Here is a 56,474-nt window from a genome sequence, read left to right as displayed (position 1 = left end):
CCGATCCGCTCACGCAACCCCGGCCACAGGGCTGTTCCGTCCAGCAGTTCGATATTGGCCTTGGCAGCCGGCCTGCGGGCTTCGTCCAGGATCCGGCCCTGGGTCACCAGGAACCCGCCGCCGGCATTGGCCATGCGGATGTCATTGGCCAACGCGGCCACAGCCGGTTTGCCCAGTACGTATGCGCTGCCATGCTTGCAGGAAAGCAGCCAGTGGGAGCCGTCGCGCTCCAGGGTGAAGTCGGTGTCGCCGGAAGCGGTTTCATGGTCCACGACCCGGCTGTAGCCTTGCTGCGCCAAGGCTGCCAGCACCATGTTGATGAACTCGCGCCAGGAAGTCGCTGCCAGCGCCCGGATGCCGGCGGCTGTCTCGTCCCGGGGGCGCAGCACTCCCCACATGAGGGCCGTGCCGATGCCTCCGATCAGCAGCATCACAAGCACGGACACAAACCAGTGTGCGATTCCTCCCACTATTCCATCCCCTGTTCTTCCAGGCGGGAAGAATAACGCATACGGTTGCGCCAGCCCGACGAGGACCGGCAGTCAGTGAAGCGCCGGTCCGCGCGGCGGACGCCCTGCCTGTGGGTCAGTCGTCCGGATCCGGCGGCGGCGCGTGGGGGGTGGGCGCGGGCGGCGTGGAAGTGGCTGCTGCACCGGCCCCGGTCACGGCGGCCTTCCTGGGCGCGGCGGCTTTGCGACTTGCCCGCTTGCGGGGCGGGGCGGCGGGAGGTCGGCGACGCAGTTCCGCGGTCAGTTCTTCCACGCGCTGGTTGAGTTCGGCGATGTCGCCGCGGCTGGGTACGCCCAGTCTCACCAGGGCGCGCTGCATGCGATTGTCGAAGGTCTTTTCCCAACGGTCCCAGGTGCCGGCGGCAAGGCCGCGCATCCCATCCACGCTGCTTTCAACCGCTCCCTTGACCTCGCTGGCGCGCTCGCCAGCGGTCTGGCGCGTCTGCTGCTCCAGCTGCTCGCCTTCTGCAACCAGGGCATCGAACAGCTTGCTGCCCTCGGACTGCGCGCGCCCGAGCGCGCCGATCCCTGCCAGCCATACCTGCTGGGCGGACTCTCCCAGGCTTCGTGCCAGGCGCTCTGCCTGCTCAACGGTGCCGGCATCGGCGCTGTCCGGGTGGCCGGTACCACCGGTCGTCCTTTTTTCGGGCTTCTTGTAGGTAGCCATGACTCCTCCTGCGTTGCTGCGTGGTGGATTCAGGCGGTGAAACGCTCCGCCAATACCCGACGGACTTCGCTCTCGATCGGGCCTTTCATTGCCGAAAGCAGGAAGCCGAGCTTCGCGGTCAGGTGCAACTCGTCGGCTGCCAGCTGGATACGTCCATCCAGCCCGGACCGGCTGAAATCAACCGCATCGCCATCCCACGCATATTTGATGTCGAATTTCTCCGACAGACGTGTCATCGCCTCCTCAAGCGCCGCGTGCGCACGCGGCATCGGCAGGGAATGGGGGTGACGGATATCGATATCGCCCATGCGTTTTTCCAAAGCTTCCTGTCTGATCCCGCATTCTATCGTTCCGATGCGCAAGTGGCGTGATAGATTCTGCCCGCATGAGCGCAACCAGACTTCGATTCATCTCATCCGATGCAGTGGCCGACCTGCCACTGGGGATCGGCATGCACCACCTGGGTCGGGTCGGTACCGGACTTGGCACGGTGCCCGAGGGTGATGAGGCGATCGTCTGCCTGTGCGTGGACCGGCGCGGGGTGTGGCTTACCGTGGGGGATGGCAGGCGCGGCGTGCATGTGAATGGCCGCGAGATCAGCCGCCTGGCGATGCTCCGCATTGGCGATTCGGTGTTCGTGGACGGCCATGAGGTGCGCCTGGTGGGTGCGCATCCACCCGAGGAGCCGCCACGCGATGGGCCGCCTGCCCGGGGCGGATCCCCGGACCCGAGGATGGTGTTGCGCGGGCTCGGTGGGGGTCACCATGGACGCAGCTTCACCCTCGATGTGCCGCGGCTGGTCGGCCGCATGCCGGGCGCCGATATCCAGATTGATGATCCGGCGTTCGCCGAGCGCCATGCCAGGCTGGAGATGGTCGAGGGGCAGGTGTGGCTGCGCGACCTGGGCACGGAAGAGGGCAGCCTGGTCAACGGTGAAAGCGTGCACGACGCGGTGCTGCAGCCGGGTGACCAGGTGGTGTTCGACAACCAGTACCGCTTCGTCGTTGAGGCACCGATGCGTGATGCTCCCCAGGAGCCGTTGTTGATAGGCGGAGCCCTTGAAGCGGCTCCGCCTCCCAGCGGCAATGACAGCCAGCGTTCGCTGTGGCGCCTGCCCCTGGTACTGCTGGCCGCGCTGCTGATCGCCGGCCTGCTCGCCCTGCTGCTGCTCTATGGCGCGGGCTGAATTCCGCCCCGGCGTCGGGCGTGTCGCCGCCACAGCCGCCACCCCAGCAGCACGGCAAGGATGCTGGCGTAGATCAGCGGCTCGCGCAGGTCGGATTTGACGATCCACCAGAAGTGCAGCACGGCCAACACCGCCGCGGCGTAGACCAGCCGGTGCAGCCGGGTCCATGCGCGGCCAAGTCGCCGCATCCAGCCCCTGGTGGAGGTGATCGCAAGCGGCAGCAGCGACAGCCATGCAAGGAACCCGACCGTGATGTAAGGCCGGCGCAGGATTTCTTCGAACACCGTCGCCCACCAGCTGCGCAGATCCAGGATCAGGAATGCGGTCAGATGCAGGCTCGCGTAGAAAAATGCGTACAGCCCGAGCATGCGCCTGAAGCGCATGAGCGCAACCAGCCCGGTGGCCTGCCGCAACGGGGTGATTGCCAGGGTGATCAGCAGTATTCGCAACGCCCAGGTGCCGGTGCGGTGCTCGATTTCCACCACTGGATCGGCGCCGAGCGCGTCGATATCCGCGCCGTTGGCCACCAGCCAGGCCTGCCACAGCAACACCGCCAGCGGCGCCAGCGCAAGCGCATGCACCAGCGCCTTGGCAGTGACGATGGAAAATGGGGTCCTGCTGGTGCTCCTGGCCCGACCCGGCCTCAATACCACTTGTGCAGATCCATGCCCGAGTACATCGAAGCCACCTGTTCCGCATAGCCATTGAACGGCCGGGTGTCGATCCGGTTGGCGATCAGCCGCGAGGTGGTGCCGGCGATGCGGCGCTCGCTGGCCTGGCTCCAGCGCGGATGGTCCACCTCCGGATTGACGTTGGCGAAGAATCCATATTCGCGCGGCTGCATCCGGTTCCACGCGGTCTCCGGCATGTCTTCGCTGAAGCGGATCTCGACAATCGACTTGATGCTCTTGAAGCCGTACTTCCACGGCACCACCAGGCGCAGCGGCGCTCCGTTCTGCTGTGGCAGCGGTCGTCCGTACATGCCGGTGGTTAGGAAGGTGAGAGGGTGCATGGCCTCGTCAATGCGCAGTCCTTCGCGGTAGGGCCAGCGCAGGACGCGCCGCTGGATGCCGGGCATCTGCTCGCGATCGGCCAGCGTGGTGAAGGCCACGTATCGGGCGCGGGAGGTGGGGGCGAAGCGGCGCAGCACGTTGGCCAGCGGCACGCCCAGCCAGGGGATCACCATCGACCAGCCTTCCACGCAGCGCAGGCGGTAGATGCGCTCCTCCGGCAGCAGGCCCTGCAGCAGCCCGTCCAGATCAAGCACGCCCGGTCGCTCGCATTCGCCGGCCACTTCCACCTGCCACGGTGAAGTCCGCAGGGTCCGCGCGGCGCGTGAGGGATCAAGCTTGTCGGTGCCGAACTCGTAGAAATTGTTGAAACCGGTGGCATCTTCCCAGCGGGTCAGCTCCTCGCTGGTGGAAAAGCCTTCGCTGACTTGAGCGGCCGTGGGTGCCGGGGCAGGTGGGGATGGAGGTTCTGCCCTGCTGCATCCGGCCAGGGTGAGTGCGGGAAGGGCGGCGAGACCCGTGACGATCCGGCGTCGCTGCAGCCAGACGGCTTCATCGGTGATCTTGCTGGCGGGAATACTCAGAGCGTTTCGCAGGTTCATCTTGATGTCCGATTTTCATGTGGGCGCCACCATGTGCGCCGTCACCATGCTGCAGGTGCCATGGCGCATCTGTTGCACTGCGGCATACTAACCAAGCCAATGTTCAGTCCCAGCGAAGGAGAAACCATGACCCGTGCCTACAACTTCAGCGCCGGCCCTGCCGCACTGCCCCAACCGGTATTGGAACAGGCGCAGCGGGAAATGCTCGACTTCCGCGGCGCCGGGGCGTCCATCGTGGAGCTCAGCCACCGTGGCCCCGAATTCATGGAGGTGGCGGCAACCACCGAACGTGAATTGCGCAAGCTGGTGGGCATCCCGGACGACTACGCGGTGCTGTTCACGGCCGGCGGTGCGACCACCCAGCAGGCGCTGATGGCGCTGAATTTCGCCTCCCGCGGCCAACCGGCCGACTACGTGGTGACCGGCCACTGGGGCCAGATTTCGCTCAAGCAGGCCGCGCCTTATATTGACCTGAGGATTGCGGCCAGCAGCGAGGACGACGGCTTCCGCTCGATCCCCGCGCGTGACAGCTGGCGCCTGTCCCCGGACGCTGCCTACGTGCACATTACCGCCAACGAAACCATCCACGGCGTGGAATTCCGCGACACGCCGGACGTTGGCGATGTGCCGCTGTTCGCCGACTTCAGCTCCTCGATCGCCTCCGAGCCGCTGGATGTATCCAAGTACGGCCTGATCTATGCCGGCGCGCAGAAGAACCTGGGGCCCGTGGGCGTCGGCGTGGTCATCGTCCGTCGTGATCTGCTCGAGCGTGCCGGTCAGCCGCGGGCCGATATCTTCGACTACCGCAAGCAGCTTGCGGCCGAGTCCATGCTCAACACGCCGCCCACCTGGAACTGGTACCTGCTGGGCCTGACCGTCCGCTGGATGCTCGACGAAGGCGGGGTGGAGGAGTTCGCCCGCCGCAGCCAGGCCAAGGCCCGGCTGGTCTACGACGCGATCGACGGCTCCGGCGGCTTCTACCTCAACCATGTGCAACCGGCCGTGCGCTCGCGCATGAACGTGGCATTCTTCCTGCACGACGAGGCGCTGGAGCAGGCCTTCCTGGACGAAGCGCGCGAAGCAGGCCTGATCTCGCTCAAGGGACACCGGGTGCTCGGCGGCATGCGCGCTTCGATGTACAACGCAATGCCGGTGGAGGGCGCACAGGCACTGGCGGACTTCATGCGTGATTTCCAGCAGCGTCGTGGGTAAGCGAACGCCATGACCGACAACACCGGAAAAGCGGCTGCGGACAAGCCCGGGAAGGGCGACCTGACCACGGTACGCGAGCAGATCGATGGCATCGACCGCGAGATCCAGACGCTGATTGCCGAACGTGCGCTGTGGGCTCGTCAGGTGGGCAAGGCCAAGGGCAAGCTCGCGGCGGCGGTGGATTACTACCGTCCGGAACGCGAGGCACAGGTGCTCAGACGCGTGGTGGATCGCAACGAGGGGCCGCTGTCGGACGAGGTGCTGGTGCGCCTGTTCCGCGAAATCATGTCCGCCTGCCTGGCCCAGCAGGAGCCGCTGAAGATCGGCTACCTGGGCCCGGAAGGCACCTTCTCGCAGCAGGCAGTGCACAAGAATTTTGGCCACTCGGCCAAGGGCCTGCCCATGGCCAGCGTTGAAGAGGTGTTCGATGAGGTGGCCGAGGGCCACGCCGACTTCGGCGTGGTGCCGGTGGAAAATTCCGGGCAGGGCACCATCCAGTCCACCCTGGACCTGTTCCTCACTTCGCCGCTGAAGATCTGCGGGGAGGTGGAGCTGCGCGTGCATCAGTACCTGCTGTCGCGCAGCGGCAGGATCGAGGACGTGGAGCGGGTGTACTCGCATGGTCTTTCACTTGCACAGTGCAAGGGCTGGCTGCGCCAGCATCTGCCGGAGACCGAGAAGCAAGCCGTGGCCAGCAACGCCGAGGCTGCAAGGCGCGCGCGCAATGCGGACGATGCGGCTGCGATCGCAGGTGAGAACGCGGCCCACGTATACGGACTCAAAGTGGTCGCCGGTCCGATCGAGGATCGAGATGACAACACCACGCGGTTCCTGGTGATCGGCCGCGCGTCGTTCCCGCCTTCCGGCAACGACCGGACCTCGCTGCTGGTCTTCATCCGCGACCAGCCCGGTGCGCTCTACCAGATCCTGGAGCCGCTGGCGCGGCACGGGATCAGCATGAACCGGATCGAGTCACGCCCGGCACATGGGGCGCTGTGGCAGTACGCGTTTTTCATCGAGGTATCCGGACATGCGGATGAATCGCCGCTTCGCGATGCGCTGGATGAGATCGACTCCTTCGCCGGCGAAGTCCGCGTGCTCGGCTCCTACCCGGTGGCCGTGCCTTGAGCGCGCCTGCCGGCCTGCAGGGCTGGGTGGCGGAAGCCGGCGGGCCGCTGCGCGGCGGGCTCGACGTGCCCGGGGACAAATCGATATCGCATCGGGCAATCATGCTGGCGGCGCTGGCCGACGGAAGCTCGCGGATCAGCGGTTTCCTGGAGAGTGAGGATGCGCGGGCCACCGAGGAGGTCTTCCGCGCGATGGGGGTGCGGATCGACGCACCCAGCGAAGGCGTGCGCGTGGTCCACGGCGTCGGTATCGAGGGATTGCAGCAACCGCAGAAAGTGCTGGATTGCGGCAACTCGGGCACCGCCATGCGGCTGTTGGCCGGGCTGCTTGCCGGTCAGCGGTTTGACACCGTATTGAGCGGAGATGCCTCGCTCTCCCAACGTCCAATGCGCCGGGTGACTGCACCGCTGGAGCGCATGGGGGCGCGCATCGACGCCGTTGTGGGCGATCTCCCTCCGCTGAGTATCTACAGTAACAATAAGATTCAAGGTATTGATATTGAAACGGATGTTGCCAGCGCGCAGGTAAAGTCGGCGATCCTGCTGGCAGGACTGTATGCCACGGGAACCACCCGCGTCCGGGAGCCGCGTCCCACCCGCGACTACACCGAGCGCATGCTGGCTGCGTTCGGCTGGCCGGTGCAGTTCCAGCCTGGACGGGCGAGCCTGACCGGGGGCCACCGCCTGCACGCGACCGATGTGGCGGTGCCCGCCGACTTTTCTTCGGCAGCGTTTTTCATCGTGGCGGCCACGCTGGTGCCGGGCTCCAACCTGCGCCTTCGCCGCGTCGGCATGAATCCGCGACGCATCGGCCTGCTGCACGTGCTGCGCGCCATGGGCGCCGACATCGTTGAAGTGCCGGCGGGCGAGCAGGGCGGGGAGCCGGTGGCTGATCTGCGGATCCGTCATGCGCCGCTGCACGGCATCGAGGTGCCGCCCGAGCACGTGGCCGACATGATCGATGAGTTCCCGGTGCTGTTCATCGCCGCTGCCAGTGCCAGCGGTCGCACCACGGTGCGCGATGCGACGGAGCTGCGGGTCAAGGAATCCGACCGCATCGCGGTGATGGCGCAGGGGCTGCGTACGCTTGGCATCCAGGTGGATGAAACCCCCGATGGGGCCAGCATCCACGGTGGGCCCATCGGGGGTGGGAGCGTGGACGCCCACGGCGATCATCGTGTGGCGATGGCGTTCGCAGTGGCCGGGCAGGTTGCGAAGGGACCGGTGCACATCAGCGATACCGCCAACGTGGCGACGTCTTTCCCCGGCTTTGTCCGAATGGCCACAGCCTCCGGATTCGGCCTCGTTACCGATCCCCGATCCTGAAATCCACGGGCACGGTAACCGTGGATGCCACCGGCTGGCCGTTCTCGACAGCGGGCTGGAAGGTCCACTGGCCCACGGCCTCCCGGGCCGCGCGGTCCAGGTCGCGGGAGCGGCTGCTGCGCTGGATCTCCACCGTCGTGGGCCGTCCTTGCGCATCCACCTCAACCCGCAGCAGTACCGTGCCTTCCGCGCGCACGCGCAGCGCCGCCGGCGGATAGGCCGGCTGTACCTGCAGGGTGGGCTGGGCGGGGCGATCGGGCAAAGATGGCGCGGACGGGGCAGCGGTTGGTTGGGGAACCGATGGAGCAGCCGGCTCGTCCGCAGGAGTCTCTTCCGCCTCGCTGCCATCCTCGCCGCTATCGGGAGCGGGCAGGACGGTTTCGACCGGAAGCGCTTCCGGCTCCCGCTCCGAGCGACCGTAGACGTACCAGAGGGCGGCGAGCACCGCGATCAGCAGCAACAGCCAGATCAGCGAGCGGGTGCTGCTGGATGTCTGGCCAGCGCGCTTGCGCTCCAGGGCTTCCGGAGCGGGCTCAGGCGGCTGGGGCACGGCGTGATTGCAGTTGAGCGCACATCGCCGCAGCTTTTCACAGCAGATGTCGTGATCGTGTCACGACGCCGGCCGGGTGGCAGGTGTTGCTCCAGGCCGGCTCAGGGATTGAACTCGACCGGAATCTCCACCGGTTCCGCCACCGGCTGTCCGTCCTGCATGGCCGGCTGGAAGCGCCAGTTGCGCACCGCCCGCAGTGCGGCCTGGTCCAGGGCCCGATGGGAGCTGCTGCGTATCACCTCTACCTGCCTTGGCCGGCCATCCACGCCTACCAGTGCCCGTACCAGCACTTCTCCGGAGTGCCCCCTGCGCAGCGCCGACCGCGGATAGGTTGGCGCAGGACTGTGGATTGGGCGGGGGCCACTGACGCGGGCATCGCCCGCAACTGGAGGGACAACATCCTGTTGTTCCAGCTGGGGTGCAGGCAACGGGGGCGGCTCACCGGCGATACCGCGGGGCGGCTCCGCTGGTGCGGGAGGCAGGATGAACACGCCGCCATCGCCGTCGCCATCACCAGTATCTGCAGACATCTCTTCCGGAATTTGAGGCGCCGGAAGGGTAGGGCCGGCTGCTGCCTGTTCGTCCGCGGTGTCCGCCGCCAGGGCCGGATCATCGGTATCCGTCGGTTCGCGCTGGACCAGCCACACCAGAACAAACAGCATCAGCCCGGCCACTACCGCTGCAGGCACGATCAGCCACGGGCTCGGTCGTCGGCGCGGTGCAGAGGAAGAACTGGTTGCTGGATCGGGCATGGGCAGATCGCAATCGGATGATGCCGCGATTCTGGCACAGGCCGTGTGGGCCGTTCGGCACCGCGGCCGCTCTCGGGCGATAATGCCCGGCCCTGCATCAATACCTCAACGCCATGCTCGATCCCAACCTGCTGCGCAACGACCTCCCCGCACTTGCCGAACGCCTGCAGCGCTCGCGCGGCTTCACTCTTGACGCGGGTGCACTCGAGTCACTGGAGGCGGAGCGCAAGCAGCTGCAGGTCCGGACCCAGGAGCTGCAGAACCAGCGCAACACCCGCAGCAAGGAGATTGGCAAGGTCAAGGCGCAGGGCGGCGACGTTGCTGCCCTGATGGCCGAGGTCGCAGGCTTCGGCGAGGAGCTGAAAGCCAACGAGCAGGCGCTGCAGGCCAAGCGCGATGCGATCGAACGGATCGCCCTGGAAATCCCCAATCTGCCCGCCGACGACGTGCCCGAGGGTGCCGACGAAGACGGCAACGTTGAAGAGCATTGCTGGGGGACCCCGCGCCAGTTCGACTTCCCGGTCCGCGACCATGTTGATCTCGGCGCGCGGAATGGCTGGCTGGACGGCGATACCGCAGCCAAGCTTTCAGGCGCGCGCTTCACCGTGCTGCGCGGCCAGCTGGCGCGCCTGCACCGGGCCCTGTCGCAGTTCATGCTTGACCTGCACACCGGCGAACACGGTTACGAAGAAACCAACGTGCCGGTGATCGTCAATGCCGAGTCCATGACCGGAACCGGCCAGCTGCCCAAGTTCGAGGATGACCTGTTCGCCACCTCGGTGGGGGAGGCCAAACGCTACCTGGTGCCTACCGCCGAGGTGCCGCTGACCAATATCGTGCGCGATGAGATCGTGGAAGCGGACCGCCTGCCACTGCGCATGACCGCCCACTCCATGTGCTTTCGCGCCGAAGCCGGCAGCCACGGGCGCGACGTGCGCGGGATGATCCGCCAGCACCAGTTCGAAAAGGTGGAGCTGGTGGCGATTTCAACGCCGGAAACGAGCGAGGCCGAACACGAACACATGGTGCGCTGCGCCGAAGTGGTGCTGGAGAAGCTGGGCCTGCCGTACCGCCGGATGCTGCTGTGCAGCGGCGACATGGGCTTTTCCGCGCGCAAGACCTGGGATCTGGAAGTCTGGCTGCCTTCGCAGGAGAAGTACCGCGAGATCTCGTCGGTTTCCAACTGCGGTGACTTCCAGGCCCGGCGCATGCAGGCGCGCTGGCGCAACCCAGATACCGGGCGCCCCGAGCCTGTACATACGCTCAATGGCTCCGGCGTCGCCGTGGGCCGCGCCCTGGTGGCAGTAATGGAAAACTATCAGCAGGCTGACGGCAGCATCGAGGTGCCGGAAGCGTTGCGTCCCTACATGGGCGGGCAGGAACGCATTGCCTGAAGGCGGCAAAGCGCTCAAGGCCGCCGTGTGCTGTAAAAGCGGGACAAAAACCTTTAAAGTAGGCGCATCGTTCTATTAAAGGGCTCGCCATGCAGGATCTGAATGATCTTTATTACTTCTCCGTCGTGGTGGACCATGGCGGCTTCGCCGCCGCCGAGCGCGCCACGGGCATTCCAAAATCGCGTCTGAGCCGGCGGATCAGCCAGCTCGAAAGCGAGCTGGGTGTCCGCCTGCTGCAGCGCTCCACCCGCCGCTTTGCGGTCACCGACGTGGGCCAGAGCGTCTATCGCCATACCCAGTCGATGCTGGCCGAGGCCCAGGCCGCGCGCGAAGTGGTCGACCGGCTCAGCGCCGAGCCCCGCGGCGTGGTTCGCGCCAGCGTTCCGGTCAATATCGCCCAGCAGCTGATGCCCAAGGTGCTGCCGGACTTCCTGGCACGCAATCCGCAGGTGCGCGTGCAGATGCACGTGAACAACCGGCGCGTGGACCTGATCAACGAGGGCTTTGACATAGCCATCCGGGTGCGCACGAAGTTCGACGACGACGGCAGCCTGATCATGCGCAGCTTCGGCCCGATCCAGGAGCTGCTGGTGGCCAGCCCCCGCTATCTGGACGGGGCAGGGCGACCGGACGAGCCGGAAGACCTTGCCGAGCACACCACCATGACCATGGCCGAGGATGAAGTGCGCCAGCGCTGGGAACTGCAGCGCAACGGCGAGACCCGGCGGATCGACCTCAAGCCGCGCATCTCCGGCTTCGACTTTCCCATGCTGATGAGCCTGGCCAAGCAGGGCCTAGGAGTCACCATGCTGCCGGAAACGGTGTGCGCGGACGCGGTCCACAGCGGCGAGCTGGAAGTGGTGCTGCCCGAGTGGCGCCTTCCCCAGGGCATCGCCCACGCGGTGTTCGCTTCGCGCCGGGGCCTGCTGCCGGCGGTGCGCGTGTTCATTGATCACCTCGCCGAATACATGCCGGGCCTGATCGAGCAGTCCAGTCTCAACTGCAAGGGCGAGCAGGAAAAAGCCGCGTAGAAAAACTGCGCTGTCGTGCGACAATGCCCGCTCTCAGCGCCGGCAACCGGCATGGCACGGGCCGCTGGGATAGGGGCAGGGACAGGACAATCGGAGAGATGGCCGAGTGGTTGAAGGCACCGGTCTTGAAAACCGGCAACGGGAAACCGTTCGTGGGTTCGAATCCCACTCTCTCCGCCAGTTCCACCGTCCGCCCCGATCGGCCAGTGCCACAATGATCCCCTGACCCGCTCAGGGGCATGGGGATTTCCAAGCATGGATACGATCCTGGCTGCGCTGGACCTGGAAGGTGACAGCGAAGCGGTGTTGATGCGCGCGCTGCAGCTTGCGCAGGCGCATTCGGCACGCCTGGTGTTGTTGCACGTGGTGGAAACCGGCGCCCTTGGAGCGGCTGCCGCAGCCTACGGCTGCGCCGAGGATGGCCTGCGCGGGCTGCTGCAGCGCCAGGGGCGCGAGGCGCTCGGCAACCTGCTTGATGGCATTGCCGATCCGGAACTGCAGGTGGAGTTCGGTCCTGCACACGTGGTCATCGTGGACGTGGCCGAAGCGATTGGCGCCGACTTGGTGGTCATGGGGCCGGGTGCGCGGGCGCGCATGCTCAAGGGCCGGGCGCTGGGCACCACCGTCGATCGTGTGGTGCGCAGCCTTCCGGTGTCGCTGCTGGTGGTGCGCAGCCTGCCCGAGCTGCCCTACCGGCGGCTGACCGTTGCGGTGGACTTTTCCCCGCAGTCGACGGCGGCGTTGCAGGCCGCACGCAGGCTGGCGCCGTCAGCCGTGCTGCGCCTGGTGAACGTGGTGCATGTGCCCGATCCGTTCCAGCAGGCCATGCTGCGGGCGGGGGCTTCCCACGCTGATATGGAGTCCTTCCGCACTGGCCTTTACAACAAGGCGCGAGCCGACCTTGCAGCCCTGGTCGCGACGCTGGAGTTGCAGGGCAGGGTGGTCACGCGGGTGATGAAGAACGAGCCGGGCGCGGCCCTGCTCAAGATGAGCAAGGGCCCGAGGGCCGACCTGATGGCGGTTGGCGCAGATGGACGCGGCGCAGTGCGCGGCGCGTTATTGGGACACGTGACCCGCCGACTGCTGTCGGAAGCAGGTTGCGATGTACTGGTTGGACGATGAGCTGCGGCAACCGGGTTTGCTTGCGCCGCCGGGATGGCAGCGATAGCCTGAGCCCCGAGGGGGGAATTGAGAGGGGGATACAGGGATGATGATCAGGGTTTTCATGGTCGATGACCATGCTCTGGTGCGCACTGGATTGCGCATGATTCTTGCCACTGAAAGTGATATCGAAGTCGTTGGAGAAGCGGACTGCGGCGAAGATGCCCTGCCGCTGATCCGCAAGCTGAAACCGGACGTGGTCCTGTGCGACCTGCACCTGCCCGGGGTCAGTGGATTGGAAGTCACCGAACGGATCGTCCGTGGAGACTACGGTTCGCGCGTGATCGTGGTGTCCGTGCTTGAAGATGGTCCGATGCCAAAGCGCCTGATCGAAGCCGGTGCTTCCGGCTACGTGGGCAAGGGTGGCGACGCCAGCGAGCTGATCCGAGCGGTGCGCACGGTGGCCGGTGGCAAGCGCTACCTGGCCAGCAGCATCGCCCAGAACCTGGCGCTGGCCGGCCTGGCCGGGGGAGAGAGTCCCTTCGATGCGCTGACACCGCGGGAGATGGAAATCGCGATGCTCCTGATCCAGGGCCTGCGCCAGGAACAGGTGGCCAGGCACCTGAGCCTGAGTGCGAAGACCATCAACACCCACAAGTCGCGGCTGTTTGAAAAGCTGCAGATCACCGACATGATTTCGCTGGCGCGCCTGGCCAGCCAGTACGGAGTGATCGATCCAGCGCAGACGCTGTAGCAACAGCGTCCGCGCTGGTCGTGCGCAGGCCGGTCAGGCGCTGCGCGGCTGGTCTTCGTCCTTGGTCGCTGCAACGTCGCCGTCGGCAGCCTGTTCCTCAGGCTCGTCTTCGGTGGCGGCAAGCGGCGCAGGTTCGGGTGCCGGCGCGTCCACAGGTGCCGGAGCAGGGTGTTCCGCGGCCGCGGAGACCTGCGTCCCGTGCTGCTGCTCCTGCTGCTCCTGCTCCGGTGCCGGTGCCGGAGCTGCTGCGACTTCCTGCGCATCCGCCGTCACTGCGTCCGCAGCTTCCGTCGCTGGCTCCGTGACCGGCATTTCAGTCTGGGCAACGGTCGCAGGAGCTGGGGTGACCGGACCGGGGCTTTCTCGCCCGACCGGTGCCGGCGCTTCCACGTTCGCTTCGGCAACGACAGCCTGGCTGGCCTCCGTCGCGGCGTTGCTGTCGGCAGCGGTAGCCGCCGCCTCAGGCTGCAAAAGAGCGGCTACTGGGGCTGGATCACGGTCAGTTTCGGGCTCCACAGGGGCCGGGGTGGAAGATTTTTCCTCCATGCCAGTGGCCGCTGTGGTCGGCTCGTCGGTCTTCTGCGACTGATCCACTGCGTCTGCCGTTGCTGCAACGACAGGCGCGGAAGCCTTGCGGCTCCGGCGTTGGGGGCGGGGAGCCTTTTCCCGTTCCGGCTCAGACGGATCGGCTGCGCTCGAAGCGTCCTCGAAATCGAATTCCGGCTGGCTTGCCTGGGCGGCAATGACCTCGGCCGCCGCCTCAACATCTTCCGAAGAGTCGTCCAGCGCGTCTACCGAAGTTTCGGCGTTCGCACCGCCCCTGCGACGACGCCGGCCGCCACGACGGCCACGGCGCCTGCGCGGCGTCCCGTCGTCGGCCGGGGTGGTCTCATCGTTGAGTTCAGCGGATGCCTGGGCACTGGCGGCGCCTTCAGCCGCTTGGCTGGCGATCACGGCCGGAGCATTGTCAGCCTCGGGCGGGGTGAGCGGGGCACGTGTATCAGCCTGGGTCGCAGCAACGGCACCGGCTGCGACTACCGATGCGGCGGTTTCTTCGGCTGCCTGGGTCAGGCTGCCTTCGCGACCCTGGTTTTCAGGGGTCTGCTTTTCAGCACCCTGCCTCTGGCGCTGTCCGCGGCTGGACTGGGACTGCTTCTGGGCGCGGTTGCCGCGACCCTGCTGCTCCCGCTCCGACTGTTCCGCGTCCGGCTGCCCGCGTCCCTGCTGGTTTCCGTCTTCTTTCGCCTGGGCCTGTTTGCGGCCCCTACGCTGCTGCTGGTCTTCGCGACGCTCGTTGTTGCCGCCGCGGCGCTCGCCGTTGCGACCCTGGCGGCCGTTGGAGCGGCGCTGCTGGCCGCCGCGCTCGGAACCCTTGCCGGCGGAATCACGATCACGCTCGCGGCGCGCCGGCTGCTCCGGCTCTGGAGCGGGAGCCGGACCGAACAGGCTCTTGACCCAGGCGACCAGTCCGCCAGCTGCAGGCGCGGCGGGCGTTGGTGCTGGAGCCGCTGCGGGAGCGGGAGCTGGAGCCGGTGTTTCCTCGCGCGGTTCGCGCACCGGGGCAGGCTGCGCCGGGCGGACATTCTTGATCGCGGCGGCCGGCGGCACGTTCAGATTGGCCTTGCTCAGCGCAATGGTGGACAGCTTGCGGGGCGTACCACGCTGATAGCTTGGGCGGCTGGTTTCCTCACCCAGCTCGTTGTCGCGGATCCGGGAGACCTCGTAGTGCGGGGTCTGCAGGTAGCGGTCGGCAACGATCACGATAGGCGCCGTGTGCCGGCCCTCGATCTCGGCCAGTGCGGCGCGCTTCTCGTTGAGCAGGTAGTTGGCGATATCCAGCGGTGCATGCACCAGGATCTGCCCGGTGTTGTCCTTCATCGCGTGCTCTTCGGCCACGCGGATGATCGACAGGCTCAACGACTCGACGCTGCGCATGCGACCGTGGCCTTCGCAACGCGGACACACGATCTGGCTGGATTCGCCCAGCGAGGCGCGCAGCCGCTGGCGGCTCATTTCCAGCAGGCCGAACTTGGAGATGCGGCCCAGCTGCACGCGCGCGCGGTCGTACTTGAGCGCACCCTGCAGGCGGTTCTCCACCTCCCTCTGGTTCTTGTTGGAGGACATGTCGATGAAGTCGATCACCACCAGGCCGCCCAGGTCACGCAGGCGCAGCTGGCGGGCCACTTCATCGGCGGCTTCCAGATTGGTGTGGAACGCTGTTTCCTCGATATCGCCGCCGCGGGTGGCGCGGGCCGAGTTCACGTCGATAGCGGTCAGGGCCTCGGTCTGGTCGATCACCAGCGCGCCACCGGAGGGCAGGCGGATGGTGCGCTCGTAGGCGTTCTCGATCTGCGACTCGATCTGGTAGCGGTTGAACAGTGGGGTGTCGTCGGTGTAATGCTTGAGCTTGCGCAGGTTGTGCGGCATCACCTGCTCGACGAACTCCTTCGCCTCTTCAAACATTTCCGGGGTATCGACCAGGATCTCGCCGATGTCTGCACGCATGTAATCGCGCAGCGCACGGGTGATCAGCTGCGACTCCTGGTAGATCAGGAACGGGGCAGGCTTGCTCAGCGCCGCGTCACAAATAGCCTTCCAGATGCCCAGCAGGTAGTCCAGGTCCCACTGCAGTTCCTCGGCATCGCGGCCGACGCCTGCGGTGCGGATGATCACGCCCATTTCGTCGGGGATGGCGAGCGAGTCCATGGCCTGCTTGAGCGCGACGCGGTCGTCGCCCTCGATCCGGCGCGACACGCCGCCCGCAGTAGGGGAATTCGGCATCAGCACCATGTAGCGGCCGGCCAGGGAGATGAACGTGGTCAGAGCCGCACCCTTGGTGCCGCGCTCTTCCTTGTCCACTTGGACTACGACTTCCTGGCCCTCACGCAGCAGCTCGCGGATACCGGCTTTGTGGTCGACACCCGCCTGGTAGTAATCGCGGGAAATTTCCTTCAGCGGCAGGAAGCCGTGACGGTTGCCGCCGTATTCAACGAAGGCAGCCTCGAGCGAGGGCTCCAGACGGGTGATGCGGCCTTTGTAGATGTTGGATTTTTTCTGTTCTTGGGACGGCTGCTCGATATCGATGTCGTACAGGCTCTGTCCATCCACGATCGCCACGCGCAGTTCTTCGGCCTGCGTGGCATTGATCAACATGCGTTTCATTGTTGCGTTCCTCGCGCGCTGCTACCGCGCGGAACGCCGTGGAGCGTTTCGTCTGGTGTGGCTTCAGGCTGCGCCAGCGGGAGCTGTGGATCCGCTTGCCGGGACGATAATCGTCCCGCGCCGCGGCGCGGCCGTCAGGTTGTTCCAGCGCTACGACACCACGGCAAGCCGCGGGAGCGCTTGTTGTTTTACTGTTCGTCGTTACAGGACCGGCGGCGACTTCCAGCTGAGCCGGGAGGCGCCGCACGGGGCATGTTCAGCACCATTCCAGGGGATGACCGATAGGATGTCCCGTTGGAACGGACGATGGCCGGGCTTGCCGATGAGCCGCTAACATGTCCGCCCCGGGGGCGGTGGCCGCGTACTGCAATCGGGATCGAGGGAGCGGGTTTTCGGCCCGGCTTTCCTGTTCTGGCATCGCCGAGGCGATACCAGCGCAACTCCCTGCGAAATCAAACCCTTATATCGCGCCGCGAGTGTAGCAGATCAAGAGGCACGCATGAGCCATCCGGACAGTACCGTTCCACCCTCCCGCGGCGCCCACATGGTGCGGGTTTCAGAGGACCGCGATGGCCAGCGGCTGGACAATTTCCTGCTGGGCCAGCTCAAGGGTGCGCCACGCAGCCTGGTCTACAAACTGGTGCGTTCCGGACAGGTCCGGGTGAACGGGGGCAGGGTCAAAGCCGACCGTCGCCTGGTGGAGGGCGACGAGGTGCGGATTCCGCCGGTGCGGCTGGAGGAATCAGGTGACCGCGGAACGCCGCCGAAAGGGCTGATGAAGGCACTGGAGGAGGGAATCGTATTCGAAGACGAGCGGCTGCTGGCGCTCAACAAGCCGACTGGAGTGGCCAGCCACGGAGGCAGCGGGATCGGATTTGGTGCCATCGAGACCCTGCGGGCGCTGCGGCCGGACCAGTCACTTGAACTGGTGCACCGGCTCGACCGCGACACCTCCGGTATTTTGTTGTTCGCCAAAAAGCGCTCCGCGCTGACCCAGCTGCAGGCGCTGCTGCGCGAAGCTGATGGTGATGCGCGCAGCGGCATTTCCAAACGCTATCTGGCCCTGCTGGCGGGGCGGATGCCCGATGGCACCATGAGCGTGGACGCGCCGTTGCACGTGGGCCTGCGCCAGGGCGGAGAACGCCACGTACAGGTCAACGAGGCCGGCAAGCAGTCGCTGAGCCATTTCCGCCTGCTGGAGCGGCGCGGAGGGCATTCTTACTGCGAAATCCAGATTGAAACCGGCCGTACCCACCAGATCCGGGTGCACGCGCAGCACATCGGCTACCCGGTGGCCGGCGACGACAAATACGGCGACCCGGTGATCAACCGGCGCCTGCGCGACAAGGTTGGACTCAGGCGCCTGTTCCTGCACGCGGCATCGCTGGAGTTTTCGCTCGATGGGGGGAAAGCCCCCTATCTACTGCACGCGCCGCTGGCGCCGGAGCTTTCACAGGTGCTGGACGCCCTGGCCTGAGCAGCCCCGGCCCGAACCCGCAGCGCATGGCAATGTGGTCAGCGCTGCCAGGGCCAGGATTATCCGGCCAGCGCGTCGGCCTTGGCTGCGCAGATGAAATCATTCTCGGACAGGCCGCCCACGTCGTGGGTGGAATAGCGGACCACGCAGCGATCGTAGTGCACGCCGAGGTCAGGGTGGTGGTCCTGGGCGTGGGCCATGAATGCCAGCGCGTTCACGAAGGCCATGGTCCGGTAATAGTCCTTGAAGCGGAAGGTCCGTACCAGGGCCTGGCCCTGTTCGGCCAGCTCCCAATCCGCCAGCTGCGGCAGGAGTTCGCGCACCCGGGCCTCGCTGAGGCGGTGTTCCGGTCCGCTGCGGGGCACGCAATCGGCCTGGGCAAGAGGGGTGAGGTCTGGCATGGCAGGACTCCTGGGACGTCGACGGCAGGGCCCCCGGTCGACTGGTGTTCGGAATACCGGGAGCAGGACGGATAGAATACCCGCATGATCCAGATCTCAGAGAACGCCCAAACCCACTTCCGCAAGCTGATCGAACGCGAGGACCTGCCCGGCCTTGGCGTGCGCCTTGCGGCTGTCCATCCCGGCACCGCCCAGGCTGACGTGCGCCTGGAGTTCACCGAACCCTCCGACCTGAAAGGCGATGAGTGGGCGGTGGACTGCGAAGGCTTCACCCTGTGGCTGGATGCCGACAGCGTGAAGTTCCTCGACGGTGCGGACATCGACTACACCACGCAGGCCACCGGTGGCCAGCTGCAGATTCGCGCGCCGAAGATCAAGGGAGAGGCGCCGGAAGCCGGTGCTTCGCTGGTGGAACGCGTGCGCTGGCTGATCGAGCACGAAATCAATCCGCAGCTCGCCAGCCACGGTGGCCACGTGTCCCTGCAGGAAGTCACCGCTGAAGGCGTGGTGGTCCTGCGCTTTGGCGGCGGCTGCCACGGCTGCGGCATGGCCGACGTGACCCTGAAACAGGGGATCGAGAAGACCCTGGTGCAGAAGGTCCCGGGCGTGACCGCGGTGCGTGACGCCACCGATCACGACACCGGGACGGCGCCCTACATCAAACGCAGCTCGGGCTGAGCGGACGCCGCGGGTGTTGACCCCGGCGGAATTCATCGATGCGCTGCAGCGGCGGCAGCTCCGCTCCATCCGTCCCCGGCGGGGCGGAGATGGCCTGCCACCCGGCTGGCAGGAATGGCTGGACCAGGCGCGAGGGCGCATCGACCCCAATGACGGCCGCAAGTCGCGTGAACTCATTGCGGCTGCAGTCGCGCGCGGCCGCTTGCCGTCGGTGGAAACCGGAGGGTTGTGGTGGTCACTCACGCCAGGCTGGCTGAGGGGCTGGGAGCCGCCCCGACGCGATGAGCGGGGCCTGCGCATACTGGCGCGCACGTTTTCCTTCCTGTTGCACCTGGTATTGGTGCTGGCGCTGGCCTGGCTGATGCACGCCCGGTTCGTGCTGGCGCCGGATGCGGACACCCAGCGCGGTGAGCACGTGATCGAAGTCCAGTTCATCGGCAGTGGCACGCCGGAAGAGGAGGGCGGAGGCGCAGAGCCCGCGCAGGCCGATGCCGTCCCGGAGCCGGAAGCCGATCCTGTGTCGCCTCCGCCTCCGCCTCCGCCTCCGCCTCAACCGCAGGAACCTGCACCGCCTGATGTGGCGGAGAGCGTGCCCGAGCCATCGCCCCCGGCCGAGGTACCGCCGGTGGCGGAACAGCCGCTGGCAATCACTGAAACGGAGCAGCCGGACGGCCCGTTCCTGCTGCCGCCCATTCCACCCGTTGATATCGAGGCGCCCCCTGTGCGTGCGGTGGAGATCGCGCCGCACAGCCGCGATATCGAGCTGGCGCAGCCGCGGGAGCTGGCCGCGCCGGTGATCGCCACGGTTGATGTCCCGCCGCGCGAACTTGCGCAGCCGGAGGTCAGGATCCGTGAGCGGGAGGTCGTTCTGCCGCCGCAGACACAGGCACTGCCGGTCCCGGATATTGCCGCGCCGCAGATCGCTACGCCCACGCTGGAACAGCCAGTCCGCTCAGCCCGGATCCGCGACGTACCCATGCCGCCGGCGCCTGAGCCGGCACCGGCACCGGCAGTTGCCGGCGATGCTGTTGCGGAACCGACCGCGTCGGAGAATGCGTCCACGACTCCCAGCGAGCAGTCCGACCCAGGGCGCGGACCGGCTCCCGCGGTGCAGGAAGGGGCCTGGTCCAGTCCGCGGCGGGATGACGACTGGGGCGATTCCAGCCAGGAGCGCGCGGGTGGCCAGGAAGGAACGGCCAGCCTGTTCAACCCCGATGGCAGCCCGCGGCTGCCCGGCGAAGGGCGCGTGGGAGGAGGCCTCCCTCCGGGCACCATTACCGAAGATTACGAACGCATCGACCGCATGGGAACCTGGCTCAAGCGGCCTCCCACTGACTACGAGCCGACCAGCCTGGACCGCTTCTGGATACCCGATGAAAACCTGCTGGAGGAATGGGTGCGGCGCAGCGTACGCACGGTGCTGATCCCGATCCCCGGCACCAGCAAATCAATCCGCTGCGATATCGTCACCCTGGCCCTGGCCGGTGGCTGCAGCATTGTCGATCCGAACCTGCAGGACAAGCCGGCTTCTGCGCGGCCTCCGCCGGACGTGCCTTTCCGTCCGGAGCTGCACGAGGACCAGGAAGGCCTCAGCGACGACGTGTGGAATTGAGCTCCCGGCCTCTACAGTAGGAGCGCGCCGCGCGCGCGAAACCGCGTGACGTTAATCGGCGCCGCGCAGTTTCGACCCCAAGGCACTCACCGAAGCTCCTCCGCAAGACATGATTCACGCGGCTTCGCGCGCATGGCGCGCTCCTGCATCGGAGAGGTGGAGGCACCGACGATCGCCGCATGGCGGCGTGCGGGCAGCAGGACAGGCCGGCCCGCTGGGCCGGCCGGGGCGGTCAGTACGCGCCGCTGAGGTCGGTCAGCTGGGAGGGCTGGGAGGCGAAGAACGCCGCCAGGTCCGCAATCTGCTGGTCCGTCAGCCCCTGGGCCTGGTTGGACATGAGCGAATGGTCGCGCCGGCCGCTGCGGTACTGCTGCAGGGCATGGCCCAGGTAATCCTCGTATTGACCACCGATTTTCGGATAGGTCGGATCCAGCGGCTGGTTGCCGTCCACGCCATGGCAGTCCACGCAGGTCTGGCCGGTGGCTTCGCCCTTGACGCTGGCCTGCAGCTCACCGGCCTCGACGCGACCCTTCGGCAGTCCCGCCGACGAGCTTTCACCGTCGGCCGGAGCGCAGGCGGTCAGCGCCGCGGCGGCGACGAAGAGGGAAACGAACACGGCGTTTTTCGACTTGATCATGGCGTCCCTCACTTGTTCACGCTGGACAGGAAGGCTGCCAGGGCGGCGATGTCCTGATCGGAAAAGCTCTTGGCCTGGGCTTCCATGGTCGGATGGCGCCGCGTGCCACGCTTGTATTCGGTCAGCGCGTTGGTGAGGTATTCCTTCGACTGCCCGCCGATCTTCGGCACCCGGTAGGCGGGATAGGCATTCCGGTACTCCGGGATGCCGTGGCAGCCCATGCAGGTATAGCCCAGCATGCGGCCTTCCTCGACGGAGCCTTCCGTCGGTGCAGTAGCGTCCAGTTCCTGGGTGAAAGCCGCGAAAGGAAGCGCGGCGAGAGCAAGGCAAGCGGCAAGGTGCAGCGGTCGCATCATGTATTTTCCCGCGTTTTTGTTGGCTGGATGTAGCGTGACTGACTGCCATATGGGCGCCGCTGACATCATCCCCCTCGGCGCTCCATCGGCGCAGTATAGCCTGCCGTACAATCGCTGCCCCAGCTTCCTGCAAGGAGGCGGCTGGATGCGGATGGGGAGCGGTTTTCCCGCGCAATTGCAGGCTTTGCCAGGACCACCATGACCTTTGGCGGATTTGCGCTTACCGGTCCGGTGATATACATAACTACAACACCAAACAGAGTCACCTCCCATGCTTGCAACTTCTTCCAGGAGTGGCCACCGCCTGTGGTCGCTGTTGTTGATTGCCGCGCTGACGGTACTGGCTGCCTGCAGCCGGCCGCAGGGCGATGCCCAGGCCGGCAACAGCGAACAGGAACAGGCCGTGCCGGTGGAGGTGGTGGAGGCTGCTCCGCGCACCATCGCCGCCAGCTATACCGGCACCGCTTCACTGGAGCCGCTGGCAGAAGCCCAGGTGGTGGCCAAGACCTCCGGGGTGGCGCTGCAGGTGCTGGTGGAAGAAGGCCAGGCAGTGAAGGCAGGCCAGGCACTGGTGCGTCTGGACCCGGATCGCGCGCGCCTCGCGGTGGCGCAGATCGAGGCCCAGATGCGCAAGCTGGAAAGCAACTACCGCCGTGCCGAACAGCTGGCGGCGCAGCAGCTGATCAGCGCCGGCGAACACGACCAGATGCGCTATGACCTGGAAAATGCGCGCGCGTCCTACAACCTCGCGCGCCTGGAACTGTCATACACCACGGTGACCGCGCCGATCTCCGGAGTCATCGCCTCGCGATCGATCAAGACGGGAAACTTCGTCCAGATCAACACTCCGATCATGCGGATCGTGGACAACTCACGCCTGGAAGCCACGCTCAACGTACCCGAGCGCGAGCTGGCCACCCTCAAGGCCGGACAGCCGGTGAAGATGCAGGTGGATGCATTGCCGGGCCAGGTGTTCGAAGGCCGCGTTGACCGGGTCGCACCGGTGGTGGACGCGGGCAGCGGCACCTTCCGGGTGATCAGCGTGTTCGAAGGCGAGCAGGTATTGCAGCCGGGCATGTTCGGCCGCTTCCGGATCGATTACGACCAGCGCGCCGACGTGCTGACGATTCCGCGCCTGGCACTGCTGGAGGATGAAGGCGATCCGATGGTCTACCTGGTCCGCGATGGGCTGGCGTACCGCACGCCGGTGGAGCCCGGCCACGTGGACGGCGGCTTTGTCGAAGTGGTCAGCGGCCTGGCAGTGGGCGACCGGGTGGTCATCGCCGGCAAGGCTGCGCTGCGCGATGGCAGCACCGTGCAGGTGATCGGCGACAGGGCGGTCGATCCCGGGCCGGCAGTCGCCGAAGAAGGCGCGCAGCAGGCAGACGGTAAGAGCCAATGAGCAGCGTGGTGGAATTCGCCACCCGGCGCCGGGTCACCGTGGCCATGGTGACGATCAGCTTCCTGCTGTTCGGCCTGATCGCGCTGGGCAACCTGCGGGTCAACCTGCTTCCCGACCTGAGCTATCCCACCCTGACCGTGCGTACCGAGTACACCGGCGCGGCACCGATGGAGGTGGAAACCCTGATCACCGAGCCGGTGGAGGAAGCGCTGGGCGTGGTCAAGGGCCTGCGCAAGCTCAAATCGGTTTCGCGCACGGGCCAAAGTGACGTGGTGCTGGAGTTCGCCTGGGGCTCCGACATGGACCAGGCCAGCCTGGAGGTGCGCGACAAACTGGAGACGCTGCAGCTGCCATTTGAAGTGCAGCCGCCGGTGCTGCTGCGTTTCAATCCTTCCACCGAGCCGATCCTGCGCGTGGCGCTGTCGGCCGCAGCCGAAGGTAACGAGGTTGGGCAGCTTAATTCTCTGCGGCGCTATGCCGACGACGACCTCAAGCGGCGGCTGGAGTCGGTTCCCGGGGTCGCGGCGGTGCGGGTCGGCGGCGGCCTGGAAGATGAGATCCAGGTGGAACTGGACACCCAGCAGCTGGTGCGGATCGGACTGCCCATCGAGAGCGTGATCCAGCGGCTGCAGCAGGAAAACATCAACCTGTCCGGTGGACGGCTGGAGCAGGGCAACCAGCGCTATCTGGTGCGCACGGTCAACCAGTTCTCCAGCGTCGACGAGATCCGCAACATGCTGGTGGCCACCCAGTCCGCCAGCTCCGGCGGTGGCGGGGCGGAAGAGGTGGCGCGGATTGCCGCCGCCTCCGGCGATGCTTCGGTGATGGCGGCAGCCATGTCCGCGCAGAGCGCGGCTTCGGCGGGCAATCGTGCCGTTGCCGATGGCCGCCCGGTGCGCCTGGGCGATATCGCCACGGTCACCCAAGGCTACAAGGAGCGTGAGGCGATCATCCGCCTGGATGGGCGCGAAGCGGTGGAGCTGGCGCTTTACAAGGAAGGCGACGCCAACACCGTGGCCACCGCCGACGCGGTGCACGCACGCATCCTGCAGATCCGTGAGCGGCTGCCGGCAGACATCAACCTGACCGTGGTCGACGACCAGGCCAAGTTCATCCGCGCGGCGATCAGCGACGTCAAAGTGGACGCGGTGATTGGCGGCGCGCTGGCCATCCTGATCATCTTCCTGTTCCTGCGCAGCGGCTGGAGCACGCTGGTGGTGGGGCTGTCGCTGCCGATCTCGATCATCACCACCTTCTTCTTCATGGACCAGCTGGGCCTGAGCTTGAACGTCATGTCGCTCAGCGGCCTGGCGCTGGCGGCGGGCCTGGTGGTGGATGATTCCATCGTGGTGCTGGAAAGCATCGCCAAGGCGCGCGAGCGCGGGCTGGGCATCCTGGCGTCGGCGATCGAGGGCACGCGCGAGGTCAGCATGGCAGTGGTGGCATCCACGCTGACGATCATTGCCGTGTTCCTGCCGCTGGTGTTCGTGGAAGGAATCGCCGGACAGCTGTTTGGTGACCAGGCGCTCACGATTGCGATCGCGGTCGGCGTATCGCTGCTGGTGGCGGTCACCCTGATCCCGATGCTCAGCTCGCTCAAGGGCAGGCCGCCGCTGGCATTCCCGGACGAAGCCGTCCGCCAGCCGTGGCGGCCGCAGCGACTGTGGCAGAAGCCGTTTGCCGCAGTGGGCCGCTGGGTCAGTGCCGCGGTGCGGGGGGCGCTGTACCTCGTGTCGTGGCTCGTGGTGCGCGGGTGGCGGCTGCTGACAGCCGTGGTGTCTCCCGTAGCGGACCGCGCCAGCGGCGCGGCAATGCATCTGTACGGCCACGCGGAAGAGCGTTACCTCCGGACGCTGCCGCGTGCGATCGCCCGGCCGGGCCTGGTGCTCGGGATCGCCGCCGGGGCATTTGCGCTGGCATTGATGGTCGTGCCGATGCTGGGAACGGACCTGATCCCCCAGCTCGCCCAGGACCGCTTTGAGATGACCGTCAAGCTGCCGCCGGGCACGCCGCTGCGGGAAACCGACCGCGTGGTGCGTGAGGTGCAGGCCCGGCATGCCGATGATCCCGGCATCCAGGTGCTGTTCGGCGTCAGCGGTACCGGCACGCGGCTGGACGCCAGCCCTACCGACAGCGGCGAGAACGTTGGCAAGCTGAGCGTGGTGATGGCGGGAGGTGGCAGCCGCGCCCTGGAGGCGGAGCTGATCCAGCGCCTGCGTCAGACCGTCAGCGTCTACCCCGGCGTGCAGGTGGATTTCAGTCGACCATCGTTGTTCAGCTTTTCCACGCCGCTGGAGATCGAACTGCAGGGCCAGAACCTGGAAGCACTGGCCGCTGCCGGGCAAAAGATGGCTGCCATGCTGCGCGCCAACCCCAACTACGCGGACGTGAAATCCACCGGTGAGCAGGGGGCGCCGGAGATCCAGATCGTGTTCGACCAGGAGCGTGCAGGCTCCCTGGGCCTGACCACACGCGAGATCGCCGACGCCGTGGTGCGCTCGGTTCGCGGTGAAGTCGCCACCCGCTACAACTTCCGCGATCGCAAGATCGACGTGCTGGTCAGGGCGCAGGAAAGCGAACGCGATTCGGTGGAGCGGATCCGCAACCTGGTGGTCAATCCCGCTGCCGCCCGGCCTGTCCGCCTCGCGGCGGTTGCAGACGTGGTGGCGACCGTTGGCCCGAGTGAAATCCACCGCGCCGACCAGGGACGGGTGGCGATGGTCTCGGCCAACCTGGCCGGCATCGACCTGGGCACCGCAGTGGCCGAAGTCCAGCAGATGGTGGCTGCCGACCCGCTGGGTGCCGACATCTCCATGCATATCGGCGGGCAGGGCGAGGAGCTGGGTGAATCAATCCGCTCGCTGATGTTCGCCTTCGGCCTGGCCATCTTCATGGTCTATCTGGTGATGGCCTCGCAGTTCGAGTCGCTGCTGCATCCGTTCGTGATCCTGTTCACCATTCCGCTGGCGATGGTCGGCGCGGTGCTGGCGCTGCTGGTCACCGGCAACACGATTTCGGTGGTGGTGTTCATCGGCTTGATATTGATGGTCGGTCTGGTGGTGAAAAACGCGATCATCCTGATCGACAAGGTCAACCAGCTGCGCGAGGCCGGCGTGGCCAAGCGCGAGGCGCTGGTCGAGGGCGCGCGCTCGCGTCTGCGGCCGATCGCCATGACCACGCTCAGCACGCTGTTCGGTTTCCTGCCGCTGGCACTGGCCTTCGGCGAAGGTGCCGAGGTGCGATCGCCCATGGCGATCACGGTGATCGGCGGGCTGCTGGTGTCCACGCTGCTGACCCTGCTGGTGATCCCGGTGGTGTACGACCTGCTCGATCGCCGCGGCGATGCCTGGTATGCCGAACGCGGCCGGCGTGCGCGCCTGGGCGCGGCGGCGGAAGAGGGCGGAGCGGAGCGGCAGTCGGCATGAGCCTCGCCGAGCTCAGCCTCAAGCGCCCGGTCACCACCGTGATGCTGTTCGTCTCACTGTTCGTAGTGGGGCTGATCGCCGCGTTCCGCTTGCCCCTGGAAGCGCTGCCGGACGTGTCGGCCCCGTTCCTGTACGTGCAGCTTCCCTATCCCGGATCGACGCCGGAAGAGGTGGAGCGCAACGTGCTGCGGCCGGTGGAGGAGGCGTTGGCCACCATGACCGGCATCAAGCGCATGCAATCCAACGCCACCGCTGACAGCGCCGGCGTGTTCCTGGAGTTTTCCGATTGGGACCGCGACACCGCCATTGCCGCTTCCGAGGCGCGCGAACGCGTGGATGCGGTGCGTGGTGAACTGCCGGACGACTTCCGCCGCTACTTCGTGCACAAATGGTCCACCAGCGACGCGCCGGTGCTGCGGGTGCGGATGGCCGCAGACACCGACCTGACCGGCGCCTACGACCTGCTTGACCGCCAGCTCAAGCGGCGCATCGAACGGGTGCCGGGGGTAGCCCGGGTGGAGATCAGCGGCGCGCCGCCGAACGAGGTGGAGATCGCGATCGATCCTGATCGATTGAGCGCGCATGGGCTGGAACTGAATGCCCTGGCGTCGCGCCTGCAGACGGTGAACTTCTCTGTTTCCGCCGGCCTGATCGAAGACGGCGGGCAGCGCCTGCGGGTCCAGCCGTTGGGAGAGATCAACGACCTGCAGGAGCTGCGTGACCTGCCGCTCAACGAACGCGGCCTGCGCCTGGGCGACGTGGCCGACGTCCGCTTCAAACCTTCGCGGATGGACTACGGTCGCCGGCTGGACGGCCGTTCAGCGGTGGGCCTTGAGGTCTACAAGGAGCGCGATGCCAACCTCGTGGAGGTCTCGCGCGAGGCGCTTGCGGCGCTGGAGGAGGCACGTGAGAACCCCGCGTTGCGCGGCATCGATTTCCGGGTGACCCAGAACATGGGTGATGAGGTCACCGACTCACTTTTGGAGCTGGCCGAGGCCGGGCTGATCGGCCTGCTGCTCTCGATCGTGGTGCTGTTCTTCTTCCTGCGCCACTGGCCGTCGACGCTGATGGTCACCCTGGCAATCCCGATCTGCTTCGTGATGACCCTGGGCTTCATGCACTTCTTCGGCGTGACCCTGAATGTTCTCAGCCTGATGGGGCTGCTGCTTGCGGTCGGCATGTTGGTCGACAACGCCGTGGTGGTGGTGGAGAGCATCTACCAGGAACGCGAGAAGGTGCCGGACCAGCCTTGGCGCGCGTCGGTGGTGGGCACCCGCAACGTGGCCATTGCTCTCTCGGCGGGCACCATCTGCCACTGCATCGTGTTCTTGCCCAATCTGCTGGGCGAGACCAACAACATCAGCATCTTCATGGCCCAGATCGCGATCACCATTTCGGTGTCGCTGCTGGCCTCGTGGCTGGTGGCGGTGAGCCTGATCCCGATGCTGTCCGCGCGCATGAAGACGCCGGCCGCGGTGCAGCGTCCGGGCGGCCTGATCCCGCGCATGCAGCAGCGCTACGCCCGTGTACTGCGCTGGAGCCTGGAGCACCGCGGCTGGAGCGTGGTCGGGATCCTGCTGGTGATCGCCGTCAGCGTGGTGCCGATGACGCAAACCAAATTCGACATGTTTGGCGGCGGCGAGGCGGGCGAGCTGCAGCTCTACTACCAGTGGAAGGGCAGCTACACGCTGGACCAGGTCTCCGATGAGGTCCTGCGGGTGGAACGCTACCTGGATGAGAACCGCGAGCGCTTCCGCATCACCCAGGTGTATTCCTGGTTCGGCGAGCAGAGCGACGCCGGCACCATGATCACCGTGGACAGCAGCGTGCGCGACAGCAGGCCGATCGCTGAAGCGATCAGCGCCGGGCTGCCCGTTTCGGCACGGGCCGATATCGGCGTGCGCGGTAGCGGTGAGCAGGGCGGGGGGCTGGGACAGAACGTGCAGGTGCAGCTGGTCGGCGACAGCATGGAAGTGCTGCGCGACCTGGGCCAGGACCTGGTGCCGATCCTTGCCCAGCGGCCGGAGCTGCGCGACGTGCGTATCGAAGCAGGGGACCGTGCCAACGAACTGAGCGTGCGGGTGGACCGCGAGCGTGCGGCCGCATTCGGCTTCAGTGCCGAGCAGGTCTCCACCTTCGTTGGCCTGGCGCTGCGCGGCAACCAGCTGCGCGAGTTCCGCCGCGGCGACAACGAGGTGCCGGTGTGGGTGCGCTTTGCCGGCGCCGAGGAATACAGCGCCGAGGACATTGCCACGTTCACCGTGCGCTCGCCGGACGGTCGCACGGTGCCGCTGATGGCCATGGTCGACATCTCGATCGACCCCGCCGCCAACCGCATCACCCGCACCGATCGGCAGACCTCGCTGGCAATCCAGGCCAACCTGGGCGGCGAGGCCACCATGGCCGAGGCTCGCGCCGCGATGGAACAGACCCTGGGCGCGGTAGCGCTCCCGGCCGGCTACGGCTACAGCTTCGCCGGTAGCGGGTTTGAAGAAGACCAGCAGGCCATGGGCCAGATGATGTTCAACCTGCTGCTGGCCATTGTCATGATCTACGTGGTCATGGCCGCGGTGTTCGAATCGCTGCTGTTTCCCGCGGCGATCATGAGCTGCGTGCTGTTCTCGATCCTGGGCGTGTTCTGGCTGTTCTGGCTCACCGGCACTTCGTTCACGGTGATGGCTTTCATCGGCATCCTGGTGCTGATGGGGGTGGTGGTGAACAACGGGATCATCATGGTCGAGCACATCAACAACCTGCGCCGCACCGGAATGAGCCGCATCGATGCGCTGGTGGCCGGCAGCCGCGAACGCCTGCGCCCGATCCTGATGACCATGGGCACGGCGGTGTTGGCCATGGTGCCGATCTCGCTGAGTGAGACGGTAGTGCTGGGCGGCTTGGCCTATTCGCCGATGGCGCGGGCAGTGGCAGGCGGGCTGGCGTTCTCCACCATCGTCAGCCTGCTGTTCCTGCCGACCATCTACGCCATCCTCGACGACCTGGCCAACAGCACCAAACGGGTCCTGCGCCGCACCCGCGGCGTGGACACCCGGCGCGACCCGGCAACCGCCCCGCAGTAGGAGCGCGGATCCTCGGTCAGGCCATCAGTTTGCCCGCGATCCGCAGGCCGGCCACCCACACCCCCAGGCTGGAGCCCAGGTTGGTGAGGATGAAGTTGAGCAGGGTCCGCGATACGCGGTTGCGGTACCAGCCGCGCAGCGTGGCGGCATCGTCGCGCAGGGCGAGGAAGTCCCCGTAGGCGGGCTTGCGGAAATGGGCTTCGACCAGGCCGCTGAACAGTCCCGGCGATACGCCGGGTGGACGGAAGGGTTTGAGCGGCGCCGAGACGGCCGCTGCGATGACGCCGAGCGGATGCCCGGCAGCGACGATCGTCCCCAGCGCTGCAAAACCCGCGGTGATCACTACCCATTCCAGCACCAGCTGACGGCCCATCTCGGCGCCACCCTGCCAGTAGCCCCAGCCGATCATGGCCAGGATCAGCACCATGATCGCGGTGCCAATCCAGCGCAGCCCGCGTGTCGGTGGCACATGCTCAAGCGCCTCACGGGTGTCTTCCGGGCGATCCTGGTCTTCGGCCAGATGCCGTGCCAGACCCGCCAGATGGCCGGCCCCGACCACGGCCAGCACTTCCCTGGACCCAGACGGCACCTGGCGCAGGCGCGCTGCCATGTAACGGTCGCGCTCGGTGATCACGCTTGCATACAGGGCAGGGCTGGCCTGGGCGAACTCGCCGAAGGTTGATTCGAGGATGTCACCCTGCTTGAGCTTCTCGATCTCCTCCTCGCCCATTTCGTCGCTGCTGAGCAGGCCGGCAAACAGGCCGCTGGCCAGTTTCATCTTGCCGAAGAAGCCCAGGCTGCCCGATGCGCGGCGGAAGGTCAGGCCGACATCGCGGTCGATCAGCTCCAGGGCGAGACCGCGCTCCTGGGCGACCGCGGCGGCCCGCTTCAGTTCGGCCCCGGGTTCGATCCCCAGCTGTTCAGCCAGGCGGCGTTGATAGGCGGCCAATGCCAGGTTGGCGGCAAACATCGCCACGCGGCCTTTGCGGATCACCTGCACCAGGTCAAGTTTGGCCAGCGAATCAGGGTTGGTCAGTGCCTGCAACCGGGCTTCGTCGAGCTCCACCGCGACGGTGTCGAAACCGCCGGTTTCAATCGCGTCTTCCACAGCGTCCACGCTGGCGCGGGAGACGTGGGCGGTTCCAAGCAGGGTGTAACGCACGCCATCGCGTTCAACGACGGCATGCGGCTGTTCCTGCCACAGTGAGGGCTGGGTATCTGTCATCGGGGGGCCGGGCCTGCTGTCTGGGTTCAATCGATGTAGCGGCGAAGCAGATCGGCGTAAGCGTCAATGCGGCGGTCGCGAAGGAACGGCCAGATCCGGCGCACGTCCTCGCTGCGGGCCATGTCGATCTCGGCCAGCAACACTTCCGGATCGCCACCTGCCTCGGCCAGGAATTCACCCTGCGGGCCCAGCACGTGGCTGTTGCCCCAGAAGTCGACGCCTGAGGCGCCCAGCGGGGAGGCTTCATGCCCGACCCGGTTGCAGGACAGCACCGGCAGACCGTTGGCAACGGCGTGGCCGCGATGGCTGATGATCCAGGAATCGCGCTGACGCTGTTTCTCGTCCTGGTCGTCGTCCGGATCCCAGCCGATGGCAGTGGGGTAGAGCAGGATCTCGGCGCCCGCCAATGCCATCAGGCGCGCGGCTTCCGGATACCACTGGTCCCAGCACACCAGCAGGCCCAGTCTGCCGACGGAACTGTCGATGGGGGTGAAGCCCATGTCGCCCGGGGTGAAATAGAACTTCTCGTAGAAGCCCGGGTCGTCGGGAATGTGCATCTTCCGGTACTTGCCGAGCAGGGTGCCATCGGTTTCCAGCACCACTGCCGTGTTGTGATACAGGCCGGGCGCCCGGCGCTCGAACAGCGAGCCGACGATGACCACGTTGTGCTGCTTCGCCAGCCTGGACAGACGCTCGGTGCTGGGTCCGGGGATGGATTCTGCGCGATCGAACTCATCCACCGATTCGTGCTGGCAGAAGTAGGGGCCGTTGTGCAGTTCCTGCAGCATCACCAGCCTCGCGCCGGCGGCTGCGGCCTCGGCGACGCGGGTTTCAATGACGGCCAGGTTTTCCTCGGCATCGCCGTGGTTGCGCTCCTGGATCAGCGCGACGGAAAGAGTCTTGTTTTTCATCGGCCCATTGTAGGGTGCGCTGCGTTTCGCCGTGCGAATGCCGGGGCGTGTGTACCTGCCCCCGCAGGATGCGGTTCACGCCGCCAGGCTGCCCTTTGGCATCTGCATGGTGAGGCAGTGCAGGCTTCCGTTCTGCCATACCAGCGGGCGGCAGGGAACCTGGACGATCTCCCGGCCGGGGAAGGCTTCTGCCAGGACTGCAGCGGCCTGGTCGTCGGCGGGGTCATCGTAGGCCGGCATCAGCACCGCGCCGTTGATGATCAGGAAGTTGGCGTAGGAAGCCGGCAGGCGGCGACCGTTGTCCGTAACCGGGGCCGGCCAAGGCAGCGGGAAGAGTCGATACGCGGAACCATCGCGGGTACGCATGGCGGCAAGCTCGTCGGCCATCGCCTGCAGTTCGGCGTGGTGGCTGTCGTCCGAATCGTCGCAGGACTGGTAGACGATCGCGTCCGGCGCGGCAAAGCGGGCGAGGGTGTCGATGTGGGCGTCGGTATCGTCGCCTTCCATGTACCCATGCCGCAGCCACAGGAAGCGGTCCTGCAGCAACCATTTTCCCAGGCGTTCCTCCAGCTCTGCCTGCGACAGCGTGGGATGGCGCTCCTGCAGGCAGCGCAGGGTGCTCAGCAGCGTCCCCTCGCCATCGGTTTCGATCGCGCCACCTTCCAGAGCAAAATCAATTTCTTGCAGGGTATTGTTCGCGAAGATTCCAGCTGCATGCAGCTGGCTGACCAAGCGGTCATCACGGGCGGCACCGAACTTCCCGCCCCAGCCGGTGAAGCGGAAATCCAGCAGGCGAAAGCCTTCGCCATCGCGCAGCGTCACCGGACCGGTATCACGCAGCCAGGTGTCGTCGTATTCCACTTCCACGAAATGGACCCGCGACATGTCGATCCGGGCCGAAGCCAGTCGGGCTCGCGCGTAGGCTTCCACATCGGCGTCTGCAACGCAGATCACCGCTGGCTGGAAGCGGGCGATCGCCTCCACCAGACGGATGTAGCAGTCCTCGATCTCACCCAGCCGATCAGCCCAGTCGGTGCCGGCGTGAGGCCACGCAAGCAGCACCGCGGACTGTGATTCCCACTCCGCGGGGAAACGCATCTGACCTGCAACCATTTGACCTGCAACCATGGATCAGCGGATGGCCGGCTTGGGGCCGGTTTCGTTCGCGGTCGCCTGGTTCAGCACGGCGTTGACCACCCGATCGCGCTCGAAATACACCGTGAACTGCGGATACACCCAGCGATGGATCGTGGGCCACTGGCTCTTCTGGCCGCCGCGGGCGTCAAGCCGTTCGCCGGGTGAGCCGAACTGCTGCTCCACCTGGGCCATGCTCAGGCCACGGGCGGGCAGGGCAACCTGGGACTGTGCTTCGACCCGTTCGATCAGCAATACGTCGGCGGATGCGGATCCCGCCATCGCAAGCAGCGCTGCGGCCGGCAACGCCAGCGCGGTGCGGATGCGGGCACGGTTGGCGTGGTGTTCCTGGACATGACGGCTCATGGCGCGATTCTCCCCTCGATGTGAACGGCCGATTGTAAGCAGAAGCGGCGGGGGCGCGCGGTTTCCAGGGGCCGGAAAAGATTCGGGGCCGCATTTCTGCGACCCCGAACTCACAACCGGCCGGTGCGGCACAGGGCCGCACGGCGCGAAACTCAGCGCTGACGCGCCTTGAGACGCGGGTTGGATTTGCAGATCACGAAGACCTTGCCGCGACGGCGAACGACCTTGCAGTCGCGGTGGCGGGTCTTCGCCGACTTCAGGGAGGACAGGACCTTCATGACAAACCTCTGAAAATTGGGGCGGCGGAATTGGAGCACGCGGAAATAAGCCGCCAATCGTAGCGTTTTCACACGCCGGAGGCAAGCGTTTATTGCACGCGAATGCAAGCCCGCGAGCCGCGGGGTGCTGGATCCGCCGGGGGATCTGCGGCGGGCAGTGCAGGCGGCAGTACACTTGCCAGCCCTGAATCATCCCACCATTCCGTCACCATGACCCAAACTGCTCCTGGATCCACCCTGCCCGTACTCACCATTGATGGTCCCTCCGGATCAGGAAAAGGCACGATCAGCCGGGCGGTGGCCGCCCGCATGGGCTGGCACTACCTGGATTCCGGCGCGCTTTATCGGGCAGTGGGCGTGGCGGCAGGCTGGGCCAACCTGGACCTTTCCGATGCGTCCGCGCTGGTTCGATGCGCCTTTGACACCGAGGTGCGTTTCAGAGGCGGTGCGAACGAGGAACCGCGGGTGCTGGTCAACGACGTGGATGCAACGACCGAGCTGCGCACCGAAACCGCCGGGGCGGCCGCTTCGGCGATCGCCGCCATCCCCGAGGTGCGCGAGGCGCTGAAGGAGCGCCAGCGCGCATTCAGGCGCGCGCCGGGCCTGGTGGCGGACGGGCGCGACATGGGTACGGTGATTTTTCCGGACGCTCCATACAAGGTGTTCCTGACCGCCAGCGCCGATGAGCGCGCCCAGAGGCGCTATAAACAGTTGAGGGACAAGGGGGTTTCGGTTACATTGGCTGGTCTGCTGCGCGAGATCCTCGCCCGTGACGCCCGTGACGCCAGTCGCGCGGTGGCGCCGCTGCGGCCGGCCGAAGACGCCGTCCACATCGATACCACCGGGCTGGACATCGAAACGGTCGTAGGGCGCGTGTTGGCCCTGTTGCCGTCACGCCCCACGGACCAGGGTCTGGCAACAGCAGAATAAAGCCCCGCCGGGAAACCGGCGGATTGTCCATTTCAACCACAACACTCAGCGGCTCATGCGCAATCCCGCGCCGGCCGACCAAACGGGTGGACCGCCGCGCGCAGTCAGAGTTCCACTGAACCTTCTTTGTACCGCGCGGTATGTGTCATCAACCGGATATCCATTAATGACCGAATCATTTGCAGAGCTGTTCGAAGCCAGTCAGACCGACCTGGCCAAGCTCAAGCCAGGCGCCATCGTCAGCGGCATCGTTGTCCAGGTGCGTACCGACGTGGTCGTCATCAACGCCGGACTCAAGTCCGAGGGCATCGTGCCCATCGAACAGTTCCGTAACGACGACGGAGAGATCGACGTTGCCGAAGGCGACACCGTCAAGGTGGCGCTGGACGCGCTGGAAAACGGCTTCGGCGAAACCGTACTGTCGCGCGAGAAGGCCAAGCGCGCCATGGTGTGGGACGAGCTGGAAGAAGCCATGGAAAACGACGAGACCGTGACCGGCAAGATCAGCGGCAAGGTCAAGGGCGGCTTCACCGTCGACATCAAGGACGTGCGCGCGTTCCTGCCGGGCTCCCTGGTCGACGTGCGTCCGGTGCGCGATCCCGCGTACCTGGAAGGCAAGGACCTGGAGTTCAAGCTCATCAAGCTTGATCGCCGTCGCAACAACGTTGTCGTGTCCCGCCGCGCAGTGGTCGAGAGCGAGCACTCCGAAGAGCGCGAGGCGCTGATGGAGAAGCTGGTCGAGGGCGCAGTGCTGCCGGGCGTGGTCAAGAACCTCACCGATTACGGCGCGTTCGTGGACCTGGGTGGCATCGACGGCCTGCTGCACATCACCGACATGGCATGGAAGCGCGTGCGCCATCCGTCCGAAGTGGTGGAAGTGGGCGCCGAGCTGGAAGTGCGCGTGCTCAAGTACGACCGCGAGCGCAACCGCGTCAGCCTGGGCCTCAAGCAGCTGGGCGAGGATCCGTGGGACAACATCTCGCGCCGTTACCCGTCCAACACCCGCGTGTTCGGCAAGGTCTCCAACGTCACCGATTACGGTGCGTTCGTCGAGATCGAGCCGGGCGTCGAGGGCCTGGTGCACGTGTCCGAAATGGACTGGACCAACAAGAACGTCAACCCGCAGAAGGTTGTGCAGGTCGGCGACGATGTCGAAGTCATGGTCCTGGACGTGGACGAAGAGCGCCGCCGCATCTCGCTGGGCATGAAGCAGGTCAGCTCCAACCCGTGGGAAACCTTCGCGGCCATCCACAAGAAGGGCGACAAGGTGGAAGGCCAGATCAAGTCGATCACCGACTTTGGCGTGTTCATCGGCCTGGACGGCGGCATCGATGGTCTGGTGCACCTGTCGGACATGAGCTGGAACACCGATGGCGAAGACCTGGCGCGCGAGCTGAAGAAGGGCGACACCCTGCAGGCCGTGGTGCTTGCGGTCGACCCGGAGCGCGAGCGCATCAGCCTGGGCGTCAAGCAGATGGAGCAGGATCCGTTCGGTCAGTTCATGGCCGGCCATCCGAAGGGCTCGAAGGTCACCGGCACCGTGCGTGAAGTGGACGCCAAGGGCGCCACCATCGACCTGGCCGAGGGCGTGGAAGGCTACGTGATGGCGCGCGACATCAGCGATGAGCGCATCGAGGACGCCAGCCAGCACCTGAAGGTTGGTGACACCATCGAAGCCAAGTTCACGGGCATGGATCGTCGCGGCCGCACCCTGCAGCTGTCGATCCGCGCCAAGGACGAAGCCGAGACTGCTGCCACCCTGGCCGAGTACAACAAGGTCGCGGCCGATGCTTCCAGCGGCACCACCAAGCTGGGCGCGCTGCTGCGTGAACAGCTGGAAGGCAAGTCGGAGTGAATCCACTCGCCGGCGGCCCGGATGACCCGGGCCGCCGGTTTCGACTGCAGGGGGCGTCGGGGGCCATGACCAAATCGGAATTGATCGAAATTCTTGCCGGTCGCCAGGCCCACCTGAAGGCCGATGATGTGGATCTGGCAGTGAAGTCGCTGCTGGAGATCATGGGCGCTTCGCTGGCCGAGGGGGACCGCATCGAGGTCCGCGGCTTTGGCAGCTTCACGCTCCACTACAGGCCGCCTCGTACCGGCCGCAATCCGAAGACCGGTGCCGCAGTAGCGCTGCCGGGCAAGTACGTACCGCATTTCAAGCCGGGCAAGGAGCTGCGCGAGCGTGTGCGCGAAGTCCTGCCGCTTCCCAACGAAGATTGATGGGCCGGATGCCGGGAGCATGACCGCATGGCCTTTGTAACTGAATTTTTCTGGTTCTTCCTGCTGCTGCCGGCCGCGGCCCTGTCGGGCTGGGTGATCGGGCGGCGCGGTGGGGAGCGCCACAGCGACACGCAGGTCAGCCGCCTGTCGACCACCTATTTCCGGGGTCTGAACTACCTGCTCAGCGAACAGCCGGACAAGGCGATCGAGCTGTTCCTGCATATCGCCGAGCTGGACAAGGACACCTTTGAAACCCAGATCGCGCTGGGCCACCTGTTCCGCCGCCGCGGCGAGGTGGATCGCGCGATCCGCCTGCACCAGGGACTGGTGCAACGCGGCGACCTGAGCGATGCGCAGAAGGTGCAGGCGCTGCTGGCCCTGGGCGAGGACTACATGAAGGCCGGCCTGCTGGACCGGGCCGAGACCGTATTCACCGAGCTGGCACAGTTGGACCAGCGCGCCCCGCAGGCGCTGCGCCACCTGATCAGCATCTATCAGTCAGAACGCGACTGGGCCAAGGCGATCGAGAATGCCACCCGCTTTGAGGCCGCCACCGGCGAGCCCATGGGCCGGCTGATCGCGCACTTCGAGTCCGAGCTGGCCGAGCGCCATCTGTCCACGGGTGCCATCGACGAAGCACGGGAAGCCGTGCGCCGTGCGTACGCCGCCGATGCCAAGTCGGTACGGGCCGGTATCCTGGAGGGCAGGGTGGAGATCGATGCCGGCAACGACGCGGCCGCAATCCGTGCGCTTGAGCAGGCCGCGCGGCACGACACGGACTTCCTCCCGGAGATCCTGCCGCTGCTGCGCTCCGCCTACGAGCGCATAGGTGATGACACCGGCGCCCGCAACTTCCTCGCCGAGATGACCGAGCACTACCGCGGCATCGCACCGGTACTGGCCTTGACCCGTCTGCTGGAGCTGGAGAAGGGCACTTCCGCAGCACGCACCTATCTGACCCAACAGCTGAAGGACCGGCCGTCGGTCCGGGGCGAGGCTGCGCTGATCGAGCTGACTCTGGCCGATGAAGAGTCCGGCGACCCGATGGCCACCCTGCAGGACCTGAAGGTGATCACCGACCAGCTGCTGGTGCGCAACCCCAGCTACCGATGCAGCCGCTGCGGTTTTGGGGCACGCAGCCACCATTGGCAGTGCCCGAGCTGCAAGGAATGGGGCACGATCAAGCCGCTGCTGAACTTCGCCGTGGTCTGACGTGCCGGCGGCGGCGACCTCTGCAACAGCCTGGTTCCTGATCCCGCTGGGCATTGCCATGGCCGGTACCTGGATGGCGTTGCGCTACGCGCGGGGACGGGGACTTTTCGACCAGCCTGGCGAGCGTCGCAGCCATGCCGTGGCAACGCCGCGGGGCGGGGGAATTTCCATCGTAGCGGCACTTCTGCTGGCGATCCTGGCCCTGGGGTACACCGAGCCGGGGCTGCGCCCAGTGCTGCTGGCGGGCGCCTTGGGACTGGTATCAGTAGCCACGGTCGGCTGGATCGACGATCACCGCCCGCTGTCGCCGCTGCTGCGCCTTGCCGCCCACGCACTCTCCGCCTGTCTGCTGGCCGTCGCGCTCCTTATGTCCGGCCATGGCGCGCTCCCAGCCCTGTTCGCCTTCGGTGCCGTGCTGGTGCTGGTCAATGTGTGGAATTTCATGGACGGCATCGACGGTCTGGCCGCCACCCAGGCAGCAATCGCCGGATTTGGCTATGCGCTGCTGGCAGAGCCGGGCGCGGCCAAGTGGTTGTCGCTGGCGCTGGCCGGCGCGTGCTGCGGCTTCCTGCCGTACAACTTTCCCCGGGCGCGGATTTTCCTGGGGGACGTGGGCAGCGGCGCGCTCGGACAGGCGCTGGCCTTGCTGCTTGTGCTGCTGATGACCAGCCCGCAGACGGGCTTCGCGGCCGGCTCGTGGCCGCTGTTTGTGCTTCCTTTGTCCGCATTTCTGGTCGATGCATCGCTCACTCTGGGGCGGCGTATCCTGCGCCGCGAAGCCTGGTGGCAACCACACGTTCAGCATGCGTACCAGGCGTGGGCGCGCACACTGGGCCGTCACGTACCGGTGACGCTGGCCTACGCAGGCTGGTCCCTGATTGGAGTGGCATTCATGTCCGGCATGACGGACGCGGGCCATGCGTTTATCATTGCGACGATTGCAGCGGTCGGCTGGTGTCTTGCCGGGTGTCTGGTCTGGCTCCTCCTGCAATCGGCATCGCGGAAAAGCTAAGGGATGGGCGCACCGACAATGAAGCACTGGAAGGATCGGGCGATCATCGCGCTGCCGCGCCTGGCGATCATTGCCCATGACCTGGCCATGGTCTGGCTGTGCTGGATCGGGCTGCACCAGTTCCGCCTGTCCATGCAGCCCTTTGCGCCCCAGATTCCCTGGTGGTCGGGTGAAATCGCGCTGATCCTCGCCGCCCAGGCCCTGGTGCTGTGGCGGGTGGGGCTGTATCGCGGCGTATGGCGGTTCGCCAGCGTTCCCGATCTGATCAACATCCTCAAGGCCAGCCTGTTCGGGCTGTTGGCCATCGTTTTCGTCCTGTTCCTGTACAACCGGCTGGATCCGGTGCCACGCACGGTGCTGGTGATGTACCCGGTGGTACTGACCGCGCTGCTGGGCATGCCGCGGCTGCTGTATCGCAGCTGGAAGGACTACAGCGTCAACCGCACCGACCAGTCGGCAGTGCGGGTGCTGATCCTGGGGGCAGGCCAGGCCGGCGAGGCGCTGCTGCGTGACCTGCGCCGCACGGGCTCCTACCAGGCAGTCGGATTCCTCGATGACGCAGTGAAGCTGCATGGCAGCCATCTCCAGGGCGTGCCGGTGCTGGGCCGGATTGCGGACGTGGCCCGGATCGCACCCGAAACCGCGGCCAAGTTGCTGATCATCGCCGTGCCGTCACTGGATGCGGCGAAGATGCGCCAGGTGGTGGCCGCCTGCGAGGAGACCGGGCTGCCGTTCCGCACCGTGCCGCGGATCGACGACCTGCTTGAAGGGCGCTCGCTGCCGGGCGAACTGAAGGAAGTCGCAATCGAGGACCTGCTGGGCCGCAAGCCGGTCACGCCCGACTGGAAGGGCATCCGCGGCTGGCTGGGCGGACGCAGCGTATTGGTTACCGGCGGTGGCGGTTCGATCGGCTCCGAGCTGTGTCGCCAGTGCGCCCGCCACGGCGCCCGCCAGATCGCCATCGTGGAGATGGACGAGCTCGCCCTGGCCACCATCGAAATGCAGTTGCGGCGTGATTTCCCCCACATCCAGTGCGTTCCGGTGCTGGGCGACTGCGGCGATCCGGCCGTGATCCGCTACGCCTTGAAGTTGTCTTCCCCGGAAGCCGTGTTCCATGCCGCTGCCTACAAGCAGGTGCCGGTGCTGGAGACACAGCTGCGCGAAGCCGTGCGCAACAACGTGGTGGCCACGGAAACCGTGGTGTCCGAAACCCTGGAAGCGGGCGTTGGCACCTTCGTGCTGATTTCCACCGACAAGGCGGTTGACCCGGTCAACGTGCTCGGAGCCACCAAGCGATTGGGCGAGATGATCTGCCAAGCCACCGCCAGGCCCGGGCAAACCCGGTTTGTCACCGTCCGTTTCGGCAACGTGCTGGACTCCGCCGGCAGCGTGGTACCGCTGTTCCGCGAGCAAATCCGCAACGGCGGGCCGGTGACGGTCACCGACCCCGAGGTGACCCGGTATTTCATGACCATCCCCGAGGCCTGCCAGCTGATCCTGCAGGCCGCGGCCATTGGATCGCGGCACGCGATCTACACCCTGGACATGGGCGAACCGGTGTTGATCCGCCTGCTGGCGGAGCAGATGATCCGCCTGGCCGGAAAGCACCCCGAGCGCGACGTGGCCATCGTCTACACCGGCCTGCGCCAGGGTGAAAAACTGCACGAGACCCTGTTCCACGCCGACGAGCGCTACCGCCCCACCGCCCATCCGAAGATCCTGCAGGCTGAAGCCCGCGAGATCGCCACCGAGCAGGTATTCCAAGCGGTGCGCCAGATGCGTGAGGCCGTTGCCGATTACGACCTGGACCGGCTTGCGCAGCTGTTGCGCGACTCGGTGCCGGAGTTTTCGCCCCAGGCTGCTCCACGCCCGCCGCAGGTGGCTACGGTCGTCGAGTTCCCCGCCCGTCACGCAAGGAAGACATGACTACACAGCGTATCCGCAAGGCAGTTTTTCCCGTCGCCGGCCTGGGCACCCGTTTTCTGCCCGTCACCAAGACCGTCCCCAAGGAGATGCTGCCGATCGTCGACCGGCCGCTGATCCAGTACGCGGTGGATGAAGCCATCGATGCGGGCTGTGACACGCTGGTGTTCATCACCAACCGCTACAAGCACGCGGTAGCCGATTACTTCGACAAGGCCTACGAGCTGGAGGACAGGCTGGAGCGAAGCGGCAAGACCGAGCTGCTCGAACTCATCCGCAACCCGCTGCCTTCCCACGTGCGCGCCGTCTTTGTTACCCAGCACGAAGCGCTGGGTCTCGGGCACGCAGTGCTGTGTGCCAAGCCGGTGGTTGGCAATGAACCGTTCGCCGTCCTGCTTCCGGACGACCTGATCTGGAACAGGAAAGGTCCCGGCGCTCTTCGCCAGATGGCTGATCATGCGGAGCAGGCCGGAGGCGGCGTGATTGCGGTCCAGGATGTCCCACGGGCACGCACTTCCAGCTACGGTATCGTGGATACCGGCGACTTCGACGGCCGCCACGGCGTCATTCGCAATATGGTGGAAAAGCCCAGTCCGGAAGATGCCCCGAGCACGCTCGGCGTGGTGGGCCGCTACGTGCTGCCGGCGGGCATCTTCGACGCGCTGGAAAACACCGGTCGCGGCAGCGGCGGGGAAATCCAGCTCACCGATGCCATCGCGGCGATGGTGGGGCAGGGCAAGCGCTTTGACGCCTACCGGTTTGAAGGCGACCGCTTCGACTGCGGCACCCACATCGGCCTGATCGAGGCGACCATCCGCTTTGCCCTCGATCACGAAGAACTCAGCGGGCTTGCCCGCCAGAGCATGCAGCAGGCGCTGGACGAACTCGCAGCCGCCGACAACGACTGACCTGCCCCTGTAGGAGCGCGTACGACGCGCTCCTACGAATGTCGGGGTTACAGGGCCTCGAAGATTCCCGCAGCGCCCATGCCGGTGCCGATGCACATCGTCACCATGCCGTACTTCTGCTGGCGGCGGCGCATGCCGTGCACCAGGGTGGCGGTCCGCACTGCGCCGGTCGCGCCCAGCGGGTGGCCGAGCGCGATCGCGCCACCCAGAGGGTTGACCTTGGTCGGATCCAGCTCCGAATCTCGGATCACGGCGAGCGCCTGCGCGGCAAAGGCTTCATTGAGTTCGATCCAGTCCAGCTGGTCCTTGCTCAGCCCCGCCTGCTTGAGCGCCTTCGGGATAGCCGCGATCGGGCCGATTCCCATCACTTCGGGCCGGACTCCGGCCACCGAGAAGCTGACGAAGCGGGCCAGCGGCGTCAGGCCGTAGTCCTTGATTGCCTGTTCGGAGGCCAGCAGCACCGCGCCGGCGCCATCGCTCATCTGCGAGGAGTTTCCCGCGGTGACCGTACCGCCGAACTGGCCGTTGCGGAACACCGTGCGCAGCTTTGCCAGTCCCTCGAGTGAGCTGTCCGGGCGCGGACCCTCGTCGGTGTCCGCCAAGCGCTTGTGCACGCGAACCACGTTATCGCCCAGGTCCGGCTGATGGGAGACGATTTCATACGGGCTGATTTCGTCACTGAACTCGCCGGCCTGGATGGCGGCGATCGCCTTCTGGTGCGAGGCCAGCGCGAACGCGTCCTGCTCCTCGCGCGACACCTTCCATTCCTCGGCGACCTTCTCGGCGGTGATGCCCATGCCGTAGGCAATGGCCACGTGGTCATCCTTGAACACGCTCGGCGACAGCGCAATCTTGTTGCCCATCATCGGCACCATGCTCATGCTCTCGGTGCCGCCGGCCAGCACCAGGTCGGCCGTGCCCAGGCGGATCTGGTCGGCCGCCAGGGCAACCGCCTGCAGGCCGGACGAGCAGAAGCGGTTGATGGTCTGCGCGGCCACGGTATCGGGCAGGCCGGCCAGCAGCACGCCGATGCGCGCCACGTTCATTCCCTGCTCGCCTTCCGGCATGGCGCAGCCGATCACGGCATCTTCGATGCGGTTGACGTCGATGCCCGGGGCCTGGGCCACCACGGACCTGAGCACGTGGGCAAGCATGTCATCGGGGCGGACGTTGCGGAACATGCCGCGCGGCGCCTTGCCCACCGGGGTGCGGGTGGCGGCGACGATATAGGCGTCCTGGATCTGTCTGGTCATCTCTTGAACTCCATGGGTCCTGATTCGGGAAAAGGGTCTCGGTGCCCCGCGCCGAACGGCGCGGGCGGACCTCAGTTCCTCAGCGGCTTGCCGGTCTTGAGCATGTGCGCGATGCGTTCCTGCGACTTGGGCATCTGCGCCAGGGCAACGAAGTGTTCGCGCTCCAGCCGCAGCAGCCAGTCCTCATCCACCATCGCGCCGCGGTCGACCTCGCCGCCGGACAGCCCGTCGGCGATGCGCTCGGCAATCTCGTTGTCGTGCGGGCTGATGAAGCGGCCTTCCAGCATGTTCACCAGCATCATCTTCAGCGTGGCAATGCCTACGTCCCCGGCCACTTCGATGGCACGGGCGGGCAGGGGCGGGCGGTAGCCGGCTTCAGCCAGCGCCAGGGCCTGCTGGCGCGCCACGTGCAGCAGCTCGTGGGCATGGAATACCACCACGTCGTCCTGCCGCAGCAGCCCCAGCGACTTCGCCTCCATCGCAGAGGTCGAGACCTTGGCCATCGCTACGGTCTCGAAGCCACGCTTGAGCTCTGCCAGCACGTCGCCACCCGGACCTGCCGCCTGCGCAGCGCGTACCGCCAGTTCCTTCAGCCCGCCACCGGCCGGGAGAAGCCCCACGCCGGCCTCTACCAGGCCGATATAGCTTTCCAGGTGGGCAACCGTCCGGGCGCTGTGCATCTGGAATTCGCAGCCGCCACCCAGGGCCAGCCCGCGTACCGCTGCCACCACCGGCACAAGCGAATACTTGATGCGCTGGCTGGTGCGCTGGAAGTTGGCCACCATCTCCTCGAACGCATCCACCTTGCCGTCCTGCAACAGCCCCAGCGCCCCGGCGAGGTCGGCACCGGCGGAGAAGGGCTCCTTCGGCTGCCAGATCACCACGGCACGAAGATCGCGTTCGGCGATGCCGATCGCTTCCTGGATGCCATCCAGCACCTGGTCGCTGACCGTGTGCATCTTGGTCTTGAAGCTGATCACGCCAACGCCGTCCCCGTCGGTCCACAGGCGGATGCCGTCGTTCTCGAACAGCGTCTGGCCCTGGTCGAAGCGCTCACCCAGCACCGGGTCGGGAAAACGCTGTCGCGCATAGACGGACAGGGTGGAGCGGGGCACCAGGTTGCCGGACGCGGGGCTGTAGCTGCCCGCGGCGCTGTGCACGCCCTCGCGGCCATCAAGCACCCAGCCGGGCAGCGGCGCATCGCTCATGGCTTTGCCGGCCTTGATGTCTTCGTCAATCCACTGCGCTACCTGCTGCCAACCCGCGGCCTGCCAGGTCTCGAACGGCCCCAGCGACCAGCCGTAGCCCCAGCGGATGGCCAGGTCCACGTCGCGTGCGGTATCGGCGATGTCGGCCAGATGGTAGGCGCTGTAGTGGAACAGGTCGCGGAACACCGCCCACAGGAACTGCGCCTGCGGGTGTTTGCTGGCGCGCAGTTTGGCGAACTTTTCCGCCGGGTTCCGGGTCTTGAGGATCTCCACCACCTCGTCGGCGGCCTTGCGGTCGGCCGGCCGGTAGTCCTGCTTTTCCACGTCCAGGACCATGATGTCCTTGCCGACCTTGCGGAATACGCCGGCGCGGGTCTTCTGGCCCAGCGCGCCCTTTTCAACCAGCCCGGCCAGCCAGGCCGGTGACTTGAAGTATCGATGCCAGGGGTCGTCGGGCAGGGTGTCGGCCATGGTGCCGATCACGTGGGCCATGGTGTCCAGGCCCACCACGTCGGAAGTGCGGTAGGTGGCCGACTTCGGCCGGCCGATCAGGGGACCGGTGATCGCGTCCACCTCATCAAAGCCCAGCCCGAACTCCTGAGTGTGGTGGGCGGTGGCGAGGATCGAGAACACCCCAATGCGGTTGCCGATGAAGTTCGGCGTGTCGCGCGCATACACCACGCCCTTGCCGAGCTGGGTGGTGAGGAAGGTTTCCAGCCCTTCCAGCACCGCCTTGTCGGTGCCTTCAGCCGGGATCAGCTCGGCCAGGTGCATGTAGCGCGGCGGGTTGAAAAAGTGCACGCCGCAGAAGCGCGGCTTGAGTCCGTCCGGCAGGACGTCAGCCAGCTTGTTGATGCCCAGGCCCGAGGTGTTTGAAGCCAGCACCGCGTCCGGGGCAATGTGCGGCCCGATCCGCCGGTACAGGTCCTGTTTCCAGTCCATCCGCTCGGCGATCGCCTCGATCACCAGGTCGCACTCTTCAAGCAGCGCCAGGTCGGTGTCGTAGTTCGCAGCCACGATCCGTGCGGCCAGCGCCCGGTCTGCGAGCGGCGCAGGGCTGAGCTTGCTCAGGTTGGCGATGGCCTTGGCGACGACGGCGCTGGGAGGTCCGTCTTTCGCCGCCAGATCGAACAGCACCGTGTCAACGCCGGCGTTGGTCAGGTGGGCGGCAATCTGCGCACCCATGACGCCGGCGCCAAGTACTGCCGCCCGCCGTACAAGCAATTTCTCAGACATGTGCTGCAACTCCATGATCGAATGGATTTTATTCAGTTACGGAATGATGGCTCTTTGCCAATCCCGCGCTGCGGAAACCGGCTGCAGCGAAGCGGATCAGCTCGCTACCCGCCCGCCGCCTGTGTTCAACTTCGCTGACACCCGAAGGACGCTTGATCAGGCCGAAATCCGCCATTGCGTAAGTCAGTGCCCCGCCCAGGAAATCGAGCCGCCAGTAGAGTTCTTCCTTTGACAACTCCGGCAGGCAGGCGGCGAGTGCACGGGCGAAATCACGCTGCACGTGGCCGTAGCGTTCGGACAGGAAAGCCCGCAGGCCGTCATTGGTCTCGGCATAGGCGCGGGCGATGACCCTGATGAAAGCGCCGCCCCCGTTGCGGTTGGCTGCCAGGGCCAGCGCCGGCTCCACGAACGCGGCCAGGATCGTCTCCAGGCTGGCGGCGTCCTCCTGCGCCTTGCGCAGCATGTCCAGGCGCTGCGCGCTCATTTCGTCCATGCGCCGCCGGAACACCTCGTTGACCAGGTTTTCCTTGCTGCCGAAGTGATAGTTGACCGCGGCAATGTTGACCTCGGCGCGGGAGGTGACCTGGCGCAGCGACGTGCCACTGAAGCCCTGCTGTGCAAACAGCTCTTCTGCGGCGCCGAGAATGCGCTCCTTGGTGGAAAAACGGGTGCTGGACATCTGTTGCAAGGCCGGTTCAAACGTTTGTTTGGATGCTAAGCGGATCCACACCGGCGGTCAAACGAAGCTGTCAACCGGGCCCGGATTCCTATAGAATTGGCGACAGCTGAACTGGCCAAACCCGCGTCCTTTCGCGGGTTTTTACATGCTAATCTGGGTCGCCACGTGGTGGCGGGCCCGCTAACGGAGACCTCCCCATGGCGCTTGAGCGCACCCTGTCCATCATCAAGCCCGATGCCGTCGCCAAGAACGTCATCGGCGAAATCTATTCGCGTTTCGAAAAGGCCGGCCTGAAGGTCGCTGCCGCCAGGATGAAACACCTGACCCGCGAAGAGGCCGAAGGCTTCTACGCCGTGCACCGTGAACGTCCGTTCTTCGGCGCGCTGGTAGAGTTCATGATCAGCGGCCCGGTGATGATCCAGGTGCTGGAGGGCGAGAACGCAATCGCCATGAACCGCGAGCTGATGGGTGCGACCAACCCGAAGGAAGCCGAGGCGGGCACCATCCGCGCCGACTTCGCCGACTCCATCGATGCCAACGCCGTGCACGGCTCCGATGCCGCCGAGACCGCTGCCGAGGAGATCAAGTACTTCTTCGGCGATGACGAGGTCTACGCACGCTGATCTGCCGGCCACGGATCCGCGCCAGCGCGTGATCCCCAGCGCGTGATCCGTGGCCACCTCCAATCAGGAATCCCGACCGAAGTGACTGCAACAGCCGCCAAGCAGAACCTCCTTAACCTGGACCGTGAAGGCCTGGAGCGTTTCTTCGTGGAAGCGCTGGACGAAAAGAGTTTCCGCGCGCACCAGGTGATGAAGTGGATCCATCACCGCCACGTCACCGACTTCGATGAGATGACGGACCTGGGCAAGACCCTGCGCGCCAAGCTGCACGAGCTTGCCGAAGTGCACGTGCCGCAGATCCAGTTCGAAAAGCCTTCGGTGGACGGCACCCACAAGTGGCTGCTGGCAATGGATGGCAGCAACGCCATCGAGACCGTTTACATCCCCGACAAGGGCCGCGGCACCCTGTGCGTGTCCTCTCAGGTGGGCTGCGCGCTCAACTGCACCTTCTGCTCCACCGCCACCCAGGGCTTCAACCGCAACCTGTCCACCGCCGAGATCATCGGCCAGGTGTGGGTGGCGGCCAAACACCTGGGCAACGTGCCGCACAAGCAGCGCAGGCTCACCAACGTGGTGATGATGGGCATGGGCGAACCGCTCATGAATTTCGACAACGTGGTGCGGGCCATGAGCGTGATGCGCGACGACCTGGGTTACGGCCTGGCCAACCGGCGCGTCACTTTGTCCACCGCCGGCCTCGTGCCAATGATCGACCGGCTCGGGCAGGAGAGCGACGTCTCGCTGGCGGTATCGCTGCACGCGCCCAACGATGAGCTGCGCACCCAGCTGGTTCCGCTCAACAAGAAGTATCCCGTGGCCGAACTGATGGACGCCTGTGTGCGCTACGCCCAGCGCAAGAAGGGCGAGTCGGTGACGTTCGAGTACACCCTGATGAAGGGCGTGAACGACCAGCCCGAACAGGCCCGCGAGCTGGTGCAGCTGATGCGCGAGTTCGACAACCGGCTGCAGATGAAGGATGCGGCCAAGATCAACCTGATCCCGTTCAACCCGTTCCCCGGTACGCGCTATGAGCGCCCCGACGACGTCGCCGTGCGGCGTTTCCAGAAGCTGCTGAACGACGCTGGCCGGATCGCCCCGGTGCGTCGTCCGCGCGGTGATGATATCGATGCCGCCTGCGGTCAGCTCAAGGGCCAGGTGATGGACCGCACCCGCCGCCAGGCGGACTTCCAGAAGCACCTGGCCGAACAGGAAAAGCGCTGATGGGCGTGCGTGGCGCGCTGCTGCTGGCAGCGGTGGTGGCCCTGGCGGCCACGGCCTGTTCACGCCTCACCTTCGTCAAGCCCAGTGCGGAGCGCGGCCACTACGACCAGGTTGCGCCCGACTACCGTTTCGGCGACTCCGCGGAGAGCCGTCGGCTCTCGCAGGTACACAATCACATAGCAGCGGCTGGGCGCGCCCTGGATGCCGGCCAGATCGACAAGGCGGAGGAGTCGGCACGCGCCGCGCTGAAGATCGATCGCCACGCCCCCCGGGCACTGACCATGATGGCCCTGGTGGAAATGGTCCGCGGCCGCAGCGAAGAGGCCGGGCGCTATTACGCCAGCGCCGCCGAACACGCTCCTGAAAACGGCGCGATCCAGAACAATTACGGTGCGTGGCTGTGCCGGCAGGGTCGGGCAGCCGAGTCGATGGACTATTTCGAGCGGGCGGTAGCCGACCCCGGCTACGCGGCCCGGGCCGATGCCCTGGCCAATGCGGGCGCCTGCGCAGAGACCGCCGGTCGCGGCGATCGCACCGAGGCTTACCTTCGTGCCGCGCTCAAACTCGATCCTGAAAATAGCGTGGCATTGTCAGCGATGGCTGAATACCAGTACCGTAACGGCCGGTACCTGGAAGCGCGGGCTTTCTCGCAGCGGCGGCTGGCAGCAGCACCGGCAACCGGCGAGGCTTTAATGCTTGCGTCACAGATTGAAGAGAGAATGGGCGACAGTGTCGCCGCAGAACGTTATCGTCAGCGGCTGGGAACGGAATTCCCTCACGCGTCGCAGCAGACCCCCGGGGGATAGCAGTCCACATGTCATCCGCAGCGAATGCAGGCGTTCCCCAGCAGGGGTCCGGTCTTCGCCTCAGACAGGCGCGCGAGGCCGCCGGACTGGGTATCGCCGAAGTAGCAGCGCAAATGCACGTTCCCGCGCGTGTTGTGTCATCGCTTGAAGAAGGGCGGTGGGAACACCTGGGTGCGGCTGTGTTCGTCCGTGGCCATCTGCGCAGCTATGCCCGCATCGTCGGCCTTGCCGAGGCTGATCTTCCGGTGGCCGATGAGCTGCCCCCGGTCGCACCGCCCGCACTCCAGCCGCGTACTTTCACGCCGCGCTATCGGCGCATTGCCGAGCAGGCTGCACGGCGCATGGTGTACGTGGTAATCACAGCAACCCTGGTGGTCCCGGTGTGGATGGTGACCCGCGGCCACATGGAGGGTTCGCCCGCCGAAGTCGCTTCGCTGGACCTGGCTCGCGGGCCGTTGGACGAAGGGCAGGGCACTACCGCGCTGAATGACTCCGCCCAGCGGCAACAGCGCCCGCTGGCAGCCTCCATGACCCCCATCCAGACCCGCCGGGCCCAGCCGCCTGCGGCGGTTGAGGGGAGCACGCCCGGGGCACCCGTCCTGACCTTGCGCTTCAACGAAGACAGCTGGGTGGAGATCAGCGGCCGCAACGGTCGCCAGCTGGAGCAGGCACTGCTCCGCGCCGGCGAGGAGCGCAGCTACGCAGCCGGTGAAGTCAGCCGCATCGTGCTTGGCAATGCGGGCGCGGTGGAGGTGATCCGGTTCGGCGATGTTCAGGATATCCAGCCGTTCCAGCGGGCGAACGTGGCGCGCTTTACGGTATCCTCCGACGGTTCGCTCGCTCCGCTGGCCGACTGACGTCGCCCGCAGCGCGGGCGAAGGCCGGCCGGCCACTGGTCGCGGGCCACACATATCCAGATGACAGGAGCTGCCCGCGCTTGCGCGCCGGGTGGGAGAAAGCATGGCAATTGACGATGTTTACGACGATCACGAACAGGGCGAGCGCGTCCGCGACTGGCTCCGGCGCAACAGCCTCGGGCTGGCCGGTGGCATTGCGATCGGACTCGCGCTGATCGGCGGCTGGCAGTGGTGGAACAAGCACCAGCACGGCCAGCGCGTGGCTGAGGGCGAGCGGTATCAGGCGGTGGTGGATGCCATCGCCGCGGGCGATCTGGAGCAGGCCGGCGCGCATGCGGACACGCTGGACTCGGACAGCTATACCATCCTGGCCGCGCTCAGCCTGGCCAAGGCCCAGTTCGAAACCGGAGACGCCGAAGCTGCAATCGCGACGCTGCGCGGGGCCGGCAGTTCCGATCCGGCACTCGAGCCGATCCGCCAGCACCGGCTGGCCCAGCTTCTGATCGAAACCGGGCAGGCCGCCGAAGCCGTCGACCTTCTGGTGGACAGCCAGGATCCGGCTTCGCTGGAAACGCTGGGCGATGCCCAGGTGATCCTGGATCGCCGCGAAGACGCACGCGAGTCCTACCAGGCCGCCCTGCGCAACCTGGACGTGGCAGCGCCGCAGCGCGGGCTGGTCGAACTCAAACTCATCGACGCTGGCGGCAAGCCGGCGCAAGCCGGGGCAATTTGATGAAGTCAGTGAACACAGGCATGGGAACGGCGCTGCTGCGCGGAGCGGTGGTGCTGTCCTGCGCCGTGGCCCTGGCCGGTTGCGGCACGGTCCGCGGCTGGTTTGGCAGTAGTGATGATGAGCCCAGCGCAACCGAACCGATGCCGCTGCAGGATTTCACCCAAAGCGCGTCAGTGCAACGGATCTGGAGCACCGGGGTCGGCAAGGGCGAGCGCCGGATCGGTGCGCGCCAGGGCCCGGCTATCGCCAACGGCCGGGTCTATGCGGCAGCGCTGACCAAAGGCGTGCGCGCCTTGGACCTGCAGAGCGGCAGCACGCTGTGGCATTACGACTCCGATCTCCAGCTCGCCGGTACGCCCGGCGTGGGCGAGGGTCTTGTGGCCGTGGGCAGCCTGGAAGGCAAGGTGGTTGCGCTTGACGCTGAAACCGGCGCAGAGCTCTGGACCGCCCAGCTCGGCAACGAAGTCATCGCACCGCCCGCCATCGGCCAAGGGCTGGTAGTGGTTCGTTCCAACGATGGCCGTATTACCGCGTTCGATGCCCGCAGCGGAGCAGAGCGCTGGTTCTGGGTGCAGGAGCTGCCCTCGCTGACCGTGCGCGGCAATGATGCGCCCACGATCGGTCCCGGATATGTGTTCGTCGGCAATGACGACGGCACCGTGATCGCCCTCAGCATGGCTGATGGCCAGCCGATCTGGGAGCAGCAGGTTGGCATGCCCGACGGACGCACCGAGCTCGAGCGCATGGCCGATATTGATGGCAGCCCCGTGCTCGACAACGTCACCCTGTATGCCAGCAGCTACCGCGGGCAGACGATGGCAATCGACGCACCGTCCGGCCGGCCGCGTTGGGTCAGCGATCGCGGCGGCCCGGGTCGCCTGGGCCAGGGTTTCGACCGGCTGGTGATCGCCGATCGTCATGGCACGGTGTGGGCGCTGGACAAGAACAGCGGCTCCAGCCTGTGGCAGCAGGCGGCACTGGCGCGACGCAACCTGACCTCGGCGGCGATCCATGACAACCACGCCGTGGTAGGCGACTTCGATGGTTACCTGCATTGGCTGCGCATGGACAACGGTGAGCTGGCAGCACGTGTCCGTGCCGGACGCCATCCGATCAAAGGCGCACCGCTGGTCGCCGACGGCATTCTGGTAGTGCAAACGGTCCGCGGCGACCTGAGCGCTTACCGGCTGCAGCACTGATACGACAGGCGCAAACCCCCAATGCTCCCCCTGGTTGCCCTGGTCGGACGCCCCAACGTGGGCAAGTCGACCCTGTTCAACGTACTCACCCGCAGCCGCGACGCGCTGGTCCATGACCAGCCGGGGGTAACCCGCGACCGCAACTACGGTATCTGCCGCCTGGATCCGGAGCGACCTTTCGCCCTGGTCGATACCGGCGGCATCACCGACGAGGAAGAAGGGCTGGCCGGCGCCACCGCGCGCCAGTCCAGGACCGCGGCGGAAGAAGCCGACCTGGTGCTGTTCGTGGTCGATGGCCGCGAAGGCGCTTCCGCGCTGGATGACGAGCTCCTGGACTGGCTGCGCAAGAGCGGCCGCCCGGTGTTGCTGGTGGTCAACAAGACCGACGGCATCGACGCCCGCGTTGCGCAGGCCGAATTTTCGCGCTACGGCTTCAAGGACGTGTTCCCGGTGTCTTCAGCGCACCGGCAGGGTATCGATCCGCTGCTGGCCCAGGTGCTGTCGATGCTACCGGCCGAGGGCGTTGAGCTCGAGGATGATCCGGAGCGCAAGCGGGTGGCCTTCATCGGTCGTCCCAACGTGGGCAAGTCCACCCTGGTCAATCGCCTGCTGGGCGAGGAGCGCATGATCGCTTCCGACGTGCCGGGCACCACCCGCGATTCGATCTCCGCCGAGCTGGAACGTGAGGGCCATAAGTACACTCTGATCGATACCGCGGGCATCCGCCGCAAGGCGCGTGTGGATGAGGTGGTGGAGAAGTTCTCCATCATCAAAACCCTGCAGGCGATCGAGCACTGCCAGGTGGCCGTGGTGATGCTGGACGCCAGCGAGGGCGTCACCGACCAGGACGCCAGCGTGCTGGGCGCAGTGCTGGATGCCGGCCGGGCGCTGGTGATCGCGGTCAACAAATGGGACGGGCTGAGCACCTATCAGCGCGAACAGACGGCAGCGCTGCTCTCGCGCAAGCTGGCTTTCGTGCCGTGGGCGGAATCGGTGCGCATCAGCGCGCTGCACGGATCCGGGCTGAAGGAACTCTTTGCCGCCATCCATCGGGCGCATGCGGCCACCACCCGCCAACTCAGCACTTCGGAAATCAACCTGGCGCTTGAAATTGCCAGTGAAGCGAACCCGCCACCGGCGGGGGGTGGGCATGCGCCCAAGCTCCGCTTCGGTCATCCGGGTGGCATCAGCCCCCCCACCATCGTGATTCATGGCAATCGGCTGCGGACCCTGCCGGACAGCTACAAGCGCTACCTGGAAAACTTCTTCCGCAAGCGCTTCAAGCTTGTGGGCACGCCCGTGCGGTTCTTTTTCAAGGAGGGGGAAAACCCCTACAAGGACCGCAAGAACGTGCTTACCACGCGGCAGGAAGGCAAGAAAAAGCGCATGATCCGACACGTCAAACGCAAGGGCTGAACCATGCAGGCGGCAACGACACTTGGCATTCTGGCTGGTGGGCAGGCCTTGCGTCTGGGTGGTCTGGACAAGGCCTGGTTGCAGCGCGGCGGGATCGCGCAGGTGGAGCGGCTGGCCGCGCGGCTGGCCGACGGTGTCGGAGAGGTCCTGGTCAGCGCCAACCGCAACCACGACGCCTATGCACGCATAGGCCTGGCCACGGTGGCGGATCGGGTGGCCGGCATCGGTCCGCTCGGCGGGTTGGATGCCCTGGCCCGAGCCTGCTCGGGGGAGTGGCTGCTGACCGTGCCGGTGGACGTGGTGAACATCAACGACTGCCTGCTGCGCAGGCTCTTGGCCTGTGGCGACCAGGGCGCGTGGGTGGTGGACGATGACGGCCCGCAGCCGCTGGTTGCGCTGTGGCCGGTTGACCGGCTGCGGCCGGCGCTCGCTACCGCGATCGAATCTGGCCAGCTGGCCGTCCATGCGTTGCAGGCAAAGCTGGGCATGACTGCGCTTCGGCTGGAAGGGGTACGCTTCGGTAATCTCAATACCCCACAGGACCTGGCCGACGCCGGCATTGAAACTGGATGACCGACTTTCCTACCCGTATTTCCTACGCTGAAGCTTCAGCGATTATCAAAGACACTGGTTCCACCCACCGCATGCCGGTTGAGCGCTGCGCGCTGCAGCGGGCCCATGGCAAGGTGCTGGCCGCCGATGTAGTGGCCACGGTGGCCCAGCCGCCGTTCGACAACTCGGCCATGGACGGGTTTGCACTGCGCCACGCCGACCTCGACGCGGAAGGGGAAACCACCTTGCTCCTGGCCGGCGAGCAGTTCGCCGGCACTGCCGGGCAGCCACCAGTGCAGCCGGGCGAGTGCGTGCGGATCACCACTGGCGCGCCGATGCCGCCGGGCGCCGATACGGTGGTCATGAAGGAAAACACCCGGGTGGAAGGCAATTCCGTCCATGTGGTGGTGGCACCGACGGCAGGGCGCAACGTGCGCCACGCTGCCGAGGACACCGCACCCGGTGATCTGCTGCTGCGGGCCGGAGATGTGCTCAGCCCTGCGCGGATCGGCCTGTGCGCCATGCAGGGGCTGGCCGAACTGGAAGTGACCCGCGTGCCCACGGTGGCGGTATTCAGCACCGGTGATGAGCTGATCGAACCGGGCCTGCCACTGGGACCGGGGCAGATCTACAACTCCAACCGCGAACAGCTGATGGGCCTGCTGCGCAACGACGGCCTGGACCCGGTGGCGTGGCCGAACCTCGCCGATGAACCAGCCCAGGTGGAATCTGCGCTGCGCCACGCCGGCCACGCGTTTGACCTGGTGATCACCACCGGCGGCGTCTCCGCCGGCGAGAAGGATTACCTGCCCGCGCTCATGCAGGCCCAGGGCAGGGTGCTGTTCTGGAAGTCCCGGCTCAAGCCCGGCATGCCGGTGCTGCTGGCCGAGGGCGCCAGCCTGGGCCATGCGCTGTTCCTGTGCCTGCCAGGCAACCCGGTGTCGGTGCTGGCCACCTGGCTGGCACTGGGACGGCCACTGGTGGATGCCATGCGCGGCCGGGGACCACGCCAGCGCATGTACGCCCGCCTGGCCACCGATTGGCACAAGCGCAACGAACGGCTGGAGTTCCTGCGCGGGCGGCTGTGCTGCGGCGCAGATGGCGTGCTGACCATCGAGCCCAATCCCGCCGACGGTTCCCACCGGATGCGAGCGGCAGCCGATTCCGATGCGCTGCTGGTCCTGCAGGAAGGCGCGCGCGACTACGCCGCTGGCGAGGTCGTGGAGATCATTCCCTACTGACCGGCTGGCCGGCGTTCCGCGCAGGCACAGGCGGGACGCGGGATAATGCCGACATGGCAATCCACGAAATTCTTCCCCGCGAAGCCCAGCGCCGTGTTTCCCGTGGCGCCAGGCTGATCGACATCCGCGATGACCATGAGCGCGCTGCCGGCATGGCTGAAGGTGCGCTTGGGGTGAGCCGGGCCGAACTGGAGCGGGCCCCCACCGCGCATATTCCGGCACCCGGCGATGAGGTCATCCTGATCTGCCAGATGGGCGGGCGATCCCGCCAGGCGGCCGAGGCGCTCGCCGCGCTTGGCTATGCCAACGTCGATTCGGTCCTCGGCGGCACCGGCCGCTGGCAGGAGGAAGGCCTGCCCATGAGCGGCCCGCGCGCGGACTTCGATGCCGACTTCCACGAGCGCTATTCGCGCCACCTGCTGCTGCCGGAGATCGGCGTGGAAGGCCAGCAGCGGCTGGAAGCGTCGCGCGTGCTCATGCTGGGTGCGGGCGGCCTGGGTTCACCGGCCGCTTTTTACCTCGCTGCGGCGGGCGTTGGAACCCTGCGCATCGCCGATCCGGACGTGGTGGACCGCAGCAACCTGCAGCGCCAGATCCTGCACACCGAGGCCTCGATCGGCACGCCCAAGGTCGCCTCCGCGGCGGCCACGCTGGGCGCGCTCAACCCGCGCACCCGCATCGAGACGGTGCGGGAGCTGGTGACCAGCGACAACGTCGAGTCGCTGCTGGAAGGCATCGACGTGGTGATCGACGGTGCCGACAACTTCCCGGTCCGCTACCTGCTCAACGACGCCTGCGTGAAGCTGCGCAAGCCGCTGGTCTATGGCGCCGTGCACCGCTTTGAAGGTCAGGTGAGCGTGTTCGACGCCGGCCGCCACCGCGGACAGTGCCCGTGCTACCGCTGCCTGTTCCCGGAGCCGCCGCCGCCGGAGTTTGCTCCCAACTGTTCCGAAGCCGGGGTGCTGGGGATCCTGCCGGGGGTGGTGGGACTTCTGGAAGCCACCGAAGCGATCAAGCTGCTGCTGGGCATCGGCGAGCCGCTGCGCGGGCGTCTGCTGCACTTCGATGCCATGGGAATGCGTTTCCGTGAAACCCGGCTCGGACCGGACCCGGAGTGCCCTCTGTGCGCGCCGGGGCGGGAGTTCCCGGGCTATATCGACTACCAGGCTTTCTGTTCCGGCGCGTAGGTACGGCTCCCGTCGGCCACGCAGGGCCGACCTGCTCCGACCCGCGTGTCGGACGCCCCGACGTCCACAACGGTGGCCGGGGCAGCATGCCCACGGCCGCAAAGGCTCAACCCTTGTCCGGGGTGCGCTGCAGGGCCTGGAAAGCTTCCAGTTGCTCCGGTGTCGCCTCGCGCTGGTGCTGCGCCTTCCACTCGCTGAAAGGCATGCCGTAGAAATGATCGCGGGCCGCGCTGCGATCCATCTCGATCCCGTGATCGGCGGCGGCTTCGCCGTACCAGTCGGCCAGGCAGTTTCGGCAGAAGCCGGCCAGGATCATCAGGTCGATGTTCTGCACATCCGGTCGCTGCTGCAGCAGGTGTTCGCGCATACGACGGAACACGGCGGCTTCGATTTCAGTGGTGGTACGGTCTGCTTCGGTCATGTGGGGAATCCCGGTGCTTTCGCCCACGGGATGAAACGGCGAGAATAGGGGCTTCGACTCTATCGCAGCGCACCTCTTTCCGCATGACCGCACGCATCCTCGACGGCAGGGCCATTGCCGACAGCCTGCTCGATTCGCTCCGCCTCAAGGTCGAGGCCCGGCTGGGCGATGGCAAGCCTATTCCCGGCCTGGCCGTGGTGCTGGTGGGCAGTGACCCGGCATCGCAATCCTACGTGCGCAACAAGCGCCGCGCGGCCGAAAAAGTCGGCATC

At 66.4% G+C, this 56,474-nt stretch carries 52 protein-coding genes and 1 tRNA gene (2 of these 53 cut by a window edge); 33 read left to right on the top strand and 20 right to left on the bottom strand.

The features are described from left to right. The 3 genes from ACW7G3_RS03180 to ACW7G3_RS03170 all read right to left on the bottom strand — a co-directional run. Nucleotides 1-446, bottom strand: the start of a protein-coding gene (locus ACW7G3_RS03180; protein WP_456981008.1) for a restriction endonuclease. Its footprint begins 466 nt before the window's first position; only the first 446 of its 912 coding nucleotides appear in the window; the start codon lies at nt 444-446; its stop codon lies off the left edge, out of view. 139 nt (nt 447-585) lie between these two features. Further along, nucleotides 586-1,176: a phasin family protein gene (locus ACW7G3_RS03175; protein WP_456981006.1), complete on the bottom strand. Its 591-nt coding sequence runs from the start codon at nt 1,174-1,176 to the stop codon at nt 586-588. A 29-nt stretch (nt 1,177-1,205) separates the two neighbouring features. Next, on the bottom strand, nt 1,206-1,484 hold the full coding sequence (locus tag ACW7G3_RS03170; protein ID WP_456981004.1) for a polyhydroxyalkanoic acid system family protein: 279 nt from the start codon (nt 1,482-1,484) through the stop codon (nt 1,206-1,208). A gap of 77 nt (nt 1,485-1,561) precedes the next feature. Here ACW7G3_RS03170 and ACW7G3_RS03165 point away from each other — a divergent pair, with 77 nt between their 5' ends. Further along, the gene (locus ACW7G3_RS03165) at nt 1,562-2,362 is read left to right on the top strand and encodes an FHA domain-containing protein (RefSeq protein ID WP_456981002.1); all 801 of its coding nucleotides are present in this window, start codon (nt 1,562-1,564) and stop codon (nt 2,360-2,362) included. Here the strand turns inward: ACW7G3_RS03165 and ACW7G3_RS03160 are convergent. Then, complete coding sequence (locus tag ACW7G3_RS03160; protein WP_456981001.1) at nt 2,347-3,009, bottom strand: protein-methionine-sulfoxide reductase heme-binding subunit MsrQ; 663 nt, start codon at nt 3,007-3,009, stop codon at nt 2,347-2,349. The genes ACW7G3_RS03165 and ACW7G3_RS03160 overlap by 16 nt on opposite strands. After that, on the bottom strand, nt 3,006-3,974 hold the full coding sequence (gene msrP / locus ACW7G3_RS03155) for a protein-methionine-sulfoxide reductase catalytic subunit MsrP (protein ID WP_456981000.1): 969 nt from the start codon (nt 3,972-3,974) through the stop codon (nt 3,006-3,008). The genes ACW7G3_RS03160 and msrP overlap by 4 nt, the downstream gene beginning before the upstream one ends. 126 nt (nt 3,975-4,100) lie before the next feature. On the opposite strand from msrP, the gene serC reads away from it, so the two are divergent. From serC to aroA, 3 genes are read left to right on the top strand one after another with little or no spacing between them, the layout of a single operon-like run. Next, nucleotides 4,101-5,186, top strand: coding sequence for a phosphoserine transaminase (gene serC, locus ACW7G3_RS03150; protein ID WP_456980999.1), 1,086 nt, complete (start codon nt 4,101-4,103; stop codon nt 5,184-5,186). Nucleotides 5,187-5,195: 9 nt separating this feature from the next. Then, nucleotides 5,196-6,314, top strand: a complete 1,119-nt coding sequence (gene pheA / locus ACW7G3_RS03145) for a prephenate dehydratase (protein WP_456972357.1) — start codon at nt 5,196-5,198, stop codon at nt 6,312-6,314. Further along, a complete protein-coding gene (aroA, locus tag ACW7G3_RS03140) occupies nt 6,311-7,639 on the top strand; it encodes a 3-phosphoshikimate 1-carboxyvinyltransferase (protein WP_456980997.1) in 1,329 nt (442 codons plus the stop codon). Before pheA ends, aroA begins: the two co-directional genes overlap by 4 nt. Here the strand turns inward: aroA and ACW7G3_RS03135 are convergent. Further along, the gene (locus tag ACW7G3_RS03135; protein ID WP_456980995.1) at nt 7,620-8,189 is read right to left on the bottom strand and encodes a TonB family protein; all 570 of its coding nucleotides are present in this window, start codon (nt 8,187-8,189) and stop codon (nt 7,620-7,622) included. The two genes, aroA and ACW7G3_RS03135, sit on opposite strands and share 20 nt — an antisense overlap. Nucleotides 8,190-8,290: 101 nt before the next feature. Continuing rightward, a complete protein-coding gene (locus ACW7G3_RS03130) occupies nt 8,291-8,941 on the bottom strand; it encodes an energy transducer TonB (RefSeq protein WP_456980994.1) in 651 nt (216 codons plus the stop codon). Nucleotides 8,942-9,054: 113 nt separating this feature from the next. Between ACW7G3_RS03130 and serS the strand changes: the two genes are divergently transcribed. The 5 genes from serS to ACW7G3_RS03105 all read left to right on the top strand — a co-directional run bounded on the left by serS (nt 9,055) and on the right by ACW7G3_RS03105 (nt 13,221). Continuing rightward, entirely contained in the window at nt 9,055-10,335 is a 1,281-nt protein-coding gene (gene serS, locus ACW7G3_RS03125; RefSeq protein WP_456980993.1) for a serine--tRNA ligase, read from the top strand. 89 nt (nt 10,336-10,424) lie between these two features. Next, nucleotides 10,425-11,366: a LysR family transcriptional regulator gene (locus ACW7G3_RS03120; RefSeq protein ID WP_456972347.1), complete on the top strand. Its 942-nt coding sequence runs from the start codon at nt 10,425-10,427 to the stop codon at nt 11,364-11,366. A 92-nt stretch (nt 11,367-11,458) separates the two neighbouring features. Beyond that, nucleotides 11,459-11,546: transfer RNA gene (locus ACW7G3_RS03115), tRNA-Ser, on the top strand. A 75-nt stretch (nt 11,547-11,621) separates the two neighbouring features. Beyond that, nucleotides 11,622-12,488, top strand: a complete 867-nt coding sequence (locus ACW7G3_RS03110; RefSeq protein ID WP_456980992.1) for a universal stress protein — start codon at nt 11,622-11,624, stop codon at nt 12,486-12,488. Nucleotides 12,489-12,573: 85 nt separating this feature from the next. Beyond that, nucleotides 12,574-13,221: a response regulator gene (locus ACW7G3_RS03105; RefSeq protein ID WP_456980991.1), complete on the top strand. Its 648-nt coding sequence runs from the start codon at nt 12,574-12,576 to the stop codon at nt 13,219-13,221. Nucleotides 13,222-13,254: 33 nt separating this feature from the next. On the opposite strand, the gene ACW7G3_RS03100 is transcribed toward ACW7G3_RS03105, so the two are convergent. Further along, nucleotides 13,255-16,383 (bottom strand): Rne/Rng family ribonuclease, encoded by a 3,129-nt coding sequence (locus ACW7G3_RS03100; protein ID WP_456980990.1) that lies wholly within the window; start codon nt 16,381-16,383, stop codon nt 13,255-13,257. Nucleotides 16,384-16,882: 499 nt separating this feature from the next. Between ACW7G3_RS03100 and ACW7G3_RS03095 the strand changes: the two genes are divergently transcribed. Next, a complete protein-coding gene (locus ACW7G3_RS03095) occupies nt 16,883-17,860 on the top strand; it encodes an RluA family pseudouridine synthase (RefSeq protein WP_456972339.1) in 978 nt (325 codons plus the stop codon). Between the two features lie 59 nt (nt 17,861-17,919). Here ACW7G3_RS03095 and ACW7G3_RS03090 read toward each other — a convergent pair whose 3' ends face one another. Continuing rightward, nucleotides 17,920-18,261, bottom strand: a complete 342-nt coding sequence (locus ACW7G3_RS03090) for a 4a-hydroxytetrahydrobiopterin dehydratase (RefSeq protein WP_456972337.1) — start codon at nt 18,259-18,261, stop codon at nt 17,920-17,922. 84 nt (nt 18,262-18,345) lie between these two features. Between ACW7G3_RS03090 and ACW7G3_RS03085 the strand changes: the two genes are divergently transcribed. Both ACW7G3_RS03085 and ACW7G3_RS03080 read left to right on the top strand, forming a co-directional pair. Then, nucleotides 18,346-18,939: an NfuA family Fe-S biogenesis protein gene (locus ACW7G3_RS03085; protein WP_456972335.1), complete on the top strand. Its 594-nt coding sequence runs from the start codon at nt 18,346-18,348 to the stop codon at nt 18,937-18,939. Between the two features lie 16 nt (nt 18,940-18,955). Continuing rightward, nucleotides 18,956-20,551 carry a hypothetical protein gene (locus ACW7G3_RS03080; protein ID WP_456980989.1) on the top strand — a complete coding sequence of 532 codons (1,596 nt, stop codon included), beginning with the start codon at nt 18,956-18,958 and terminating at the stop codon, nt 20,549-20,551. 232 nt (nt 20,552-20,783) lie between these two features. Here the strand turns inward: ACW7G3_RS03080 and ACW7G3_RS03075 are convergent, their stop codons facing one another. Together ACW7G3_RS03075 and ACW7G3_RS03070 are read right to left on the bottom strand one after the other, a co-directional pair. Further along, a complete protein-coding gene (locus ACW7G3_RS03075; protein ID WP_456980988.1) occupies nt 20,784-21,188 on the bottom strand; it encodes a c-type cytochrome in 405 nt (134 codons plus the stop codon). 8 nt (nt 21,189-21,196) lie between these two features. After that, entirely contained in the window at nt 21,197-21,541 is a 345-nt protein-coding gene (locus tag ACW7G3_RS03070; protein ID WP_456972820.1) for a c-type cytochrome, read from the bottom strand. 274 nt (nt 21,542-21,815) lie between these two features. Between ACW7G3_RS03070 and ACW7G3_RS03065 the strand changes: the two genes are divergently transcribed. The 3 genes from ACW7G3_RS03065 to ACW7G3_RS03055 are packed head-to-tail and all read left to right on the top strand — an operon-like array spanning nt 21,816 to nt 29,448. Further along, nucleotides 21,816-22,946, top strand: coding sequence for an efflux RND transporter periplasmic adaptor subunit (locus ACW7G3_RS03065; RefSeq protein WP_456980987.1), 1,131 nt, complete (start codon nt 21,816-21,818; stop codon nt 22,944-22,946). Next, nucleotides 22,943-26,371: an efflux RND transporter permease subunit gene (locus tag ACW7G3_RS03060; RefSeq protein WP_456980986.1), complete on the top strand. Its 3,429-nt coding sequence runs from the start codon at nt 22,943-22,945 to the stop codon at nt 26,369-26,371. Before ACW7G3_RS03065 ends, ACW7G3_RS03060 begins: the two co-directional genes overlap by 4 nt. Then, nucleotides 26,368-29,448 carry an efflux RND transporter permease subunit gene (locus ACW7G3_RS03055; protein WP_456980985.1) on the top strand — a complete coding sequence of 1,027 codons (3,081 nt, stop codon included), beginning with the start codon at nt 26,368-26,370 and terminating at the stop codon, nt 29,446-29,448. The genes ACW7G3_RS03060 and ACW7G3_RS03055 overlap by 4 nt, the downstream gene beginning before the upstream one ends. A 16-nt stretch (nt 29,449-29,464) precedes the next feature. Here ACW7G3_RS03055 and ACW7G3_RS03050 read toward each other — a convergent pair whose 3' ends face one another. From ACW7G3_RS03050 to ykgO, 5 genes are all read right to left on the bottom strand, one after another. Next, complete coding sequence (locus ACW7G3_RS03050; protein ID WP_456980984.1) at nt 29,465-30,673, bottom strand: TraB/GumN family protein; 1,209 nt, start codon at nt 30,671-30,673, stop codon at nt 29,465-29,467. 26 nt (nt 30,674-30,699) lie between these two features. After that, the gene (locus ACW7G3_RS03045; RefSeq protein ID WP_456980983.1) at nt 30,700-31,584 is read right to left on the bottom strand and encodes a carbon-nitrogen hydrolase; all 885 of its coding nucleotides are present in this window, start codon (nt 31,582-31,584) and stop codon (nt 30,700-30,702) included. Between the two features lie 75 nt (nt 31,585-31,659). Further along, complete coding sequence (locus tag ACW7G3_RS03040) at nt 31,660-32,682, bottom strand: agmatine deiminase family protein (RefSeq protein WP_456980982.1); 1,023 nt, start codon at nt 32,680-32,682, stop codon at nt 31,660-31,662. A 33-nt stretch (nt 32,683-32,715) separates the two neighbouring features. Next, complete coding sequence (locus ACW7G3_RS03035) at nt 32,716-33,000, bottom strand: hypothetical protein (protein ID WP_456972818.1); 285 nt, start codon at nt 32,998-33,000, stop codon at nt 32,716-32,718. A 236-nt stretch (nt 33,001-33,236) separates the two neighbouring features. Next, entirely contained in the window at nt 33,237-33,362 is a 126-nt protein-coding gene (gene ykgO, locus ACW7G3_RS03030) for a type B 50S ribosomal protein L36 (protein ID WP_333910734.1), read from the bottom strand. 210 nt (nt 33,363-33,572) lie between these two features. On the opposite strand from ykgO, the gene cmk reads away from it, so the two are divergent. The 7 genes from cmk (at nt 33,573) to galU (ending at nt 41,570) form a co-directional block, all read left to right on the top strand. Further along, nucleotides 33,573-34,292 carry a (d)CMP kinase gene (cmk, locus tag ACW7G3_RS03025; protein ID WP_456980981.1) on the top strand — a complete coding sequence of 240 codons (720 nt, stop codon included), beginning with the start codon at nt 33,573-33,575 and terminating at the stop codon, nt 34,290-34,292. A 166-nt stretch (nt 34,293-34,458) separates the two neighbouring features. Then, the gene (gene rpsA / locus ACW7G3_RS03020) at nt 34,459-36,147 is read left to right on the top strand and encodes a 30S ribosomal protein S1 (protein ID WP_456972314.1); all 1,689 of its coding nucleotides are present in this window, start codon (nt 34,459-34,461) and stop codon (nt 36,145-36,147) included. 65 nt (nt 36,148-36,212) lie between these two features. After that, the gene (locus tag ACW7G3_RS03015) at nt 36,213-36,515 is read left to right on the top strand and encodes an integration host factor subunit beta (RefSeq protein WP_343256905.1); all 303 of its coding nucleotides are present in this window, start codon (nt 36,213-36,215) and stop codon (nt 36,513-36,515) included. A 27-nt stretch (nt 36,516-36,542) separates the two neighbouring features. Continuing rightward, entirely contained in the window at nt 36,543-37,727 is a 1,185-nt protein-coding gene (lapB, locus tag ACW7G3_RS03010) for a lipopolysaccharide assembly protein LapB (RefSeq protein ID WP_456980980.1), read from the top strand. Nucleotides 37,728-37,785: 58 nt separating this feature from the next. Then, complete coding sequence (locus ACW7G3_RS03005) at nt 37,786-38,739, top strand: hypothetical protein (protein ID WP_456980979.1); 954 nt, start codon at nt 37,786-37,788, stop codon at nt 38,737-38,739. 18 nt (nt 38,740-38,757) lie between these two features. Continuing rightward, a complete protein-coding gene (locus tag ACW7G3_RS03000) occupies nt 38,758-40,665 on the top strand; it encodes a polysaccharide biosynthesis protein (RefSeq protein WP_456981151.1) in 1,908 nt (635 codons plus the stop codon). Next, nucleotides 40,662-41,570, top strand: coding sequence for a UTP--glucose-1-phosphate uridylyltransferase GalU (gene galU, locus ACW7G3_RS02995; protein ID WP_456980978.1), 909 nt, complete (start codon nt 40,662-40,664; stop codon nt 41,568-41,570). Before ACW7G3_RS03000 ends, galU begins: the two co-directional genes overlap by 4 nt. A gap of 47 nt (nt 41,571-41,617) precedes the next feature. On the opposite strand, the gene ACW7G3_RS02990 is transcribed toward galU, so the two are convergent. From ACW7G3_RS02990 to ACW7G3_RS02980, 3 genes are all read right to left on the bottom strand, one after another. After that, nucleotides 41,618-42,823, bottom strand: a complete 1,206-nt coding sequence (locus ACW7G3_RS02990) for an acetyl-CoA C-acyltransferase (protein ID WP_456980977.1) — start codon at nt 42,821-42,823, stop codon at nt 41,618-41,620. A gap of 71 nt (nt 42,824-42,894) precedes the next feature. Next, nucleotides 42,895-45,267, bottom strand: a complete 2,373-nt coding sequence (locus ACW7G3_RS02985; RefSeq protein WP_456980976.1) for a 3-hydroxyacyl-CoA dehydrogenase/enoyl-CoA hydratase family protein — start codon at nt 45,265-45,267, stop codon at nt 42,895-42,897. Between the two features lie 28 nt (nt 45,268-45,295). Beyond that, nucleotides 45,296-45,946: a TetR/AcrR family transcriptional regulator gene (locus tag ACW7G3_RS02980; RefSeq protein ID WP_456972300.1), complete on the bottom strand. Its 651-nt coding sequence runs from the start codon at nt 45,944-45,946 to the stop codon at nt 45,296-45,298. 197 nt (nt 45,947-46,143) lie between these two features. On the opposite strand from ACW7G3_RS02980, the gene ndk reads away from it, so the two are divergent. The 10 genes from ndk (at nt 46,144) to moeB (ending at nt 55,781) form a co-directional block, all read left to right on the top strand. Then, entirely contained in the window at nt 46,144-46,569 is a 426-nt protein-coding gene (ndk, locus tag ACW7G3_RS02975) for a nucleoside-diphosphate kinase (RefSeq protein ID WP_456980975.1), read from the top strand. A gap of 42 nt (nt 46,570-46,611) precedes the next feature. Beyond that, the gene (rlmN, locus tag ACW7G3_RS02970) at nt 46,612-47,790 is read left to right on the top strand and encodes a 23S rRNA (adenine(2503)-C(2))-methyltransferase RlmN (protein ID WP_456972296.1); all 1,179 of its coding nucleotides are present in this window, start codon (nt 46,612-46,614) and stop codon (nt 47,788-47,790) included. Beyond that, nucleotides 47,790-48,596 carry a type IV pilus biogenesis/stability protein PilW gene (pilW, locus tag ACW7G3_RS02965; RefSeq protein WP_456972294.1) on the top strand — a complete coding sequence of 269 codons (807 nt, stop codon included), beginning with the start codon at nt 47,790-47,792 and terminating at the stop codon, nt 48,594-48,596. Before rlmN ends, pilW begins: the two co-directional genes overlap by 1 nt. Nucleotides 48,597-48,604: 8 nt before the next feature. Then, a complete protein-coding gene (locus ACW7G3_RS02960) occupies nt 48,605-49,453 on the top strand; it encodes a helix-turn-helix domain-containing protein (protein ID WP_456972292.1) in 849 nt (282 codons plus the stop codon). Nucleotides 49,454-49,556: 103 nt separating this feature from the next. Continuing rightward, nucleotides 49,557-50,186 carry a YfgM family protein gene (locus ACW7G3_RS02955; protein ID WP_456972290.1) on the top strand — a complete coding sequence of 210 codons (630 nt, stop codon included), beginning with the start codon at nt 49,557-49,559 and terminating at the stop codon, nt 50,184-50,186. Beyond that, nucleotides 50,186-51,385, top strand: coding sequence for an outer membrane protein assembly factor BamB (gene bamB / locus ACW7G3_RS02950; protein WP_456972288.1), 1,200 nt, complete (start codon nt 50,186-50,188; stop codon nt 51,383-51,385). Before ACW7G3_RS02955 ends, bamB begins: the two co-directional genes overlap by 1 nt. 21 nt (nt 51,386-51,406) lie before the next feature. Next, nucleotides 51,407-52,801 (top strand): ribosome biogenesis GTPase Der, encoded by a 1,395-nt coding sequence (gene der / locus ACW7G3_RS02945; protein ID WP_456980974.1) that lies wholly within the window; start codon nt 51,407-51,409, stop codon nt 52,799-52,801. Nucleotides 52,802-52,804: 3 nt separating this feature from the next. After that, on the top strand, nt 52,805-53,374 hold the full coding sequence (gene mobA, locus ACW7G3_RS02940) for a molybdenum cofactor guanylyltransferase (RefSeq protein WP_456980973.1): 570 nt from the start codon (nt 52,805-52,807) through the stop codon (nt 53,372-53,374). Continuing rightward, nucleotides 53,371-54,594 carry a molybdopterin molybdotransferase MoeA gene (locus ACW7G3_RS02935; RefSeq protein ID WP_456980972.1) on the top strand — a complete coding sequence of 408 codons (1,224 nt, stop codon included), beginning with the start codon at nt 53,371-53,373 and terminating at the stop codon, nt 54,592-54,594. The genes mobA and ACW7G3_RS02935 overlap by 4 nt, the downstream gene beginning before the upstream one ends. Nucleotides 54,595-54,647: 53 nt before the next feature. After that, nucleotides 54,648-55,781, top strand: a complete 1,134-nt coding sequence (gene moeB, locus ACW7G3_RS02930; protein WP_456980971.1) for a molybdopterin-synthase adenylyltransferase MoeB — start codon at nt 54,648-54,650, stop codon at nt 55,779-55,781. A 106-nt stretch (nt 55,782-55,887) separates the two neighbouring features. Here moeB and ACW7G3_RS02925 read toward each other — a convergent pair whose 3' ends face one another. Further along, complete coding sequence (locus ACW7G3_RS02925; RefSeq protein ID WP_456980970.1) at nt 55,888-56,202, bottom strand: DUF1244 domain-containing protein; 315 nt, start codon at nt 56,200-56,202, stop codon at nt 55,888-55,890. 83 nt (nt 56,203-56,285) lie between these two features. On the opposite strand from ACW7G3_RS02925, the gene folD reads away from it, so the two are divergent. After that, nucleotides 56,286-56,474, top strand: partial view of a bifunctional methylenetetrahydrofolate dehydrogenase/methenyltetrahydrofolate cyclohydrolase FolD gene (folD, locus tag ACW7G3_RS02920; RefSeq protein ID WP_456980969.1) — the 5' end (the start) only. Its footprint extends 699 nt past the window's final position; the window shows 189 of its 888 coding nt (coding positions 1-189); its start codon is at nt 56,286-56,288; its stop codon lies beyond the right edge, outside the window.

This window comes from Luteimonas sp. A478 (assembly GCF_054052025.1).
Note: the sequence above shows the minus strand (reverse complement) of the source record. Positions and strands in the feature narration are given on the sequence as shown.

Coding starts and splice junctions, on each gene's coding strand:
- serS (WP_456980993.1), top strand. CDS start 9,055: ATGCTCGATCCCAACCTGCTGCGCAACGACCTCCCCGCACTTGCCGAA.
- ACW7G3_RS03095 (WP_456972339.1), top strand. CDS start 16,883: ATGAGCCATCCGGACAGTACCGTTCCACCCTCCCGCGGCGCCCACATG.
- ACW7G3_RS02960 (WP_456972292.1), top strand. CDS start 48,605: ATGTCATCCGCAGCGAATGCAGGCGTTCCCCAGCAGGGGTCCGGTCTT.
- ACW7G3_RS03000 (WP_456981151.1), top strand. CDS start 38,758: ATGAAGCACTGGAAGGATCGGGCGATCATCGCGCTGCCGCGCCTGGCG.
- ACW7G3_RS03060 (WP_456980986.1), top strand. CDS start 22,943: ATGAGCAGCGTGGTGGAATTCGCCACCCGGCGCCGGGTCACCGTGGCC.
- cmk (WP_456980981.1), top strand. CDS start 33,573: ATGACCCAAACTGCTCCTGGATCCACCCTGCCCGTACTCACCATTGAT.
- rpsA (WP_456972314.1), top strand. CDS start 34,459: ATGACCGAATCATTTGCAGAGCTGTTCGAAGCCAGTCAGACCGACCTG.
- moeB (WP_456980971.1), top strand. CDS start 54,648: ATGGCAATCCACGAAATTCTTCCCCGCGAAGCCCAGCGCCGTGTTTCC.
- ACW7G3_RS03105 (WP_456980991.1), top strand. CDS start 12,574: ATGATGATCAGGGTTTTCATGGTCGATGACCATGCTCTGGTGCGCACT.
- ACW7G3_RS03110 (WP_456980992.1), top strand. CDS start 11,622: ATGGATACGATCCTGGCTGCGCTGGACCTGGAAGGTGACAGCGAAGCG.
- ACW7G3_RS03090 (WP_456972337.1), bottom strand. CDS start 18,261: ATGCCAGACCTCACCCCTCTTGCCCAGGCCGATTGCGTGCCCCGCAGC.
- ykgO (WP_333910734.1), bottom strand. CDS start 33,362: ATGAAGGTCCTGTCCTCCCTGAAGTCGGCGAAGACCCGCCACCGCGAC.
- der (WP_456980974.1), top strand. CDS start 51,407: ATGCTCCCCCTGGTTGCCCTGGTCGGACGCCCCAACGTGGGCAAGTCG.
- ACW7G3_RS02935 (WP_456980972.1), top strand. CDS start 53,371: ATGACCGACTTTCCTACCCGTATTTCCTACGCTGAAGCTTCAGCGATT.
- ACW7G3_RS03170 (WP_456981004.1), bottom strand. CDS start 1,484: ATGGGCGATATCGATATCCGTCACCCCCATTCCCTGCCGATGCCGCGT.
- ACW7G3_RS03085 (WP_456972335.1), top strand. CDS start 18,346: ATGATCCAGATCTCAGAGAACGCCCAAACCCACTTCCGCAAGCTGATC.
- ndk (WP_456980975.1), top strand. CDS start 46,144: ATGGCGCTTGAGCGCACCCTGTCCATCATCAAGCCCGATGCCGTCGCC.
- ACW7G3_RS02980 (WP_456972300.1), bottom strand. CDS start 45,946: ATGTCCAGCACCCGTTTTTCCACCAAGGAGCGCATTCTCGGCGCCGCA.
- galU (WP_456980978.1), top strand. CDS start 40,662: ATGACTACACAGCGTATCCGCAAGGCAGTTTTTCCCGTCGCCGGCCTG.
- mobA (WP_456980973.1), top strand. CDS start 52,805: ATGCAGGCGGCAACGACACTTGGCATTCTGGCTGGTGGGCAGGCCTTG.
- ACW7G3_RS03035 (WP_456972818.1), bottom strand. CDS start 33,000: ATGGCGGGATCCGCATCCGCCGACGTATTGCTGATCGAACGGGTCGAA.
- ACW7G3_RS03120 (WP_456972347.1), top strand. CDS start 10,425: ATGCAGGATCTGAATGATCTTTATTACTTCTCCGTCGTGGTGGACCAT.
- ACW7G3_RS03070 (WP_456972820.1), bottom strand. CDS start 21,541: ATGCGACCGCTGCACCTTGCCGCTTGCCTTGCTCTCGCCGCGCTTCCT.
- bamB (WP_456972288.1), top strand. CDS start 50,186: ATGAAGTCAGTGAACACAGGCATGGGAACGGCGCTGCTGCGCGGAGCG.
- ACW7G3_RS03005 (WP_456980979.1), top strand. CDS start 37,786: ATGGCCGGTACCTGGATGGCGTTGCGCTACGCGCGGGGACGGGGACTT.
- ACW7G3_RS02985 (WP_456980976.1), bottom strand. CDS start 45,267: ATGTCTGAGAAATTGCTTGTACGGCGGGCGGCAGTACTTGGCGCCGGC.
- ACW7G3_RS03055 (WP_456980985.1), top strand. CDS start 26,368: ATGAGCCTCGCCGAGCTCAGCCTCAAGCGCCCGGTCACCACCGTGATG.
- pilW (WP_456972294.1), top strand. CDS start 47,790: ATGGGCGTGCGTGGCGCGCTGCTGCTGGCAGCGGTGGTGGCCCTGGCG.
- lapB (WP_456980980.1), top strand. CDS start 36,543: ATGGCCTTTGTAACTGAATTTTTCTGGTTCTTCCTGCTGCTGCCGGCC.
- ACW7G3_RS03130 (WP_456980994.1), bottom strand. CDS start 8,941: ATGCCCGATCCAGCAACCAGTTCTTCCTCTGCACCGCGCCGACGACCG.
- msrP (WP_456981000.1), bottom strand. CDS start 3,974: ATGAACCTGCGAAACGCTCTGAGTATTCCCGCCAGCAAGATCACCGAT.
- ACW7G3_RS03050 (WP_456980984.1), bottom strand. CDS start 30,673: ATGACAGATACCCAGCCCTCACTGTGGCAGGAACAGCCGCATGCCGTC.
- ACW7G3_RS02925 (WP_456980970.1), bottom strand. CDS start 56,202: ATGACCGAAGCAGACCGTACCACCACTGAAATCGAAGCCGCCGTGTTC.
- ACW7G3_RS03045 (WP_456980983.1), bottom strand. CDS start 31,584: ATGAAAAACAAGACTCTTTCCGTCGCGCTGATCCAGGAGCGCAACCAC.
- ACW7G3_RS03165 (WP_456981002.1), top strand. CDS start 1,562: ATGAGCGCAACCAGACTTCGATTCATCTCATCCGATGCAGTGGCCGAC.
- ACW7G3_RS02990 (WP_456980977.1), bottom strand. CDS start 42,823: ATGACCAGACAGATCCAGGACGCCTATATCGTCGCCGCCACCCGCACC.
- ACW7G3_RS03175 (WP_456981006.1), bottom strand. CDS start 1,176: ATGGCTACCTACAAGAAGCCCGAAAAAAGGACGACCGGTGGTACCGGC.
- ACW7G3_RS03015 (WP_343256905.1), top strand. CDS start 36,213: ATGACCAAATCGGAATTGATCGAAATTCTTGCCGGTCGCCAGGCCCAC.
- ACW7G3_RS02955 (WP_456972290.1), top strand. CDS start 49,557: ATGGCAATTGACGATGTTTACGACGATCACGAACAGGGCGAGCGCGTC.
- ACW7G3_RS03075 (WP_456980988.1), bottom strand. CDS start 21,188: ATGATCAAGTCGAAAAACGCCGTGTTCGTTTCCCTCTTCGTCGCCGCC.
- ACW7G3_RS03040 (WP_456980982.1), bottom strand. CDS start 32,682: ATGCGTTTCCCCGCGGAGTGGGAATCACAGTCCGCGGTGCTGCTTGCG.
- serC (WP_456980999.1), top strand. CDS start 4,101: ATGACCCGTGCCTACAACTTCAGCGCCGGCCCTGCCGCACTGCCCCAA.
- ACW7G3_RS03100 (WP_456980990.1), bottom strand. CDS start 16,383: ATGAAACGCATGTTGATCAATGCCACGCAGGCCGAAGAACTGCGCGTG.
- pheA (WP_456972357.1), top strand. CDS start 5,196: ATGACCGACAACACCGGAAAAGCGGCTGCGGACAAGCCCGGGAAGGGC.
- ACW7G3_RS03065 (WP_456980987.1), top strand. CDS start 21,816: ATGCTTGCAACTTCTTCCAGGAGTGGCCACCGCCTGTGGTCGCTGTTG.